We start from the raw sequence: 56,839 nt of genomic DNA, 5'->3' as shown, positions 1-56,839 counted from the left end.
CAGGCAGACGGTCGAATCTTGCCCGCCGGAGAACAGCACCAGCGCGCGGCGCGGGTCAGCAGCGCTCATCGGTGCCACTCCGCATCCGCCCACAGCGGCGAGCGCGCCGCGAGCACGGTGCTCACGTCCGCCGGCTCGGCCGGATGCTCCTCGACGCGCGGCGCGTTCGGCTGCAGCGCGCGCTGGAACCAGGCCACGTCGTGCCAGCGGCCAAGCTTGTGGCCGGCATCGCGGTAGACGCCGACCGGCTCGTAGCCCATCGCCTCGTGCAGCCCGACGCTGCCCGCATTGGGCAGTGTGACGCCGGCATAGGCGCTGCGAAAGCCCTGCTCGGCCAGCACGCCGAGCAGGGCGGCAACCAGGCGCCGGCCGACGCCGCGGCGCCAGTGGCTCTCGCGGATGTAGACCGTCGTCGTGACCGACCAGCGGTAGCACACGCGCTGCGCGAACGGGCCGGCGTAGGCATAGCCGGTCACGGCCCCGTCCTCCTCGTCGACCAGCCACGGGTAGCGCGGCAGCGTGCCGACGATGCGCTCGGCCATCTCGGCGGGGCTCGGTGGCACCGATTCGAAGGTGATCGGCGTGCCCTGCACACAAGGCGCGTAGATCGCCGCGATCGGCGCCGCATCGGCCTCGGTCGCCAGCCGGATCACCCGCGGACCTCGCCCTGGCCGAGCACGATCCACTTCATCGAGGTCAGGCCCTCCAGGCCGACCGGCCCGCGGGCGTGGAACTTGTCGGTCGAGATGCCGATCTCGGCGCCCAGGCCGTACTCGAAGCCGTCGGCGAAACGCGTGCTGGCGTTGACCATCACGCTGGCCGAATCGACCTCGCGCAGGAAGCGCATCGCATTCGGGTGGTTGGTGGTCAGGATCGCGTCGGTGTGGTGCGAGCCGTAGCGGTTGATGTGGGCGATCGCCTCGTCGAGCGAGGCCACGGTCTTGATGCTGACGATGGGCGCGAGGTACTCGGTCGACCAGTCGGCCTCGGTCGCGTCGACCAGCGTCGCGCCGGGCACGCCCGACAGGATCGCCTTGCTCGCCGGGCTGCAGCGCATCTCGACCCCCTTGGCCGCGAACACCGCGCCGATGCGCGGCAGGAACGCCGCCGCACTGCGCTCGTGCACCAGCAGCGATTCGGTCGCATTGCAGGGGCTGTACTTCTGGGTCTTCGCGTTGTCGGTCACGGTGACCGCGAGGTCCAGGTCGACCTCGGCATCGACGTAGGTGTGGCAATTGCCGTCCAGGTGCTTGATGACCGGCACCTTCGCTTCGGCCGCGATGCGCTCGATCAGCCCCTTGCCGCCGCGCGGGATGATCACGTCGACCGACTCGGGCATCGCGATCAGACGGCCGACGGCGGCGCGGTCGGTCGTCTCGACGAGTTGCACGGCGTCGGCAGGCAAGCCGGCCGCAGCGAGCGACTGCTGCACCAGCTTCCACAGCGCCAGGTTGGAGTGGATCGCCTCGGAGCCGCCGCGCAGGATGCAGGCGTTGCCGCTCTTGATGGCCAGCGATGCCGCCTCGATGGTCACGTTCGGCCGGCTTTCGTAGATCATGCCGAACACGCCCAGCGGCACGCGCATCTGGCCGACGCTGATGCCGCTCGGACGGCGCTTGACGCCGGTGATCTCGCCGATCGGGTCGGGCATCGCGGCGAGCTGCTCGCAGCCTTCGGCGACCGTGGCGATGACCTTCTCGGTCAGGCGCAGGCGGTCGACCATCGGTGCCGCCAGGCCGGCGCGCTGTGCGGCCGCGATATCGAGCGCGTTGGCTGCGGCCAGCGCCGGGCCCGCGCGGCGCAGGCGCTCGGCTAGCTCGGTCAGCACGGCGTTCTTCTCGCGCGTGCCGGCGCGCGCCATCAGCGCGCTGGCGGCGCGCGCGGCGGCGCCCAGGTGGGCCATGTAGGCGGGGATGTCATGCGCGGTCATGGCGGGATTTTCCCCGAATCCCGCCGAACACGCCGGCGGTTCAGAGCAGGTAAGCGGCGACCTTGCGCATGCGCGCCTCGGCCAGGCCGAAGGCCCCGGCGCGCTGCTCGGCCCGTGCGGCGGCCAGCTCGCCGCCGACCAGCAACTGCGCGGTCAGCGCGGCCTGCTCGGGGCGCAGCGATTCAGACGACTGGCGCAGCATCGACTTCAGCGCCTCGAAGCGTTCGGCCTCGCCGGCCTCGGCCTGCATCAGCGCCAGGCTGATCAATGCGCGGGCGCGCTCGGTGCCGTGCAGCGCATCGGCCGCGGTGGCCAGCTGCGCCGTGACCTGGAACAACTCAGGCGAGGCGATGTCGCCGGCGCGCGAGGCCAGTGCGCGCAACTCGTCGGCCTGGCGAACCGGCGAGCCATGCTGGCTCCAGGATTTCAGCGCATCGGCGAGCAGCTTCTCGCTCTTGGCCGGATGGCCCATCAGGTCCTGTGCGCGGGCGCGCAGCGCCTGCAGCTGCAGTACCGCGTGCGCGCTGCGCGCCTGGCCGGCCAGCGTGTCGAGTTGGCCGGCCAGTGACTGGGCCTGCGGCCAGCGGCCGAGCCGCGCGTGGCGAGCGAGCTGCGACAGCAGCAGGTCGCCGGTGTCGACCAGCCAGTCGTCGATCGCGGCCTGGCGCTGGGCGCCGTCGGCCACCCCTTTTAGCGCCTCGCCGGCATCGGCCAGGCAGGCCAGCGCCAGCGCGTCGGGCACGTTGTCATGCCGCGCCAGCACCGTCGCGACCCGGCCCATCAGCGCGGCACGCGCCGCCGGCGAGTCGATGCCGTGCACCAGGTTGCGCAGGGAAGCGATGCCGCGGTCGATCGACGCGCCGTTGGCTTCGCGCAGCGACCAGGCCAGCAACAGCACCTCGGCGCGCTCGGCGCTGGCGCTGACGGCCGGGTCACCGTTGAGCACCGCATCGGAGCGCAGGCGGGCCAGCACCTCGCGCGCTCGCGCGGTCTGGCCGAATTCGGCGAGCTGCACCGCCAGGTCGGCGGTCAGTGTGGCCCGCTGCGCCGCGGGCAGCAGCGGCACCGTGCCGCCAGATGCGCCTTGCGGCGTGGCGGCCGGGCCGGCCGAGGTGGGCGACGCCGCGGCCTGGGCGATGCTGGCAGGCAGCCGGTCACCTGGCAGCAGCAGCCCCGCGGCGGCCTGGCTGCCCTGGGCCTGCGCCACCGCCTGCTCGAGGGTGGTGGCGCGGCCCTGGGCCCGCTCGGCCTGGGCGAGCTGGGTGAGCGAATCGGCATCGCGCAGTTCGTCGGCCGGCGCGAAGCCTGCCGCCGACGCGCCCGGCGAGGAGGCTTCGGCCAGCGCCGGCGGCGCGCCAACGGTGGTCAACACCTTGTCGATCGACTGCGTCGCGCCCGCCGGGTTGTCGGCCGCCGGCGTCCAGGGCATCGACATGCGGCCCAGCACGAAGGCCACCCCGGCGACGCCCACCAAGGCGGCCACGCCGATCAGGTGCGGCCGCCGGCGCGCGGCAGGGGCATCCTGGCGCGGCGCCGACATGCCTGCGGGCAAGGTCGACGGGCCGCCGGGCCGGGTGGCCGGCCGCGTGGTCAGCGGCGAGAAGACCGTCGCATCGTCGTCGTTGGCGGCGGCGTGCAGGTCGAACTCGAAATCTTCCGGGTTGTCGGCCACCAGCGCGGCGTGGCCGTGGGCGGCGGGGGAGTGCTCGGCGGGGGTGGCCGTCGGCAGGCGCTTGACCTCGACCCGCAGCCCGGCCAGGCTCAGCTGGTGCTCGGTCTTGCGGGCACGCGCCTCGTCGACCGCGCGGCGCACCTGCACCATCGGCACCTGCCGCAGCGCTGCGGCAATGCTCTCGCCCTGGGCCGGCGTCAGCCCGCCTTGCTCGACCACGCGGCGCTGTGCCTCCTCGGGGCTCATGCCGCGCGGCAGGCGGATGAACACGTCGAATCGTGGCGGGGTGGCGGCTGGGGTATCCGGCGGAATGGGTCGGCTGTCCATGAAGGTCAGGGCGACAAAAGCAAGAGGCTGGCCAGGACGGTCGATCGACCACACCCGAGCCCGCCCCGTCCTCGGCACCATGTGGGCGGATTCTTCCACGGCGTGGCCTGCCGCGGGGCGCCCCGACACCGGGGACAACCCGCCAAACTATGTTAACGATTGAAACCGTCCAACACAGCCAGCCAGGCCGGCGCGGTGGCGGCGAAGGCCAGCGTCGAGATCACGTTGACCGCGGTCGTCTCGGCCTCCTGCGCGCGGTAGCGCTGCGAGAACATCATCGCGTTGGTGCCCGACGGCAAGGCCGCCAGCATCACCACCACCTGCAACGGGAGCCCGCGCAGGCCGAACAGCCCGCCGGCCACCACCAGCACCAGGGCCGGCTGCAGCACCAGCTTCATCGCCGTCAGCACGGCGGCGCCGCGCAGCGAGCGCGGCAGGCCCAGGTAGGCCAGCGACATGCCGATCAGCGTCAGGCACAGCGGCACGACCGCCGAGCCCAGCACCTGCAGCACCTCGTCGACCGCCGACGGCAGCGGCACGCCGCAGGCCTGCCACGCCGCGCCCGCCAGCACCGGCAGCACGACCGGATGAATCACCGTGTTGCGCAGCGTCAGCAGCAACACCCCACCGAGGTGCGCACCGGCGGCGCGCTCGCGGGCCAGGTCCAGCTCGACCAGCGTTGTCGCGACCAGCAACAGGATCAGCGCATGCACGCTGACCAGCGCCAGGTGCAGGCCCAGGCCCGTCTCGCCGAACACCCCGGCGGCCAGCGGGATGCCGATCTGCAGCGAGTTGCCGAAGGCCACCGTGATCACCCGCACCGCCGGCGCGGCCGCCGGCAACCCGCGCTCGGCGCGGTGCCAGCGCTGGGCCAGGTAGTGCACCAGCATCAGCGCGACCACCGGCACGAAGAAGGCAGCGATCATCGGCCACGGCAGCGCGGCCGGGTCGAGCCGCGCGGTCGTGCGAAAGAACAGCGCCGGCGCAAAGACATAGAAGGCCGCGTTGGACAGCACCCGCGCCGGTTCGGCCTCGGCCGACCCCAGCCAGCGCAGCCGGCCGACCACGTAACCCAGGCCGACGATCAGCACGATCGTCAGCAGCTTGTTGGCGATGGCCGCCGTCACGCCGTGTCGTGTCCCGCGGGCGGGCCGGCCTACTTGCGGCCGTACTTCGCGCTGAACTGCGCCTGGCCGAGCTTGTTCGCGTTGACCATGAAGCCGACCAGCGCCGCGGTGGCGTCGGCCGGCACGTCCAGCTTGTCGGCCTTCAGCGCGTAGACGGTGAAGACATAGCGGTGCGGCCTGTCACCCGGCGGCGGGCAGGCGCCGCCGAAGCCGGGCGCGCCGAAGTCGGTGCGGCCCTGGGCGCTGCCGGCCGGCAGGCCCTTGCCCTCGGTGCTGCCGGCGCCTTCGGGCAGCCCGTTGGCGCTGGCCGGGATGTTGTAGACCACCCAGTGCCACCAGCCCGAGCCGGTCGGCGCATCGGGGTCGTAGACCGTCACGGCGAAACTCTTGGTGCCGGCCGGCGCGCCCTTCCATGCCAGCGCAGGCGAGACGTTCTTGCCGCTGCAGCCGAAGCCGTTGAAGACCTGCGCCTCGGTCAGCGTGCTGCCCGGCTTGATCGTCGGGCTGCTGAGCTCGAAGCCCGCGGCGTGCGCGGCCGGCAGGCCGACGAGCAGGGCCAGGGCCAGAGACAGCGGCTTGTTCTTCATGTGGGTGCTCCTGGGGCGGGGGACGGAGAAGCTGCCGATGATGCCTTCAATCCGATGGCCTTGCCTTCGCCAGCGGTGCAGGCTGGCTTCGGCTCGGTTATGGTCGCGCCCATGATGATCAAGGTCGGCGTGCTGGGTACCGGGGCGGTGGGTGGCTATTACGGCGCGATGCTGGCGCGCGCCGGCGTGCCGGTGGCCTTCGTCGGCCGGCCGGCCCAGGCCGCCGCGCTGCGAGAACACGGCCTGCGGCTGCAGACCCGCAGCTTCGACGAGCGCGTGGCGGTGACGGCCAGCGACGGTCCCGCCGCGCTGCGCGACTGCGCGCTGGTGCTGTGCTGCGTGAAGTCGGGCGACACCGAGACCGCCGGCGACCAGCTCGCGCCGGTGCTCGCGCCGGGCTGCGTCGTGCTGAGCCTGCAGAACGGGGTCGACAACGCGACGCGGCTCGCGGCCCGGCTGCCGGCGTCGGTGACGGTGGCGCCGGCGGTGGTCTACGTGGCCACCGAGATGGCCGCGCCCGACCACGTACTGCACCACGGCCGCGGCGAACTGGTGCTCGCGCGCTGGGCGCCCGCGCCCGGGCGGGTGACGCCCGAGGCGGTCCAGGCGCTGTTCGAGCCGGCCGGCGTGCCGGTGACGCTGGCCGACGACGTGGACGCCGCGCTGTGGAGCAAGCTGGTGCTGAATTGCGCCTACAACGCCCTGTCGGCGATCAGCCGCCTGCCCTACGGCCGGCTGCGTCGCGGCGAGGGCGTCGAGGCGACGATGCGCGACGTCGTCGCCGAATGTGTCGCCGTCGCGCGGGCCTGCGGCGTCACGCTGGCCGACCCGTGGCCCGCCGTCGAACGCATCGCCGAGAGCATGCCCGGCCAGTTCTCGTCGACCGCGCAGGACCTGATGCGCGGCAAGCCCAGCGAGATCGACCACCTGAACGGCTTCGTCGTGCGCGAGGGCGCGCGGCACGGCGTGGCGACGCCGGTGAACCGGGCGCTGCACACGCTGGTCAAGCTGCTCGAGGCGCCACCGCACACTCCGGACAGGCACTGAGACTCTGAGACTTGTTGACGCGGCGGCCGCAGGGCCGACGTTTCTCCCGGGTAGGATCGCGCCCTTTGATCCGTTCCACCGCAGGGAAACCTACATGAAAGCCAAGACCCTCTTCGGCGCCGCCACGCTCGCGCTCGCTGCCGCTTCGTCCACCTGGGCCGCCGATGGCCTCAAGCCCGTCCTCGGCGTCGCGCTGACCGGAGGTGGCAAGACGCTCATCGATGTCGAGTACAGCGGCGGTTCCCACCGCAAGATCTCCAGCGGCGGTTTGACCCACGTGTTCGGCGGCATCGAGTACACCGAGCCCGGCTCCGCGGTCACGATCCAGGCCACCGTCGGCTACCACTTCGACCGCGCGTCGGCCAGCAACGGCTCGGTCAGCTTCTCGCGCGTGCCCTTCGAGGTGCTGGGCTTCTGGAACGCCAACGACAACTGGCGCTTCGGCGGCGGCCTGCGCAAGGCGACCAGCGCGCAGTTCGATGTGTCGGGCGTCCTGAAGGACTATGCCTCCGACTTCAACATGCGCACCAGCGTCGGCGTGGTGCTGCAGGCCGAGTACCTGTTCGGCGCGCACGGCAGCGTGTTCCTGCGCTATGTCGACGAAAGCTACAAGAGCAACTACCTCGTCGGCGGCGAGGTGGACGGCAACCACGGCGGCCTGGGCCTCGCCTGGCGCTTCTGATCGGGGCCATGGTGGTGGCAGCCACCTAGAATCGAGGGGTTTTCCCGGAGAACCCCGTGGCCGCCACCATCCTGCAACAGCTTCCCGCCGGCGAACGCGTCGGCATCGCCTTCTCGGGCGGCCTGGACACCAGCGCCGCCGTCCACTGGATGCGCGCCAAGGGCGCCATCCCCTGCGCCTACACCGCCAACCTCGGCCAGCCGGACGAATCCGACTACGACGAGATCCCGCGCAAGGCCAAGGCCTACGGCGCCGAGATCGCCCGCCTGATCGACTGCCGCGCGCAGCTCGTTGCCGAAGGCATCGCCGCCATCCAGTGCGGCGCCTTCCACATCTCGACCGGCGGCGCGACCTACTTCAACACCACGCCGCTGGGCCGTGCCGTCACCGGCACGGCGCTGGTCGTGGCCATGCGCGAAGACGGCGTCAACATCTGGGGCGACGGGTCGACCTACAAGGGCAACGACATCGAGCGCTTCTACCGCTACGGCCTGCTGGCCAACCCGGCGCTGCGCATCTACAAGCCCTGGCTCGACCAGCGCTTCATCGACGAGCTCGGCGGCCGCAAGGAGATGAGCGAGTACCTCATCGCCAATGGCTTCGACTACAAGATGAGCGTCGAGAAGGCCTACTCGACAGACTCCAACATGCTCGGCGCGACGCACGAGGCCAAGGACCTCGAGTTCCTCAACGCCAGCATGCACATCGTCAAGCCCATCATGGGCGTGGCGTTCTGGCGCGACGACGTCGCCGTGCCGGCCGAAACGGTGACCGTGGCCTTCGAGGAAGGCCAGCCGGTCGCGCTGAACGGCCAGCGCTTCGGCAGCGCGGTGGCCCTGTTCGAGGAAGCCAACCGCATCGGCGGCCGGCACGGCCTGGGCATGTGCGACCAGATCGAGAACCGCATCATCGAGGCCAAGAGCCGCGGCATCTACGAGGCCCCCGGCATGGCGCTGCTGCACATCGCCTACGAGCGCCTGGTGACCGGCATCCACAACGAGGACACGATCGAGCAGTACCGCCTGAATGGCCGCAAGCTCGGGCGACTGCTCTACCAGGGCCGCTGGTTCGACCCGCAATGCCTGATGCTGCGCGAGACGGCCCAACGCTGGGTGGCCCGCGCGGTCACCGGCGAGGTCACGCTCGAGCTGCGCCGCGGCAACGACTACTCGATCATGAACACGGTGAGCCCCAACCTGACCTACGCGCCCGAGCGGCTGTCGATGGAAAAGGTCGAGGACGCGCCGTTCACCCCGGCCGACCGCATCGGCCAGCTGACAATGCGCAACCTCGACATCAGCGACACGCGCCAGAAGCTGGGCATCTACACCCGCACCGGCCTGCTTGGCACCAGCTCGGACGGCAGCATCCCGCTGCTGACGGGCGGGGATGCGCCGCTGGCGGATTGAGCCTTCACGCAAGGTCATGAAAAACGGGCGCCGAGGCGCCCGCTTCTTCTGGGTCGACGATGGCGCCGCGCGGGCGCCCGTCCGTCACAGGCTCTGATTCGAGATCTTGGCCAGACCCTGTGCGATGTTGTCGCGGATCGAGCGTTCGATGGCCATCTTGGCCCGCTCGGTCCCGACAAAGGCTTCGCCGGCGCCGGCCGTGCCTTCGCTCTTGATCATCTCCTGCCAAACGGCAACGCCATCGGCGCGCTTGAGCGACCAGGCCATCTCGGTCTTGCAGGTGAACGACATGCCGAACGACGGCATGTCCAGGGTCATCAGCGACACGGTGAGCTGGTAGTCGGCACCGGCACCCTTGATCACGCGCGAGAAGGTCTTGGCCTTCTCGATCGACGCGGCCACGGCGTCGGCGATGGCGCCATCGGTGGCGACGCCCTTGCCGCCGGTAGCGGCCACCGACACGCTCTTCGCATGCTGCTTGGTCGTCTGGATGGTGTCCGGCGTCATGGCAGAGGGCGACGACGGCGCGACGGCGCAGCCACCGAGCAGAGCGGCGGCACACAGCAGCAGGCCAGCCAGCCCGCGGGATGAAACAGTCTTCAGCATCGACATGGAGTTCATTTCTTGGCGTTGAGGATGTTGGTCAGCACTTCGTCGACCATCTCGTCAGGCGACTTGCGGGTCAGCGAGGTGTGCAGCGAGTTGCCGCTGGCCATCGGAAAGTTCTGCGGATTGCGCACGGTGATCGTCAGCTCGATCATGTACATGGTGATGTCCCACATCCACTTGTCGAGGTAGGTGACGACCGCATCGGCCTTGTAGGGTGGCGCCTGCTCCAGCCCGCCCTCGACCTGGTACCCGCGCTTGGCGAGGTTCTTCTTGATCAGCTCGTCGATGCCCCGCTCGTCCTTGGGATCCTTCACCACATAGAGCGACTTGACCTTGCCCAGGTCGGCATCGGGCATCACATTCGCCGTTGCACGGTTCACCGCACAACCGGTGGTCGCGGCCAACGTGGCGCACGCGAACACCAGCGTCAATAGACGCTTCAACATCGGTTCATCCTCCCTCAAGCCCGGCCATCATTCTGAGGTGGCTGGGCAGTCACTGATATGCCCGCAAAACGGGCGCCTGCGCCGCCACCCGATCGGGGATCGGCGCGGGCGATTGTAATTTTTTGCTTCTACCTTGCAGGCCCGGGCGGACCCGGACCATCTGACCTGAATCAGGCGGCCGCCTTTTTCGCCGCCGCCTTCTTCGCCGGCACCTTCGCCGCGCGTGGCTCGAACTCGAAGCTGACCTTGCCCTCCTTCTTGTCGTAGGCCAGGAAGGCCTTGAACTTGCGCCTGGTCTTGTTGGAGACGAAGTTCTCGAGCAGGTCGGTCTTGCCGGTGGTCAGCAGCTTGTGCAGCTGCTCGTGCGAGACCGGCTGGGTCAGGATGATCTTGCCGGTCTTGAAATCGCAGGTGGTGTGGGCGCCCACGGCGTGCTCGCAGACGTAGTTGCTGCCGTGCTCGTAGACGTGGCCCTTGCACTTGGGGCAGGGCCCCAGGCTTTGCTGGCCGGAGAAGTCGACCGGCTCGCCATCGTCCTTGGCCTTGTCGTCTTCGCCGAAGTCGAACTCGAGCTTCCAGTTGTTGATCTCGTCGTCGAAGACGAGCTTGAGCTCGGCGGTGAACGGCCAGCCCGCCTTGGAGCGAAAGCCCTCGAGCGGCCCGATCTTCTTGTCGATGAGGAAGCGCTCGACCTCGGCCAGCTCGAAGCTGCGCCCGCCCGGAATCTTGGTGATCGAGAAGTCGCACGCCTCGCAGGCGAAGCGGCGGTAGTTCTCCTTCACCACCCCGCCGCAGTTCGGGCACGGCGCCTTCAGCGTTGCGTAGTCGCCCGGAATCGTGTCGCGGTCGTACTCCTTGGCCTTCTTGACGATGCGCTCGGCCATCGTGGCAATGCCGCCCATGAACGCGTCGCGCGACATCCGCCCATGCTCGATCTCGGCGAGCTGGTATTCCCAGTTGCCGGTGAGTTCGGGCTTGGTCAGGTCTTCGACGCCCAGGCCGCGCAACAGCGTCATCAGCTGGAAGGCCTTGGCGGTTGGGATCAGCTCGCGGCCCTCGCGGTGCATGTACTTCTCGAGGATCAGGCCTTCGATCACCTGGGCCCGCGTGGCCGGGGTGCCCAGGCCCTTCTCGGCCATCGCCTCGCGCAGCTCGTCGTCGTCGATCAGCTTGCCGGCACCCTCCATCGCGCTGAGCAGCGTCGCCTCGGTGTAGCGCGCAGGCGGCCGCGTGGCCAGCGCCACGATGTTGACGCCCTCGTTGCTGACCGCCTCGTTGGGCTGCACCGGCACGAGGTTGGCGTCCTCGTCCTGCGCTTCCTTGCCGTAGACGGCCAGCCAGCCCGGATTGACCAGCACCTTGCCGTTGGTCTGGAAGTGGTGCTCGTTGACCTTCGTGATGCGGGTCGTGACCAGGTACTCGGCCGAGGGATAGAACACCGCCAGGAAGCGCTTGACGACCAGGTCGTACAGCTTGGCCTCGGCCTCGCTCAAGGACCGGGGTGCCTGCAGCGTCGGGATGATGGCGAAGTGGTCCGAGACCTTGGTGTTGTCGAACACCCGCTTGGTCGGCTTCACGTAGCCTTCCTTCAGGCCCTTGCGCGCGTGCTCGGCCAGCGCCTGCAGCGGCCCGGGCAGGTCCTCCTCGGCGATCATCTGGAAGGCCTGCTTGACCACCGGCAGGTAGTCCTCGGGCAGGTGGCGCGAATCCGTCCGCGGGTAGGTCAGCACCTTGTGCTTCTCGTACAGCGCCTGGGCCAGGCTCAGCGTCGTCTTGGCCGAGAAGCCGAAGCGGCCGTTGGCCTCGCGCTGCAGGGTCGTCAGGTCGTACAGCCCCGGGCTGGCCTGCGTGCTCGGCTTGGCTTCTTCGCTCACCGTGCCGGGCTGGCCGCGCACCGCGTCGGCGATGGTCTTGGCTTCGGTCTCCGTCCACAGCCGGTCGGCCCGGCGGTCCGGGTCCTCGTTCTTCTTGAACTTCGGGTCGAACCACTTGCCTTCGTAATCGCCGGCGGCGGCGCCGAAGCCGGCCTTGATCTCCCAGTAGTCGCGCGGGATGTGCTTACGAATCTTTTCCTCCCGCTCGACGACGATCGACAGCGTCGGCGTCTGCACCCGGCCCACTGTCGTGAGGAAGAAGCCGCCGTCGCGCGAGTTGAACGCGGTCATGGCCCGCGTGCCGTTGATGCCGACCAGCCAGTCGGCCTCCGAGCGGCTGCGTGCCGCGTCGGCCAGGCCGAGCATCTGCTCGTCCGAGCGCAGCGCGGCAAAGCCGTCACGGATGGCCTGCGGCGTCATGCTCTGCAGCCACAGTCGCTGAATGGGCTTTTCGATCTTGCCCTTCGCGCCGCCGGCGTACTGCACGATCAGGCGGAAGATGAGCTCGCCCTCGCGGCCTGCGTCGCAGGCGTTGATCAGCTCGGTCACGTCCTTGCGCTTGACCAGCTTGACGACCGCCTGCAGCCGGCTCTTGGCCTTGTCGATCGGCGCCAGGTCGAAGTGCGGCGGCACGACCGGCAGGTGGGCGAAGCTCCACTTGCCGCGCTTGACGTCGTACTCCTCGGGCGCCTTGATCTCGACCAGGTGGCCGACCGCCGAGGTGACCACGTAGCGGTCGTTCTCGAAGTGGTCGGCCGCCTTCTCGAACTTGCCGGCCACGGGGGTCAGCGCACGGACGATGTCCTGCGCGACGCTGGGCTTCTCCGCGATGATCAGTGATTTGCTCATTTCTTTGCCAGGTGCGCACGAGACCTGTCGGGTCCGTGCCTACAATTTGCCTTCACGCGCATGCACGCGCCTACGTACACCTACGCACGCGTGCGCACGCGCCCACAGATTCAATGTACCCAATGAAGCCGGTCAAGCAAGCCCGCCCCGCCAAACGTCCCGCCGCCCGCCCCACGGCCGCTGCCGCGCATGCCGCTGCCGGCGGCCGGCGCATCCAGGTGCGCCGCAGTGGCGTGCACGGCAAGGGGGTGTTCGCGCTGCAACCGATCGAGCCCGGCGAGACCCTGATCGAGTACACCGGTGAGGTCATCTCGTGGCAGGAGGCGCTCGACCGCCACCCGCACGACCCGAGCCAGCCCGACCACACCTTCTACTTCCAGCTCGACGACGGCGAGCGCGTGATCGACGCGCTGTACGGCGGCAACGCCGCGCGCTGGATCAACCACGCGTGCGAGCCGAACTGCGAAGCCGACGAGACCGATGGCCGCGTCTACATCAAGGCGCTGAGGCCGATCGAGCCGGGCGAAGAGCTGTTCTACGACTACCGGCTGTCGATCGACGAACGCATGACGCCAGCGCTGAAGAAGCGCTTCGAGTGCCGTTGCGGCACCGACACCTGCCGCGGCACGATGCTGCTGCCCAAGCGTGCCGCCCCCTCGGCCCGCCGCGCCCGAGAGCGCTGACCATGCAAGCCGGCGCACACCCCTTCGTCGATCGCCATGCCGGTGCCGAGCATGGCGGCCACCATGGCACCTGGGGCACGCAGGCGCTGTGGGAGCAGCTGAGTCCGATATTGCCGGGCCTGTCGATCGAGGTCGTCGATCGCCTGCCCTCGACCAACGCCGCCCTCGTCGATCGCCTGCGCGAAGCCTCGCGCGGCGCGCGTGATTCGCACGGCCGCGGCCTGCGTGCCGACGACCTGCGCCCGACCCTGCTGGTGGCCATCGACCAGACCCACGGCCGCGGCCGGCTCGGCCGCAACTGGCAATCCAGCGCCGGCGCCTCGCTGACCTTCTCGCTCAGCCTCGCGCTCGAGCGGGCCGACTGGTCGGGCCTGTCGCTGGCGGTGGGCGTCGCGCTCGCCGAGGCGCTCGACCCCAGCGGCCTGCGCATCGGCCTGAAGTGGCCGAACGACCTCTGGCTGCGCCAGCCGGGGGAAGGCACCGGCCGCAAGCTGGGCGGCATCCTGATCGAGGCGATCGGCCTGGGTGACCACCGGATCGCCGTGATCGGCATCGGGTTGAACGTGCAGCCGGTGCACCTGGCCGAGATGGCCGCGAGCCTGTCCGAGATCGAACCGCAGTTGACCCCCCCGGCGGCGCTGACCCGGCTGATGCCATCGCTGGCGAGCGCACTGGCGCGCTTCGAGCGCGAGGGCTTCGCCGGCTTCGAGGCCGCCTACGCCCAGCGCGACCTGTTGCTCGGCGGCCAGGTCGTCACGACCGACGCGGCCTGCCCGCGCGGCGAGGCGATCGGCGTCGATGCCGACGGCGCGCTGCGGGTCCGCGACCCGGCGGGCACCGTCCACCGCATCCTGAGCGGCGAGGTCAGCGTGCGCCCGGCCCCGGCGGCCGAGCCGCGCGGCTGAGCCCGGCCACGCCGGCACGATGCTGCGCCTGCTGGTCGCCGCGCTGCTGGCGGCCAACCTGCTGTTCTGGGCCTGGCACCACACGCCGTTGCCGCAGGCGCTGGGCGCCTCGTCCGCCGAGGCCGGGCGCGAGCCCGAGCGGTTGCAGCGGCAGGTCCACCCCGAGGCGATCCAGTTGCTGGCGCCCAGCCCGGCCGGCGTGCGCCCGATCGGCGCAGCACCGCTGCGTGCCAGTGCCTCCGGTGTCGCCGACGGCCTCGAGCTGGCGGCTGCGGGCGCTGCGGCGAGCGCGAGCGGGCGGGCTTCACCCCTGTCGGCGCCGCTGTGCCTCGAGGCCGGCCCGCTGAACGACAACGCAGTCAATGCCGCGGCGCGCGAGCTCGCCCAGGCCGGCGTGCCGGCCGGCGGCTGGGTCGACATGCGGCGCGAGCTGCCCGGCCGCTGGATCGTCTACATGGGCCGCTTCGCCGAGCGCGACGCCCTGCAACGCAAGGCCGAGGAGTTGCAGCGCCTGGGCCTGGCCGCCAGCGAGCTGAAGGCGCCGGCTGACCTGGCGCCGGGCCTGGCGCTGGGCGAGTTCGGTGCCCAGGCCGATGCACAGGCGCGGCTGGACCGCCTGCAGGCCCGCGGCGTGCGCACCGCCCGTGTCGTGCAGCTGCCCTCGCCCGGGGTCGAGCACCGCTTGCGCGTCGACCGCGTCGATGCCGCCGTCGCCGAGAAGCTCGCTGCCCTCAGCGGCCAGGGCGGGGCGACGCGCTGGCAAGCCTGCGGCTCCTGATCGACAGCGCGATCGAGGCCATCAGCAGCGCAGCGATGGCCACGGCCGACAGCGCGCCGCCACCGGCGCCCTGCTCGGCCAACGGCTGCCCGGCGGCGGATTCGCGGTCCGGGCCCAGCGCCACGGCGGCGCGCAGTTCGGGCGTGTCGATCTGCACGATCGGCCAGTTCGGCCGCAGGTAGCGCTCGCCGCGGGCCAGCGCCTGCGCGTAGGCCAGCGCCTGCGGCGCATCGAGCACACCGGCGCCGCAGGTGCTGGCAGTGCAGGCGCAGCGGCCCGGGCTGGTGCTGCTGCAGGCCGCCAGCAGCGCCGATTGCACATGCGGCCGCGCCGAGGCCGCGAGGCCGTCGATGAGCTGCTGCGACGTCAGCGCCGGGTTCAGCGCGCGCATCAGGCCGAGCGTGCCGCTGACGACCGGGGCCGCATAGCTGGTGCCGAAGTGGGCCGCGTAGCCGGCCACGCCGGGGCCCTGGCTGCCGAAGTTGGCCAGGCCGACCAGCCCGCTGTCGGCGAGCAGGCCGCCCCAGTGGCCGCCGGCATCGTCGCCACCGACGGTGGCGATGCGCAGCGCGGCGCCGAAGGCCGAGTAGTGCGTCTTGAAGCCGTCGCGGTTCAGCGCCGCGACGCCGACGACGTGCTCGCAGTTGGCCGGCCGCGTCGGCGCCGCATGGGTGTTGCCGCCGGCGGCGACGACGATCACGCCGCGCGCCCACAACTCGTCGATCGCGTCCTGGTACTCGGCGTTGCAGTCGGCCACGCCGCCGTAGCTGAGGTTGATGATCTGCGCCGGGTGCGGGTTGACCGGGGCCCATTCGGCGCAGCCGGCGTCGGGGTCGAGCGTGTCGGTGCTGCGGCGGCAGACGGGCAGCCCCGCGGCCCAGCGCAGGCCGTCGACGATGTCGTGCAAGGTCGCGCCGCACTTGCCGGCCACGCGCACCGGCAGCAGGCGCGCGGCCCAGTCGATGCCGGCCACGCCGAGGGCGTTGCCGCTGTGGGCCGCGATCAGGCCCAGCACCGCCGTGCCGTGCCAGGTGCTGTCGGTTTCGTCGCAGGCGCCGTAGCGGCCGGGGTCGCCACGGCGATCGGCGGCGCTGACCCAGTCGCCCGGGTCGCGGGCATCGGCGTCGCGCCCATCGCCGTCGTTCGCGTCGCCGCGCTGCAAGGCATCGTCCCAGTCCGAGACGAGGTCGTAGCCCGGCAGCAGGCGGGCGGGGTCGAGATCCGGGTGCGCGGTCCAGCCGCTGTCGAGCACGGCGATCACCGTGTCCGCCCGGCCGGTGCCGACGGCCCAGGCATCGCGCAGGCCCGGCACGCCACGCAGTCGCGCCTCGGGTGCATTGGCGTTGCTGCCGGACACCGGCTGCAGCCACCACTGGCCGTCGGCGCCGGGGAACAGCGGGTCGTCGGGCAGCGGCGCGGTGCCGCCGGCCTGCTGCTGCAGTGATTCGCGCCGGTCCGGCACCGCCCAGGCCACCTCCGGCCGCTGGGCCAGCCGGGCCTGCCAGCGTGCCGCCTCGGCGGCCGACCAGGGCCGCGCCGGGTGCAGGCGCAACGAGGCCCGGCCGACCGGCTCGAGCCGGATGCCGGGCAGCCGGCCCAGCCCCGTATCAGCCAGCAGCACGGCCCAGCGCCGCGCATGCAGCGCACGCTCGGCGCGCTCGGCGGGCGAGGCGGGCGAGGCGGGCGCGGCGGCAAGAGCATGCGCGCGGCCACCAGCGTGTGGCGGCGCATCGTGCAGGCGAACGATCAGCCCGCTGACCGGCTCGGCGCCGGGTTCGCCTCCCCGCGCGCCGGCCGCGCCGGCGCACAGCGCGAAGGCAAGCAGCAGGCGGCGGGCGAAATCTTTCATCGGCGGTCCATCACGGGCAAGGCAGCGGCGGGGCCCGCCGCGTGCGGGCGACCCGTCTTCGTCGGTTTATCGGCCGCGCCGGCAAAAACCGAAGGGCCGGGCCGGGCATGTTCGGCCCCGTGGACCGAACATGCCTGTCAGCTGCGGCCCGGTCGACGCCGCAGTGCCGCCGACGCGGCCAGCAGGCCCAGCGCCCACAGCGGCGCCAGCGCCCCGCCGCCGCCAGACGGCGCCGCGCTGACGGTCAGCGTCCGGCTGACGCTGGACTGCGCGCCGACGCTGTCGGTGATCGTCAGCTTGACCGTCACCGAGCCGGCGCCGCTGGCGACGAGCGCGGCGGTGGCGGCCGTGGTGCCACCGCTGAAGGCGGCCAGGTTGCTGCCGGCGGTGATCTCCCACTGGTAGGCGGCGATCGTGCGGTTGGTGCCGACCACTGACGAGCTGGCGTCCAGCGCCACCGTCTCACCCACCTCGGGCGCCGTGGGCGTGGCGGTGAAGGCCGCGCTGAGGGCCGTCGCCGTCACGGTGAACGATTTGCTGCTGCTGGCCTGCAGCCCGGCGCTGTCGGTCACGGTGAGGTGAACGGTCACGGTGCCGGTGCCGCTGGTCACCAAGGTGGCCGTCGAGGCGTTGGTCGCACCGCTGAACGAGGCGATGCCGCCACCGGCGGTGATGGCCCACTGGTAGGCGGCGATGCTGCGACCGCTGTCGACCACCGAGCCGGTGCCGTCGAGCACGCTGCTGTCGCCGGCCTCCAGCGTGGGCGGCGTCGCGACGATCGAGGCCGCCAGCGCCGATGCCAGCACGGTGAACTGGCTGCTGGTGCTGGCCTGGTTGCCGGCGCTGTCGGTGAGCGTCAGCCGCACGGTCACGCTGCCGGCACCGGTGGTGTCGAGCGTGGCGGTGGACGCGGTGCTGCTGCCGACGAAGGCCGCGATGCCGCTGCCGGCGGTGATCTCCCACTGGTAGGCCGCGATCGTGCGGCCGCTGCCGACCAACGAGTCGCCGGCATCCAGGGCCACCGTCACGCCGGCCACCGGGCTGGCCGGCGCGACCGCGATGTTGGCGACCAGCCCGCTCGCCGCAGCCGCGGCGGCCGTCACGGCTGCGCCGGCGTCGACCAGGCCGGCGCCGCAGGTGGTGGTGGTGCAGTAGCACTCGCTGTCCTGCGGCGTCGAGGTGGGCGCTTGGCAGGCGACGACGCCGGTGTCCGCACCGCTGCTGGGAAAGACCCGTGCCGTGCTCTGCAGCATGCTGCGCAGGTTGGCCGGCGTCAGTGCCGGGTCGGCCGACAGCATCAGCGCCGCGGTCCCGGCGACGATCGGCGAGGCGAAGCTGGTGCCCAGTGTCAGGCGCAGGTCGCCATCGGTGTAGGTCGATGCCGACGGGTTGGTGGTCCCGGTGTTGCTCGTCGTCAGGATCGGGTACAGGCAGGTGCCCGTGTCGTTGACGCAGTTGCCCGCCGGCGCGCTGACGGCCACTTCGGGGCCCAGGTTCGAATAGCCAACCTTGGTGCCGGTGTGACGCACGCCGGCCACCGCGATCACGTTCGGGCAGTTGGCCGGCACGCCGACGGCCAGGCCGTCGTTGCCGGCGGCCGCCACGACGGTCACGCCGGCCGTCGTCAGCTCGCTCATCACGGTGGCGTAGGCCGTCGTGCAGTCGCCGCTGGAGCCCAGGCTCAGGTTGATCACCCGCGCCGGGTTCGGGTTGGTCGCCACGCCGCTGACGCTGAAGCCCGCCGCCCAGCGCATCGCCGCGATGATGTCGGAGTCGTAGCCACCGCACTTGCCGAGCACCCGCACCGGCAGGACCTTCACGCCGCGGCCGATGCCGGCCATGCCGATGCCGTTGCCGGTGGAGGCGCCGACCAGGCCGGAAACCTGGGTGCCATGCCAGCTCGAATCCGACACGCCGCAGCCCTTGAACGCGCCGCTCGCGTCCGTGCCGGCGTCTTCGCCGGCGGTAATCCAGTCGCCCGGGTCCGATGCGTCGGCGTCGTCCAGATCCCCGTCGTTGGCCGTGGCCACGTCGTCGACCGCGTAACCGACGAAGTCGTAGCCTGTCAGCAGCTTGGCCGACAGATCCGGGTGGTCGAAGCGCACGCCGGTGTCGAGCACCGCCACCACCACGCTGCTGCTGCCAGTGGTGATGGCCCAGGCCGGCTCCACGTCGATCGAGGACTTGACCGTGCCGCTGTTCGGCCGCAGGTACCACTGGCCGGCGGCCGGCGTCGTGCCGTTGGTCTGGCTGGGGTAGAGCGCGTCGTTCGGCGCCGCGTAGGCGAAGCGGCGGTGGTCGACGACCGCCCACTCGACATCCGTATCCGCGGCGAGCCGGGTCGCCAGTGCCTGGGCGCCGATGCCCGAAGCCCGCATCACCTGGGTGCGCGGACCGATCGCCCGGCCATTGCTCAGCGACAGCTCCAGCCGCTTGCCCAAGGTGTCTGCGGCCTGCGGGCCGGCCGCGCTGCCCAGGGCCTGGGCCTGGGCACGCAGCACCGAGGCCCCCGACCTGAACTGCACGATCACCCGCGCTGCCTCGCTGCGCTGCGCGCGCTCGGGCAGGTGGCGCACCGGCGCGCGCTCGGCGGCGCCGGCGGCCGTCATCAGCCCGGTACAGATCAGCCACCCTGCCGCGGCCAGCAGTGCGCGATGCTTGCTCTTCATTCCCCACCTTTCACGACAACCCGGGGCCATCCGGTCCGGCGGCCAAGGCCGAAGTCTAGGAGCGCGCCGGTTTCCGCTTGGTTTCCGTGTGCTGCAGCGCGACCCGGCGGCCGTGCACTTGTCACAGCCGTCACAGCCGGCGATGCGCCAGCGCCGGCAGCTGTTCCCGCACCGCGTCACGCCGCTGCAGGGCGGCATCGGCCACGGCGAGGCCTTCGCCCTCGGGCTGCACCGCGAGCAACTCGCCCCAGGGGTCGATGACCATGCTGTGGCCCCAGGTGCGCCGGCCGTTCTCGTGCAGGCCGCCCTGCGCGCTGGCCAGCACATGGCACTGGTTCTCGACCGCGCGGGCGCGCAGCAGCAACTCCCAGTGCGCCTGTCCGGTCGTGTAAGTGAAGGCCGCCGGCACGACCAGCAGGTCGCAGGCCGCCGGCTGCATCAGCGCGCGATACAGCTCGGGAAAACGCAGGTCATAGCAGACCGACAGGCCGACCCGCAGGCCCTCGGCGTCGAACGCCACCGGCTCGCTGCCGGCCTCGAGCACGCGGCCTTCGTCGTAGCGCTCGCGGCCGTTGTCGAATGCGAACAGGTGGATCTTGTCGTAGCGCGCGACGCGCTCGCCGCCCGGCCCGTAGACGCAGCAGGCGTTGCGCACGCGCTCCGGCGTCGTGGCGCGAATGGGCAGCGTGCCGCCAACCAGCCAGATGCCGTGGCGGCGCGCGGTCTCGGCCAGGAAGGCCTGGATCGGGCCGTCGCCGTCGGCCTCGGCGATCGCGAGCTTGTCGTCGTCGCGCTGGCCCATCAGGCAGAAGTACTCGGGCAACGCGACCAGCCGCGCGCCGGCCGCGGCGGCCTGGGCGACGAGGCGGCCGGCATCGGCCAGGTTGCGGGCCACGTCGGGCGTGGAAACCATCTGCACGGCGGCGATCTTCATGCGCGTGGATTCTGCTACCGCGCGGGCATGGGCGCCGAGGCCGCGGCCGAATCGAAGTCCGGCAGCGGCGCATCGCCGCGCCGCTCGACGGTGTCGACCTGCGGGTCGGACCAGCTGCCGGTGACGCGGAACTCGCGCGTGCCGGCCTGCATCAGCGGCTTGCGCAGGAACAGCTGCGCCAGGAAGGTGCCCAGCCCGATCGCCGGGTTGATCGCCGCATAGGCAAGGGAAGCCGTGCCGGCGTTGATCTCGGGCACCACGACCATGTGCAGGTCCTGCGTCTCGCGCTTCAGATCCGCCTGGCCCTCGATCAGAACGGCCGCCTGCACGCCACGGATGCGCAGGTTGTTGCTGCGCGCGATGCCCTGCTCGAACGCGACATCGCCCGCGAAGTTGTCGAAGGCGAAACCCTGCTGGAACACGTCGCGGAAATCCAGCGTCAGGCGGCGCGGCAGCGCCTGCAGGCTCAGCACGCCGAGCAGGCGGGCGGCGCCGGGCTCGGCCTTGAGGAACTGGCCGGCATCGAGGTTGAGCTGGGCGTTGCCGGCCAGCGTGGGCCAGTCGGGCAGCAGCGGCGAGCCGGTCCAGCTGAACTGGCCCTGCACCCGCCCCTTGCCGCCCCGCAGCTGTTTGCCCAGGCCCGCGCGCTCGAGCGTGGCGCCCGCGTCGGCGACGTCGAGCCTGGCGTCCATCGCCATGCGTCCCTTCGCTGCCGCCCAGGTGCCGGTCGCAGCGAGCCGGGCGTCGGGCGATGTCAGCGCCAGCTTGGCCAGGCGCCAGTCGCGCGGTGCCGGGCCGTCGGCCGGGCGGCCATCGATCTCGAGCCGGCCGAACTTGCGGCCGCGCCACTCGAACTCGTCGATCACGAGGTCGATCGCCGGCAAGGTGCCGGCCGGCCGCAGCAGGTCGGCCGACGGGTCGGGCGCCGCCGGGGGTGGCGGCTCGCCCTCGGCCGCCGGCACTGTCAGCCGCAGCAGCCGGGCCTGCACGCGGGGCCAGGGTGCGGCCGCGCCTGCCGGGCGCCAGTCGACCTGGCCCTGGGCGGCGTCACCCTGCAAGGCCGCGTGCCAGACCTCGCTGTCGCCGCTGCCCCGCCGCTGCACGCTCGCGTTCAGGCTGCCGAAGCGGCGCCCGCCCAGCACCAGCGCGCCGGTGCGCAGCGCCACGTCGGTCGGCAGGTAACCAGCGACGTCCGGCGCGCGGCCCGCGCTTTCGCCGCCGCGGGCGGCACGCGGGTCGCCCGCGGCGGGCGCTTCGGGCGATGCCGTGCGCCAGCGTGCCAGCCAGGCATCGGCATGGAGCTGCGGCGTCTGCACCGCCGCGCTGACATTGCCGATGGCCGGCATCGGCGGCAGCGGGGCCTCGCCGAGCGCCAACGCCCCGCGCAGCACACGCGCACCGTCGGCCACCAGCTCGCGCTGGTAATCGGCCTGCAGCACGCTGCCGAGCTCGATGTGCAGTTGGTCGCGTGCCGGGCCCGGCTCGGCGCCGGCTTCGGTGGGCAGCAGCCGGGTCTGGATGCGCAGCGGCCAGCTCGCCTCGGCCGGCTTCCTGAACGGTGGCGGCAGGTCCAGCGCGATGCCGGTCAGCGGGCTGGTGATCTGCAGCTCGGTGTGGCCGGCCTGCACGCCAAGCTGCAGCTTGTAGGCCGCCTGGCCGGTCATCGCGCTGGCCAGGTGCGGCACCAGCAGGCCGAGCTCCCTGGCCTGGCGCAGGCCGTCGGCACTGGCTGTGCCCTGGGCGCTGACGCGCACCACGCCGTCGGCGGCCATGCCACCCTCGAAGCTCAGCTCGCCGCCGAGCGAGCGCGCACTGCCGGGGCCGATGGCGAAGCCGCGCTGCGTGAAGTCGATGCGCGATCTCGCCGCGGTCAGCGCCGGCACATCGGGCCGGATCCGCACGTCGTTGCCGGCCAGCGTGACGCTGCCCTTGACCGTCGTGTGCTCGGCATCGTTCAGCGGAATGCGCAGCGCCAGCTGCAGCTCGGCCGGGCCGGTGCCGGTCGCATCGTGCAGGGCATGCGAGAGCCAGCCGTCGACCGGCGTCGCGGCGACGTAGCGCAGCATGTCGGCCAGCGGGCCGCGGCCACCGCCTTCGATGGCCAGCGTCGGCTCGTGCATCAGATCAGCGATGCCGCCGTTGACGCCCTTCAACTCGATGCCCCCGAGCTTGGCCCGGGCATCCTTGATGTGCATCGCGCCGCGGTCGAACACCAGCTCGCCGTACAGCTGGGTGAAGACCGGCCAGCGCAGCGTGCCCTCGGTGAGCACCGGCGGCACGTAGGCGAAGCTCAGGTTCTCGGCCTGGGCGCTGACGTGGAAGTCGCTGTCGCGCGCGTTGGTGCCGGCATGGGCGAACGGGAACTCGTTCAGGTCGCCACGCAGGCGCAGCTTGGCATGGCGCACGGTGCCGCTCTGCACCGCGCCGCTCACGTAGGCGCGCGCCGAGGCCGCCACGCCGAGCGGCAGGTAACGCGCCACGCGCGCTGCCTGGCCCTGCTCGATCTGCCCGCTCACCTCGATCACGCCCGGGTAGCGGCCGCCCTTGCCGCGGCCGGTGCCCGCGCCGGTGTGCCAGTGCAGCTGCAGGTCGCCGCGCGCATCGGCATTGGCGAACCGGGCGTCGATCACCCGCAGGTCGATCGCCGGCGGCAGCGGCTCGGCGGGCCCCTTGGCGCCCGGCGCCGGGCGCTGCGGCTGGATCTGCCAGACGAGCTGGCTGCTGAAATGATCGACCGGCAACAGCGGGTCCTCGAACACGCCGGGCAGCTCGAGCGCACCGTCCTTCACCGCCAGCCGCGCCTCGCCGCCGGTCTCGCTGGCGTCGATCTCGAGATCGGCGCCGTGCCAGCCCGGCCGGCCGACGTGCTCGGCCTCGGGTGCCGGCGCGGCCGCGATCGACAGCTGGCCGACGCGGCCCTTGACGCGGTAGTGCACCGGCTGCTCGGGCGGGCCGACCCAGCTTGCCTGCAGCGGCTGCACGACCCCGCTGGGGGCGAGCTCGGCCAGCCCCTGGCGGACGTTGTCCGGCAACGGCAGGCGGCCGGCGACTGCAGCCATCAGGCCCAGGTCGAGCCGGTCGGCGCTGAACTCGCCGCCCGACACCGGCTCGTCCGACAAGGTCACCCGGTCCAGCCGCTGGCGCTGGTTCAGCACCAGGCTGAACCGGCTGGCGGGCCAGCTCGCCCCGTCGGCCGTCGCGAAGGCAAATTGCTGTGCCGCCACGCGCAGCGTGCCGGCGCTGCGCTCGGTCTCGAAGCGGCCCTGCAGGCGATCGAGCGCGACCGGCTCCAAGGACGGGCCGAGCTTGATCTGGACACCGTCCAGCGCCGCATCGAGCGTCGCTCGGCGCCACTGGCCCTTGGCCACATCGAGCCACAGCCGGGCCGCGCCGCTGCCGGCCTGCAGGTCGAACGGCAAGGTGACGTGCTCGCGCACACGGGCCAGGTCTGCGGCCGGCAGGTCGACGTAGACCGTGCCCGACCAGCGCGCCCAATCGCCGCTGCGTGCCAGCAGCGGCTGGTTGAAGTGGCCGGCCAGCATGAAACGATCCCCCAGGCCGGCGCCAGGCGTCGCATCGAGGCGGATCTCGTGCCGTCGCAGGCCGTTGCGCAGCACCAGGTCGGCGTCATGCAGCTCCAGCGGCGGCGCGGCGCGCTGCTGGTCGACCCAACGCAGCGTGCCGTGGCGCAGCACGAACTCCGGCTGATCGAGCAGCCAGTCGAGCGCGCCGCCACCCTCGCCAGCGCTGTCCAGCCGGGCCGAACCGTCCATGTCCAGCCCGGCCACGTGCAGCCGGCCCTGGGCGTCGCGTCGCACCTCGATCTCGGGCCCTTCGATGTACAGCTGCGAGAACACCAGCCGCAGGGCGAACAGCGATTTCACCGACAAGGCGGCGCTGATGCGCGGCAGGCGCAGCGCCTGGCGGCCGTCGCGGTCGGCGAGGACCACGTCGCGCAGCTCGAGCGCGGGCACCCAGCCGGGCGACTGCACGCTGATCTGGCCGATGCGCACCGGCAGCCCCAGCGACTGGCTGGCCCGCTCTTCCAGCTGCGGGCGCCATTCGTCGATGTGCGGCAGAATCCCCCAGTGCAGTGTCAGCCAGGCGATCAGTACGATGCTCCACACCGTGAGCACCAACACCACCGTCCAGCGCAAGGCCCAACGGGACAGGCCCAGCACCCAGCGGGACGGCCGGACCCACGGCGAAGGTGAATCGGCGCTTGTTGTGCCGAAGCGGGCAGCCAGGCGACGTAGCCAGGGCACTGGCGCAAAACGAGAGGGCATCGAAGGCATGAACAGAACCGGGCGGCAGGCCCCGGCGCCAGCCTCGTGGAATGACGCGGGCACGGCAGGGCATCCACACCCCCTCGCCGCGTCAGCGGGTCAATCTAGCACAGACACCCCGTGGCGCTGATCGGTTCCTCGCCGGCGACACCGGGCCCCATCGCGGCCGGGTTGGCCCCTGTTCAACGCGTCGGCGCCGCGGCGGAGCACAGCCGCTTCGTGCAACGTGTACGCAGGCGTTACGCGGCCGAGTTGCCGCTGCTGCCGCCCGGCGTGCCCGGCGCGGCGGCGATCCACGCGCTGATCGCCGCCCTCGAAACCGGCGGTCGACCGTTGCCGGCGGCGCTGCGCGTGGCGCGCCAGCTGGTGATCGAACGGCTCGCCGTGCTCGACGTGGAGCAGGGCGCGCCGCTGGCCGACGTGACCGCCGCGATGACCTGCCTGGCCGAGGTGACGCTGGAGCGCGCGTTGGCCCAGGCCCTCGCCGACACCGATGCACGGCATGGCCCGCCGCTGGATGCCACCGGCCGGCGCATCGACTTCTGGATCGTCGGCATGGGCAAGCTCGGCGCGCGCGAGCTCAACGTCTCGTCCGACATCGACCTGGTCTACGTGTACGAGGAAGACGGCCAGACGGTCGGCGGCCCGGGCGTGCCAATCTCGGCCCACGAGTATTTCTCGCAGGTCGCGCGCCAGCTCTACGCGCTGATCGGGGACGTGACCGACGACGGCTTCGTCTTCCGCGTCGACCTCGCGCTTCGGCCGAACGGCAACTCCGGCCCGCCGGTCGTGAGCCTGGCGATGCTGGAGGAGTATTTCCTCGTCCAGGGTCGGGAGTGGGAGCGCTTCGCCTGGCTGAAGAGCCGCGTCGTCGCGCCGCGCGAGTCGATCGCCAGCGGCCGCGCGCTGGCGCTGCGCTCGCTCGTCACCCCGTTCGTCTACCGCAAGTACCTCGACTACGGTGTGTTCGAGGGCCTGCGCCAGCTGCACCGCAAGATCCGCGACGAGGCCCAGCGCCGCGCGGCCGGCCGGCCCGAGCGCGCCAACGACGTGAAGCTCTCGCGCGGCGGCATCCGCGAGATCGAGTTCATCGTGCAGTTGCTGCTGGTCGCGCGCGGCGGGCAGTTCCCCGAGATCCGCACCCGCTCGACGCTGAAGGCGCTCGACAAGCTGGCCGCCGGCGGGCTGATGAAGGCCGAAGCCGCGCGCAAGCTGGCCGAGGGTTACATCTTCCTGCGCCAGGTCGAGCACCGCATCCAGTACCTCGACGACCAGCAGACCCACCTGCTGCCGACGGGCGACGGCGACCTCGCCTGGATCGCCGCCACGCTGCAGCTGGCCTGCAACGCCGATGCCTGCCAGCTGCTCGATCGCCTGTGCGACGTGCGCGAGCTGGTCGCGACCGAATTCGACGCGCTGCTGCACGATGGCCAGGCACCCACCGGCGCGCGGCCCGGCAACGGCGGCTGCAAACAGTGTGGCGACGGGCCGCTGGCGGTCGACAGCGAGACGCTGCTCGAACGCCTGCCCGCCGAGCTGGCCGAGCGCGTGCGCGCCTTCGCCGCCCGGCCGCGCGTGCAGGCGCTGCGCGACGAGAGCAAGCTGCGCCTGGGCAAGCTGATGCAGCGCGCCGCGGCCGGCGTCGCCAAGGGCGACTGCACGCTCGATGCCGCGCTGCGCCTGGTCGACTGGGTCGAGCCGCTGCTGCGGCGCGAGAGCTACCTCGCGCTGCTGGTCGAGCGGCCCGAGGTGCAGCGGCGCCTGCTGCGCCTGCTGGGGCTGGCGCGCTGGCCGATGCGCTACCTGATCCGCCACCCGGGCGTGATCGACGAGCTGGCCGACGAGCGGCAGCTGCGCGAGCGCTTCGACCGTGCCAGCTTCGTCGCCGACCTGGAAGAGCGCCACGCCGCCTGGGTGCGCTCGGGCGAGGCCGACGAGGGCTCGCTGCTGGACACGCTGCGCCGCGCGCACCACGCCGAGGTCTTCCGCACGCTGGTGCGTGACGTCGAGCAGCGCATCACCGTCGAGCAGGTGGCCGACGATCTCTCGGCGCTGGCCGACGCCGTGCTCGATTGCACCCTGCGGTGGGCCTGGGCCCACCTGAGGCAGCGCCACCGCGAGACCCCGCGCTTCGCGATCATCGCCTACGGCAAGCTGGGCGGCCTGGAGCTGGGCTACGGCAGCGATCTCGACCTCGTCTTCCTCTACGACGATGCCGACGAGCCCGACCCCGACCGCGCGCAGGAGGTCTACAGCGCCTTCGTGCGCAAGCTGATCGGCTGGCTGACGCTGCGCACCGCCGCCGGCGAGTTGTTCGACATCGACACCGCGCTGCGGCCGAACGGCAACTCGGGCCTGCTGGTCACCTCGATCGACTCGTTCGAGCGCTACCAGCGCGGCCGCGGCAGCAACACCGCGTGGACCTGGGAGCACCAGGCCCTGTCGCGGGCCCGCTTCTGTGCCGGCACGGCCGAGCTCGGGCACCGCTTCGAGGCGACGCGGCGCGAGGTGCTGTCGATGCCGCGCGAGGCCGAGGCGCTGCGCGCCGAGGTGCATGCGATGCGCGACAAGGTGCACGCGTCGCGGCCGGTGCCGGCGGGCAAGTTCGACGTCAAGCACAGCGACGGCGGCATGATGGATGCCGAGTTTGCCGTGCAGTACCTGGTGCTGGCCGAAGGGGCCCGCCATCCGGCGTTGCTGGACAACAAGGGCAACATCGCCCTGCTGCGCCGCGCCGAGGATGCCGGCCTGCTGCCGGCCGGCGTCGGGTATGCCGCAGCAGATGCCTACCGCGAGCTGCGCCGCGCGCAGCACCGCGCGCGGCTTGACGAGCAGCCGACCCAGTTCGACCCCGAGCTGCTGGCCGCCGAGCGCGAGGCCATCCTCGCGCTGTGGCGTGCCGTGTTCGGTGGCTGAGCTTTCTTGAGCGCCGACGCACGCCCCCTCGGGCCCTGGGCCTGGCCGGCCGCCACCGCGCTGGCCGGCCTCGGTGCGCTGCTGGCGTTCACCCTGCCGCGCGAGGCACTCGATTGGCAGCCCGCGCTGGCGCTGGCCGAGCCCTGGCGCGCGCTCAGCGCCGCGTGGGTGCACTGGAGCGTCCGCCACCTCGTGATGAACCTCGCCGGCTGCGCACTGCTCGGCCTGCTCGGCTGGCGCGCGCGCATGATGCCGCGCGGCGTGCTGGCCTGGGCGCTGGCCTGGCCGCTGACCCAGTTCGGCCTTCTGGCCCAGCCGGCCTTGCGCCACTACGGCGGCCTGTCGGGCGTGCTGCACGCGGCGGCGGCCATCATCGGCGCCCACCTGCTGGCCCAGCGACGCGATCGCCACGCACGCGGCATCGGCGCACTGCTCCTCGTCGGCCTCATCGCCAAGATCCTGTGGGAAGCCCCCTGGGGCGCGGCCACTCGCGCGGTCGAAGGCTGGGATTTCGCGCTTGCGCCGGCCGCGCACGCGACGGGCGCCCTGGCCGGCTTGCTGGCCTGGGTGCTCGTCGGGCGCCAGCGCTCCAGACCGCGCAACGACAAGAGCGAAAGCACGTCATGAAAGATCAGCGCCGCGCCCACCTGGACGCGCTCGCCGTCGCCAGCCTGCTGCTGTGCGCCGCGCTGTGGGGCCTGAACCAGACGGCCTCCAAGGTCGCGGTGGCCGAGATCCCGCCGCTGCTGCAGGCCGCGCTGCGCTCGGCCGGTGCGGCGCTGTTGCTGGGTGCCTGGGCCGCCGTGCGCCGGTTGCCGCTGCGGCCGGCTGCCGGCACGCCACATACGCTCGCCCCGGGCCTGCTGGCCGGGGCGCTGTTCGCGCTCGAGTTCGGCTGCATCTTCGTCGGGCTGCAGTACACCAGCGCCTCGCGCATGGCGGTGTTCATCTACCTCGCGCCGTTCTTCGTCGCGCTCGGCATGCCATGGATCGCCCCGGGCGAGACGCTGCGCGGCTGGCAGCTGGCCGGGCTGGTGATCGCATTCGCGGGCGTGGCCACCGCCTTCGGCGAGAGCTTCTCGACCGGCACCGGCGTGAACGACCGCCAGTGGTGGGGCGATGCGCTGGGAGTCGCCGGCGCCGCCCTGTGGGCCGGCACGACGCTGACGATCCGCGCCACCGCCCTGTCGAATGCGCCGGCCGAGCAGACGCTGATGTACCAGCTCGTCGTCTCGGCGCTGCTGCTGGGCGCGGCCTCGCAGCTCGCCGGCGAAGCCTGGCCGGCCGCCGCCAGCCCGCTGGCCTGGGCCGCGCTGGCCTTCCAGACGGTGATCGTGACCTTCGCCAGCTACCTGCTGTGGTTCTGGCTGATACGGCACTACCCGGCGACGCAGATCTCGTCGTTCACGCTGTTGACGCCGATCTTCGGCCTGGCCGCCGGCGTCGGCCTGCTCGGCGAGCCGCTCACGCTGCGCCTGGTGCTCGCGCTGGCCGCCGTGTCGGGCGGCATCGCGCTGGTCAGCCGCCGCCCCCGATCGGCCTGAACGGGCTCGCTGTCGCGTTCGCGGCAGGTGCGCCCGCGCCGGCTCGCTAGACTGCGCCGATCCACTCGCAGGAGAAACCCATGATCACGCTGTGCGGCTTTGCCGTCTCGAACTACTACAACAAGGTCAAGATGGTGCTGCTCGAGAAGGGCATCCCGTTCACCGAGGAATACGTCGGCTCCGGCGCCAAGGACGAAACCACGCTCGCCGCCTCGCCACTGGGCAAGGTGCCGTTCATCCGCACGCCGCAGGGCACGCTGTGCGAGAGCGAGGTGATCGTCGAGTACCTCGAAGCCGCCCACCCGAACCCGCCGCTGGTGCCGGCCGACGCCTGGGGCGCCGCCAAGGTGCGCGAGCTGACGACCTTCATCGAGCTGCACCTGGAGCTGGTGGTGCGCGAGCTCTACCCGCAGGCCTTCTTCGGCGGCACGGTGAGCGAATCGAACCAGGCCCGGGTGCGCAAGCTGCTGGAGAAGAACATCGCCGCCTTCAAGCGGCTGGCCAGGTTCGCACCGTATGTCGCGGGCAGCGAGTTCACCAGCGCCGACTGCGCCGCCTTCGTCTCACTGCCGCTGGTGGCGATGGCCAGCAAGACGATCTACGGTGTCGACCTGCTGGCCGAAGGCGGCATCGACTGGAAGCCCTACATCAAGCTGGTCGGCGAGCGGCCGTCGGCGCAGAAGGTCTCGGCCGACCGCAAGGTGGCGCAGGATGCGCAGATCGCGGCGATCAAGGCCAAGGCGGCCGGCTGACGATGCACCTTGTTACCGCGAGGCAAGGAAAAACCTCACGGTCAGGTGGAACTTCGACGAGCGGGCACACTCTTTTGCGAGAGGGGTGCTCGTTCCGACGACTGCCCCGGTGCGGGTTTGCGACACCCGCGCCTGTCCTCTTTCAGCCGCGCAGCCTGCCAGTCTTGCTGGCTGTCCCCCGGGAGCGCCTCTCCTCCTCCCTCCCTCCCTCATTCGCTTTCGGGCGCTGCGCGGCTCTCTTCTTCCTTCCCGGTGACACGCTGACGAGCGCCCGGCCATCGCCGGCGGCTCACTGGCCACTGCGCTGCCCCTCGGTCAGCGTGTCGACCTGGAACTTGCCGGACTTGTCGACCAGCCAGATCTCCTTGTAGGTCGCGCGGGCCAGGCGGGTGGGCGCGGGGAACTGGCCGATGCGCCGCAACAGGGCGACCACCCAGGGCCCGACCTCCTTGGCCGCGGCCGGCTCGCGCGTCAGCCGCACGTCGAGCACCCTGCCGTCGGCGTCGACGTCGGTCTCGGTGATCGCGATGGCGTACATCAGCGGCGGCAGCTTGCCGCGGTGGATATGCTGGGGAAACGACTCGTACACCCGCTGCGCCGCATCGCGGCGGTACTCCTGGTCGTTGCGCGCCTCGGAGACCGAGGCGGCGGCCACCTGCGTCGGCAGCGGCACGCTGTTGAACTGGGCCAGCGCCGGGAGGCTGGCGGCCGCGCAGGCGGCGAAGAGACCGGCGGCGAGCAGGGTGTTCATGCCGCGGTCTTCGACGGCCCTCCCGACCGCATCGACGCGGGTTTACCCGGCCGCGGTGGCAATCTGTCGTAACGCTCGTGATTTCATGGCGATTTGCGCCACCGGCGCGTCAGCGCATCCAGCCCTTGCGCCGGAAATACAGCAGCGGCGCGGCCACCGACGCGGCCATCAAGGCGATCGCGTAGTAGTAGCCGTAGGTCCATTGCAGCTCAGGGATGCGCTGGAAGTTCATGCCATAGATGCTGGCTATCAGCGTCGGCGGCAGCAGTGCAACGCTGGCCACCGAAAAGATCTTGATGATCTTGTTCTGGTTGATGTTGATGAAGCCGACGGTGGCATCCATCAGGAAGTTGATCTTGTCGAACAGGAAGGCCGTGTGCGAATCGAGTGAATCGATGTCGCGCAGGATCTGCCGCGCCTCCTCGAACTGCTCGGCGTTGAGCATGCGGCTGCGCATCATGAAGCTGACCGCGCGGCGCGTGTCCATCACGTTGCGGCGGATGCGGCCGTTCAAGTCCTCCTCCTTCGCGATCGCGCCCAGCGCCTCGCCAGCGGCGCGGTCGTCGACCTCTTCCTTCAGCACCCGCGCGCTGACCGCCTCCAGGCTGTCGTAGATGCCTTCGAGCGCATCGGCCGAATACTCGGCATCGGCGTCGTACAGCTTGAGCAGCACATCCTTCGCGTCCTCGATCAACGCGGGGATGCGGCGCGCGCGCAGGCGCAGCAGGCGAAACACCGGCAGGTCCTCGTCATGGATCGAGAACAGCACGTTGTTGTAGAGGATGAAGGCCACGCGCACGTTGCGCGGCGTGACGTCGTCGTCGATCAGGAAGTCGGAGCGGATGTGCAGCTCGCCGTTGTCTTCCTCGTAGAAGCGGGCCGATTCCTCGAGGTCGTCGTCGACGATGTTGTCGGGGATGCGCAGGCCGAAACGGCCGTGGATCCAGCCGATCTCCTCGGCGGTGGGCGCTTCGAGGTCGACCCAGACCGGCTGCACCTCGGCCAGCTCGGCGGCCGAGTCGATCTCTTCTTGCAGCAGGCGGCCGGAGAGCCGGCCTTTGTCCAGCGTGAAGACGTTGAGCATTCGTGGGCTCCAGCGGTCCGGCCGCGCCTTCGGCGGCGGCCGCGATATCACTTCAGGGGGGGCTTGTCGGATGCAACCGCCCACCCTGGCAACTCAGCGGCCTTCAGGGCCGATGTGCGCTGGAGCAGGCGGTCACCGAGGGTGGGAACTGTCCACGGTGGCGTTTCGGGTGGTGAATAACCGGCGGATTATCGCCCGCCGCGAAGGCGTTCGACGCCGGTCATTCCGGCACCAAACGACACAGTCTAACCGGCGGCGCGGGCCGCCCTTGTCCTTGTCAAAGCCAGGACCCAGGGGCACACTGGACCGGACCGGTGGCGTCATCTGGACGTCACAAAGCCGGCTGGGCCTAGCCGGTGCGGTGCGCAACCCCAAGCCCTGCGAAGGAGGCCTCGATGAACTTGACGATCAGCGGACATCACCTGGAAGTGACACCTGCTCTGCGCGAGTACGTGCTCACGAAGCTGGAGCGCATCACGCGCCATTTCGACCAGGTGGTGGATGTAAGCGTGCTGCTGACGGTGGAGAAACTGAAGGAGAAGGAACGGAGGCAAAAGGCCGAGGTGACCCTGCATGTGAAGGGCCGCGACATCTTCGTCGAACAGTCCCACGAGGACCTGTACGCCGCGATCGACCAGTTGATGGACAAGCTCGACCGCCAGGTCTGCCGCCACAAGGATCGGCTGCAGGACCATCACCACGAATCGGCCAAGCGCCAGGGGGCGAGCGCCGCCTAGCGACCCAACCCATTCACGATCAGGCGGCCCGCGGGCCGCCTTGTCATTTGTTGAGAACTAATCACGCCTTGCCGGCGCCGGAATGGCTAGACTGTTGCTGCAACGCAGCATCCCGGGTCAACCCAGGAGCGCACACCACCGTTTTCAACCGTGGTATGCAACCGATTTCTATAATCCGCCCCCTTAAAGCCGGAGGGATCACCGGCCGAAAGACTGCACGCCATCTGACCGTTGTTGTCGAAAGAGCCGTTCATGAACCGCCTTGCCGCCATCCTGCCCGTGGACAACGTGCTGGTGGGTGTTGACGCGACCAGCAAGAAGCGCGCGTTCGAGCACGCCGGCCTGCTGTTCGAAAACCAGCACGCCATCGCCCGCGCCACCGTCACCGACAACCTGTTCGCTCGCGAACGCCTGGGCTCGACGGGCCTGGGGCATGGCGTGGCCGTGCCGCACGGCCGGGTCAAGGGCTTGAAGAACCCGCTGGCCGCGGTGTTGCGGGTGCAGGACCCGATCCCCTTCGACGCGCCGGATGACGAGGCGGTGAGCCTGCTGATCTTCCTGCTCGTGCCCGAAGCCGCCACGCAGCGCCACCTCGAGATCCTGTCCGAGATTGCCGAGTTGCTGTCCGACCGCGAGTTGCGCGAGAAGCTCAAGGCAGCGCCCGACGCCGCCACGGTCCACCGGCTGATCGCCGACTGGGAACCGCTGAAGTCTGTGGCGTGAAGCCGATCTCCATCAGCGCCGAGGCGCTGTTCGAGGAACACCAGCCTTCGCTGCGCTGGGAATGGATCGCCGGCCACGCCCACCCCGAGCGGCGTTTCGATGAAGCCGCGGTGCGCGATGCGCGCTCGGCCGCGGACCTGGTCGGCTATCTGAACTACATCCACCCATACCGCGTCCAGCTCGTCGGCCGGCGCGAGGTGGCCTACCTCAACGATGCCCCGCCCGACGTGCTCGAGCGTCGCATCCAGCGCATCGTCACGCTCGAGCCGCCGGTGATCATCGTCGCCGACGACCAGCGTGCGCCGGACCGTCTGGTCGCGATGTGCGACCGCGCCGAGATCCCGCTGTTCATCACCTCGTCTTCCGCCGGCCACGTGATCGACGTGGTGCGTTCGTACCTGAGCCAGCTGTTCGCCGAGCGCACGACGCGCCACGGCGTGTTCATGGACATCCTCGGCCTGGGCGTGCTGCTGACCGGCGAATCGGGCCTGGGCAAGAGCGAACTCGGGCTGGAGCTGATCTCGCGTGGCCATGGCCTGGTGGCCGACGACGCGGTCGATCTGTTCCGCGTCTCGCAGAGCACGCTCGAAGGCCGCTGCCCCGACCTGCTGATGAACCTGCTCGAGGTGCGCGGCATCGGCCTGCTGGACATCAAGGCGATCTTCGGCGAGACGGCCGTGCGGCGAAAGATGCGCCTGAAGCTCATCGTCCACCTCGTGCGCAAGGAGACGATGGAGCGCGAGTTCGAGCGCCTGCCCTACGAGCCGCTGTACGAGGAGATCCTCGAGATCCCCGTGCGCAAGGTGGTGATCGCGGTGGACGCCGGCCGCAACCTCGCGGTGCTGGTGGAAGCCGCGGTGCGCAACACCATCCTGCAGCTGCGCGGCATCGACACCTACCAGGAGTTCATCGCTCGTCACCAGGCGGCGATGGATGCCCTGCGGGAGCCCTGACCGGCACCCCGCCGCTGCTGGGCCGGTGCTCGCACACGGGCTTGGTGCACACGGCGTACAGCGCCAGCGTGTGGTCGTGCAGCTCGAAGCCGCGCGTCTGCGCCACGGCGCGTTGCCGTGCCTCGATCTCGGGATCGAAGAATTCCTCGACGCGGCCGCAGGTCAGGCACACCAGGTGGTCGTGGTGGTGCCCCTCGTTCAACTCGAAGACCGACTTGCCGGATTCGAAATGGCTGCGCACCAGGATGCCGGCCTGCTCGAACTGCATCAGCACGCGGTAGACCGTCGCCAGGCCGATGTCGGAACCCTCACCGAGCAGGGCCTTGAAGACGTCTTCGGCCGTCATGTGGCGCACCGGCGATTTCTGGAAGATCTCGAGGATGCGCAGGCGTGGCAGCGTCGCCTTCAAGCCGCTGCTCTTCAGTTCGTCGACGTGGGTGGTCATGGTCGTGCTCGGGCGGTCGTCGCGGTCAGGGCGGCCGGGGCGGGCCGCTAGAATCGTCGCATCATAGCCAGCCCGGCCCTGCCGCTGGCATCCGCCGTGCCTTGTCCATAGTGTCCCTGGTGCGGTGACGGATGCCGCGGCGATGCATCGCCACCGCGCCCGTCACGGCGCCCCCCCGCCCATGCCCGTCGCCCGTTCCCCCCGCCCGATCTTCCTGGCCTGCGCCGTGGCCGGCCTGGCCGCGCTGTCCGGCTGCACGCTGGTCACCCGCACGATGAGCGACGGCATCACCAGCGTCATCACGCCCTACCGGGTCGAGGTGGTGCAGGGCAATGTCGTCACGCGCGAGCAACTCGCCGCGGTCAAGCCCGGCACTCCGCGCAGCCGCGTGCGGGATGTGCTCGGCTCGCCGCTGATCGCCGACCCCTTCCACGCCCAGCGCTGGGACTACGTGTTCGTCATCCGCCGGCCGGGCACCGAGCCGCAGCAGCGCTCGGTCGTCGTGCTGTTCGATGGCGACAACGTGAAATCGGTCGAGGCGCCCGACCTGCCGAGCGAGCTGGAGTTCGTCGCCTCGATCAGCCGGCCCAGCCGTGGCGGCGAGCCGCCGAAGCTCGAGCTGACGCCCGAGGAGCGTGCGGCGCTGCCGCCGCCGCCCAAGGTCGAAGCCACCACCGCCGCCGTCGAGCCCCAGGGCGCGATCCGCAACTACCCCCCGCTGGAGGCGCAGTGATCAAGGTCGCCATTGCCGGCGCCAGTGGCCGCATGGGCCGCATGCTGATCGAAGCGGTGCAGCAGGCACCCGACTGCGAGCTCGCCGGCGCCCTCGACCGCCCCGGCAGCCCGGCGACCGGCCAGGACGCCACGGCTTGGCTGGGCCGGCCCAGCGGCGTGCTCGTCACCGACGACATCGCGCAGGGCTTGGCCCGCGCCCAGGTGTTGATCGACTTCACACGCCCCGAGGGCACGCTGGCCCATGTGGCCGCGGCCCGGGCGCGCGGCGTCGCGATGGTGATCGGCACGACCGGCTTCAGCGAGGCCCAGAAGGCCGAAATCGCCGCCGCCGCGAAGGCGATCGGCATCGTGATGGCGCCGAACATGAGCGTCGGCGTCAATGTCGTGCTGCGCCTGCTGGACATGGCCGCGCGTGCGCTCAGCGAGGGATACGACATCGAGATCGTCGAGGCGCATCACCGGCACAAGGTCGACGCGCCCAGCGGCACCGCGCTGGCGATGGGCCAGACCGTCGCCCAGGCGCTGGGCCGCGACCTGGAGACCTGCGCGGTCTACGGCCGCGAAGGCGTCACCGGCGAGCGCGACCCGTCGACGATCGGTTTTGCCACCGTGCGCGGCGGCGACATCGTCGGCGACCACACGGTGATGTTCTGCGGCACCGGCGAGCGCATCGAAATCAGCCACAAGGCCTCGAGCCGCGTCGGCTATGCCCAGGGCAGCCTGCGTGCGGCGCGCTTCCTGGCGCAGCGCGCGGCGGGCCTGTACGACATGGCCGACGTGCTCGGGTTTCGCTGATGGAAGGCCTGCAGGGGTTCTGGTTCCAGAGTGACGCGATCGGCCGCACGGTCGCGTTGATGCTGCTGCTGATGTCGATCGGCGCCTGGGTGCTGATCTTCTGGAAGACCTGGGTGCTGCACCGCGCCCGCGTCGACCTGCAGCGCGGCATCGATGCCTTCTGGAATGCGCCGGATCGCCAGGCGGCGCGCGAGCGCCTGGCCGCGCTCGACCGCGAGGGCGTGATCACCCCGCTGGCCGAGGCCGCCTTCATCCAGCCCGGCAGCGGCACGCTGCAGACCCACGGCGCCATCGAATCGCAGCTGACACGCCGGCTGCGCGACGCGCTGCACGCGGGTCTGGCGCACCTGCAGATGGGCCAGGTCTTCCTGGCCTCGGTCGGCGCGACCGCGCCCTTCGTCGGCCTGTTCGGCACCGTGTGGGGCATCTACCACGCGCTGCTCGGGATCGCGACCGCCGGCGGCATCACGATCGAGAAGGTCGCCGGCCCGGTCGGCGAAGCGCTGGTGATGACAGCCGCCGGCCTGGCGGTCGCGATCCCCGCGGTGCTGGCCTACAACGTGTTCGGCAAATGGCTCGGCGCCTGCGAGGCCGAGCTCGAGGGCTTCGCGCACGACCTGCGCGAGATCGCCTTGCACAACGACTGATCGCCGGGCAGCCACGATGGCCTTCGGCCGCCTCGAGCGCACCCGCGCGCCACAACCGATGAGCGACATCAACATGACGCCGCTGATCGACGTCATGCTGGTGCTGCTGGTGATCTTCATCATCACCGCCCCGCTGATGAGCAGCAGCCTGCGGCTGGACCTGCCCAAGGCCGAGGGCAGCCGGGCGAGCGAGACGCCGGTCTTCATCGCCATCGCGATCGACGCCGCGGGCCAGCTCTATCTCGGCGAGCAGGCGATCACGCTGCCCGAACTGCGCGAGCAGGCCCAGCGCGCCGCCGGCCGCGACAAGGCGACCGAGGTGCAGCTGCGCGCCGATTCCAGCGTGCCGTACGGCCGCGTGGCCGAGCTGATCGGGCTGTTGCAGGAAGCCGGCCTCTCGCGCATCGGCTTCATCACCGCCGGCGGACCGGCGGCGGCTGCCAGCGCGCCGAGATAAGGGGCCCGCAGGGAGCGGCATCCCTACAATTGGCGGATGAACGAGAAATACGTCCCCGCCGAGGTCGAAAACGCTGCCCAGGCCCACTGGAACGCGCGCGACGCCTACCGCGTCACCGAGGATCAAGGCAAGCCCAAGTTCTACGCCTGCTCGATGCTGCCCTACCCCTCGGGCAAGCTGCACATGGGGCACGTGCGCAACTACACGATCAACGACATGCTCACCCGCCAGCTGCGGATGAAGGGCATGAACGTGCTGATGCCGATGGGCTGGGACGCCTTCGGCCTGCCGGCCGAGAACGCGGCGATGAAGAGCAGCGTGCCGCCGGCACAGTGGACCTACTCGAACATCGCCTACATGAAGCAGCAGATGCAGGCGATGGGGCTGGCCATCGACTGGTCGCGCGAGGTCGCCACCTGCTCGCCCGAGTACTACCGCTGGAACCAGTGGCTGTTCCTGAAGATGCTGGAAAAGGGCATCGCCGAACGCCGCACCCAGGTCGTCAACTGGGACCCGGTCGACCAGACGGTGCTGGCCAACGAGCAGGTCATCGACGGCCGCGGCTGGCGCTCGGGCGCGCTGGTCGAAAAGCGCGAGATCCCCGGCTACTACCTGAACATCACGACCTACGCCGACGAGTTGCTGGCGGCCGTGGCCAACCCCGAGGACCGCAACTACCTCGCCGGCTGGCCCGAGCGCGTGCGCCTGATGCAGGAGAACTGGATCGGCAAGAGCGAGGGCGTGCGCTTCGCCTTCCCGCACGAGATCCATGGCGCCGACGGCCGGCTGATCCAGGACGGGCGGATGTACGTCTTCACGACGCGCGCCGACACCATCATGGGGGTCACCTTCTGCGCCGTCGCGCCCGAGCACCCGCTGGCCGCGCACGCGGCGGCGTCGAACGCGGCCGTGGCCGCCTTCATCGCCGACTGCGCGCAGGGCGGCACGACCGAGGCCGAGCTCGCCACGCAGGAGAAGAAGGGCGTGCCGACGGGGCTGAAGGTCACCCACCCGCTGACCGGCGAGCAGGTCGAGGTCTGGGTCGGCAACTACGTGCTGATGAGCTACGGCGACGGCGCGGTGATGGGCGTGCCGGCGCACGACGAGCGCGACTTCGCGTTCGCGTTGAAGTACGGCCTGCCGATCCACCAGGTCGTCGCCGTCGAGGGCGAGACTTACTCGAACGCGGCCTGGGCCGAGTGGTACGGCGACAAGCAGCGCGGCCGCTGCATCCATTCCGGCGTGCTCGACGGCCTGGCCTACAAGCCGGCGGTCGACAAGGTGGCCGAGATGCTGGCCGCCAAGGGCCTGGGCGAGAAGAAGACCACCTGGCGCCTGCGCGACTGGGGCATCAGCCGCCAGCGCTACTGGGGCACGCCGATCCCGATGATCCACTGCGACAGCTGTGGCTCGGTGCCGGTGCCCGAGAAAGACCTGCCGGTCGTGCTGCCCGAGGACCTGATCCCCGACGGCTCGGGCAATCCGCTGAACAAGTGCGAGGCCTTCCTGAAGGTCGACTGCCCGTGCTGCGGCAAGCCGGCGCGGCGCGAGACCGACACGATGGACACCTTCATCGACTCGTCGTGGTATTTCATGCGCTACACCTGCGCCGACAACCACGGCGCGATGGTCGACCCGCGCAACGACTACTGGATGCCGATGGACCAGTACATCGGCGGCATCGAGCACGCGATCCTGCACCTGCTGTATGCACGCTTCTGGACCAAGGTGATGCGCGACCTCGGCCTGGTCAAGGTCGACGAGCCCTTCAAGCGCCTGCTGACGCAGGGCATGGTGCTCAACCACATCTACAGCCGGCGCACCGACAAGGGCGGCATCGACTACTTCTGGCCGCACGAAGTCGACAACGTCTTCGACGAAGGCGGCAAGATCGTCGGTGCCAAGCTCAAGAGCGACGGCTCGGCCGTCGACTACGAGGGCGTCGGCACGATGTCGAAGTCGAAGAACAACGGTGTCGACCCGCAGGAGCTGATCGACCGCTACGGCGCCGACACCGCGCGCCTGTTCGTGATGTTCGCCTCCCCGCCCGAGCAGACGCTGGAGTGGAACGACGCCGGCGTCGAGGGTGCGCACCGCTTCCTGCGGCGCGTCTGGGGTTTCGGCGCCAAGCATGCCGCGCTGCTGAAGGCCGCGGGCGATGTCGGCGCCGATCTGTCGCCCGAGGCCAAGGCGCTGCGCCGCGAGGTGCACCTGGTGCTCAAGCAGGTGAGCTACGACTACGAGCGCATGCAGTACAACACCGTCGTCTCCGGCGCGATGAAGCTGCTCAACGCGCTCGAGGGCTTCACGCCCACCGGCGCGGCCGGCGATGCCGCCGTGCTGCGCGAGGGCTTCTCGGTGCTGCTGCGCGCGCTGTACCCGGCGTGCCCGCACATCACCCACGCGCTGTGGGCCGAGCTGGGTTATGCGGCGGCCCTGGGCGACCTGCTCGACGCCCCGTGGCCCGCGGTCGACGAGGCCGCGCTGGTGCAGGACGAGATCGAGCTGATGCTGCAGGTCAACGGCAAGCTGCGCGGCGCGATCAAGGTGCCGGCGGCGGCCGACAAGCCCGCCATCGAAGCCGCCGCGCTCGCCAGCCCCGACTTCGCGAAGTTCGCCGAGGGCAAGCCGCCGAGAAAGGTCATCGTCGTGCCGGGCCGCCTCGTCAACGTGGTGGTCTGACGGTGCCGACGATGCAGTCGCCCGGGCGCAGGTGGCTCATCGCCGCTGCCGGTGCGGCAGCGCTGGCCGGCTGCGGCTTCAAGCTGCGCGAGCCGGCCCGGCTGCCGTTCACCAAGCTCGCGATCAGCGGCTTCAAGCCGGCCTCGCCGATGGCCGATGCGCTGCGCCAGGCGCTGCCGCGCACGGTGACGGTCGTCGCGCACCCCAAGGACGCCGAGGTCGTGCTGGTCGTGGTCGAGGATCGCTTCGACAAGACCGTGGCGGCCTCGACCGCCGCCGGCCAGGTGCGCGAGTTCCGCCTGCGCGTGACGCTGCGCTTCAGGCTCGACAGGCCCGACGGCAGCCCTCAGCTGCCCGAGCAGCGGCTCGAGCTGGTGCGCGACATGAGCTACAGCGAGACCGCCGCGCTCGCGAAGCAGGTGGAAGAGGCCGGCCTGGTGCGCGACATGCGCATGGACCTGGCCGACCAGCTGCTGCAGATGCTGTCGGCGGCCGGCTCGTCGGGCCCCGCGGCATCGTCGCCGGCCCGGGGCTGAGCGGGCCCGCGCCGCCATGCAGGTCCGCGCCGACCAGCTCGCCACGCAGCTTGCGCGCGGCGGCCTGAAGACCCTCTACACGATCCACGGCGACGAGCCGCTGCTCGCGCAGGAAGCCGCCGATGCGCTGCGCACCGCCGCGCGCGCGGCCGGCTTCAGCGAGCGCCAGGTCTTCACCGTCAGCGGCGCGCACTTCGACTGGAGCAGCGTGCTCGGTGCCGCGCAGTCGATGGGCCTGTTCGCCGACAAGAAGATCATCGAGATCCGCATCCCGAGCGGCAAGCCGGGCAAGGACGGTTCGGCCGCGCTGCAGGCGTATTGCGAGGCGCTGTCGGAAGACGTGCTGACGCTGGTGCACCTGCCCCGCCTGGACCGCGAGCAGCTCAACGGCGCCTGGTTCGGCGCGCTGGACCGTGCCGGCGTCACGCTGAAGATCGAGCCGGTGGGCCGGGCGGCGCTGCCGCGCTGGATCGCCCAGCGCCTGGCGGCGCAGGGCCAGCGGGTCGCTGCCGGTGAAGAGGGCGAGCAGGCGCTGGCCTTCTTCGCCGACCGGGTCGAGGGCAACCTGCTCGCAGCGCACCAGGAGCTGCAGAAGCTGGGCCTGCTGTACCCGGCCGGCGAGCTGGGCTTCGCGCAGATCGAGGCGGCCGTGCTGGACGTGGCCCGTTTCGAGGGCGGCCAGCTCATCGGGGCGGTCTGGGCCGGCCAGGTGGCCCGCGCGCTGCGCATGGTGGACGCGCTGAAGGCCGAGGGCGAATCGGCCGTGCCGGTGCACTGGCAGCTCGCCAACGACCTGCAGTCGCTGCGCCGCGCGCGCCAGCTCGTCGCGGCCGGCAAGCCGCCGCCCATGGCCTTGCGCGAGGCGCGGGTCTGGGGCGACAAGGAGCGCGCCTTCGAGCCGCTGCTGTCGGGGCTGGACGACGCGGCGCTGACGCTGGCACTGGAAGCCGCCAGCACCTGCGACGGCGTGATCAAGGGCCTGCGCCGTCCCGATTGGCCCGAGGAGGCCTGGGACGCCCTACGCCGGCTGGTGCTGGTGGCGCTCGACCTCGTGCGCCAGGCCCGCGCGGCGGGCGGCCGCCGCGGCGCTCCCGGCCCGGGGCCGTTGGCCTTGCAGGCCGAGATTCAGTAGCCGCGCCGGCGGTCCACCAGGTGGGCCAGCGGCTGGCCGGCGCGCAGCGCGCGCACGTTGGCCGCCACCACCGCCGCAGCGCTGCGCGGGTCGGTCTGCGCGGCGGCATGCGGCAGCACCGTCACCTGCGGGTGCGCCCAGAACGGGTGCCCGGGCGGCAGCGGCTCGGTCTGGAAGACATCGAGCACCGCATGCGAAAGCTGCCCCGAGGCCAGCGCCGCCAGCAGGTCGGCTTCGACGACATGCGCGCCCCGCGCCAAGTTGACCAGCGCCGCCCCCGGCTTCATCGTGGCCAGCGTGCGGGCGTCGAACAGGCCTTTTGTCCGCGGCGTCAGCGGCAGCAGGTTGACGACGATGTCGCTGCCGGCCAGCAGCGGTGCCAGCGCGTCCGGGCCTTCGTCCACGGGCACCGGTACGGCCCGGTCGGCCGAGCGTGACCCGCCCTGCCGCCACCCCCGTACGCGCAAGCCCTGCGCCGCCAGCCGCGCCGCCACGGCGCAACCCATTTCACCCAGGCCGAGCACGACCACCTGCAGCTCGTCGGCGCGGCGCTGTGGCAGCGCCCGCCACTGCCCCGCGGCCTGCTGCCGTGCATAGGAAAAGAAGCCGCGCTGCAGCGCGAGCACAGCCCACAGGGCGGTCTCGGCCATCGCGGCGCTCATCGCCGGGTCGACCATGCGCGCCAGCGGCACGCCGGCCGGCAGCGTCGGATCGGCCAGCAGCCGGTCGACCCCCGCCCACAGCGACTGCACCAGCCGCAGCGCCGGCAGGCCCTGCAGGCTTCCCGGCGGCGGGTTGGCGACCAGCGCGATGTCGACATCCGCCGAAATCAGCCGCTCCAGCGAGGCCTCGATGCACTCGCCCGGCAAGGCCGCGCGCAGCGCCTGCAGCCAGGCTTGCCGCTCGCCAGCGTCGAGTTCGCCGCACAGGAAGATGCTCATGGCCCCAGCGCGACCCGATCAACGCCTGGCCACGCCAGTGGCCAGCGCCAGCAGCCGCTCCAGGCCCCATTGAACGGTCGCCGAGCGCACGGCCGTGCGGTCGCCGGGCCAGACGCGGTGCTCGGCGCCACAGCTCGGGCCGCCCGCCGCCTCACGCGCCGCCAGCGCGAGCCAGACCAGGCCGACCGGCTTGCCCGGCGTCGCCCCCCCCGGGCCGGCGATGCCGGTCACCGCCAGCGCCAGGTCGGCCGGGCTGTGCGCCAGCGCACCGGTGGCCATCGCGCGGGCAACCGGCTCGCTGACGGCGCCGTGCGCGGCGATCAGGCCGGCATCGACGCCCAGCGCCTCGGTCTTGGCCGCATTGCTGTAGGTGATGAAGCCGCGCTCGAACCAGTCGCTCGAGCCCGCCACGCTGGTGCACAGCGCGGCGAACAAGCCGCCGGTGCAGCTTTCGGCCGTTGCCAGCCGCAGCCCGCGGCCGCGCAGCGTATCGGCCAGCACGGCCACGCGCTCCATCAGGGCATCGTCGTCGTTCAGCAGCGGCATCGGAACCCTTTCAACCGACCAGCACCCGCGCCAAGGCCAGCACGAGCAGCGCGCACAGCGCGGCCACCGCATCGTCGAGCAGGATGCCGAAACCCTGCGCCCAGCCGGGCGGCTGACCGGAGCGGCTCTTGAACAGGCCGTCGGCCCAGGCCACCGGGCCGGGCTTGACCGCGTCGAAGAAGCGGAACAGCACGAAGGCGGCGAGCTGGGTGCTGAAGCCGGCCGGCGTGACCAGCCACAGCACGGCCCAGAAGGCCAGCACCTCGTCCCACACCACCGCGCCCGGGTCCGCCGTGCCCAATGCCCGGGCGGTGCGGGTGCAGGCCCACCAGCCGACGAGCGTGCCCACCGCCAGCACGCCGCCCCAGGCCAGCGGCGTGAGCCAGGGGTTCAGCACCGCGAAGGCCAGCCAGGCCCACAGCGTGCCGGCGGTACCTGGCGCCACCGGTGACAGGCCGCTGCCGAAACCGAGCGAAATCAGGTGCGCCGGATGCGACCACATCAGCCGCGCGCTGGCGCGGCGCGGCACGGCCGAACTGCTGGGCGGGCCGCCGGCGGCCATGCCGGGGCGCGGCGTTTCGGCGCGGATGCGCGCATCCTCGATCGGGGGTTCGTCCATCGGCATCAACGCTTGAAGTGGTCGAAGCCGGCGAAACCAGCGAGGTCCAGCGGCTCGTGCCCGTGCGCCTCGGCGTAGACCTTCAGCCCCGCCGACGCCGGCTCGATGCGGCCGATGCGGGTGACCGGCGTGCCGCTGGCCAAGCCCGCGGCGCGCACCGCGTCAGCCCGGTCGGGCGGTGCGCAGAACAGCAACTCGTAGTCGTCGCCGCCGGCCAGCAGGCATTCGCGCCGCAGGGCATCGGGCTGGGCCTCCAGCGCCTCGCTGCGCGGCAGCGCATCCAGCCACAGCGTGGCCCCGACCCCCGAACGCTGGCGGATGTGGGCCAGGTCGCCGAGCAGCCCGTCGGAGAGATCGATCGCCGCGCTCGCCACGCCGCGCAGCGCCAGGCCGAGCGCGACGCGCGGCTGCGGCCGCTCCATCGCCTCGCGCACCGCACTGAAGGCCTCGCCGGCCAGTTCCGCGCGGCCGCGAAAGACCTCCAGCGCGAGCCGCGCATCGCCCAGGCAACCGCTGACCCACAGGTCGTCGCCCGCTCGCGCGCCGCTGCGCAGCAGGGCCTGGCCCGGCGGCACCTGGCCGAACACGGTGATCGTGATCGTCAGCGGGCCGGCGGTTGTGTCGCCTCCGATGAGCTCGATCTCGTGCTGCTCGGCCAGCGCGAGCAGGCCTTCGGCGAAGGGCGCGAGAAAGCCCGCGTCGGCGCGCGGCAGGCTCAGGGCCAGCGTGAACGCCAGCGGCTCGGCGCCGCAGGCGGCCAGGTCGCTCAGGTTGACCGCCAGCGCCTTGTGGCCGAGCCGCTCCGGCGCGACGGTGGACAGGAAGTGCCGCCCTTCGACCAGCAGGTCGGTCGAGATCGCCAGCTGCATGCCGGGCGTGGGCATCAGCAGCGCGCAGTCGTCGCCGCCGCCGAGCGCGGCGCGGCGCACCGGCGGGCGAAAGTACTTTTCGATCAGGTCGAATTCACCGAGGGCCATGCCCCGGATTGTCAGGCCTGCGGCGGGCGCAGCAAGTTCGCCAATTCAACCGCCGACTTGACGTTCATCTTCTCGAAGACGCGGGCCCGGTGGACCTCGACGGTGCGCACGCTGATGTCGAGCGCGTCGGCAATCAGCTTGTTCGGCCGGCCCTCGACGACCAACTGCATCACCTCGCGCTCGCGCTCGGTCAGCTCGGCCAGCGCGCGTTCGACCTGGCGCTTGCCGGCGCGATGCGCGAGCGCGGCCTCGCTGCGCAGCAGGGCCTGCTCGATGCGGTCGACCAGCGCGTTGTCGGAAAAGGGCTTCTCAACGAAATCGAAGGCGCCGCGCTTGACGGCGGCCACCGCGGTCGGCACGTCGCCATGGCCGGTCAGAAAGATCACCGGCAGCGCCTCGATGAAACCCCGCTCGACCAGGCGATCGAACAGCGCCAGACCCGACAGGCCCGGCATGCGCACGTCCAGCAACACGCAGGACGGTGCGGTCGGCCACTCCGCCGGCGACTTGCCGTCGACAAAGGCGGCGAACGCGTCGCCGCTTTCGTGCCCCTCGGACAGCAGGCGGCGCGTGCGCAGCAGCCAGGCCAGCGCATCGCGCACCACCTCCTCGTCGTCGACCAGGTAGACCATCGGCAGACCGAATCGCGAGCTGAGGCTGGTGGAGGTGGCGTTCATTCGGCGTCGGCAGCAGGCGCAGGGGCCGGCGCAGGCCGCGCCGGTTCGGGGACCGGTAGCGTAAACCGGAATTCGGTCCCCGGGGGCCCGCCCGCCGCTGCCGGCGTGGCCGGGCCGAAATCCAGCGCCCCGCCGTGCTGCTCGATCACGGTGCGGCACAGCGACAGGCCCAGCCCCATGCCCTCGGCGCGGGTCGTGAAGAAGGGCGTGAACAGGCGCGCGGCCACCTCGGGCGCGATGCCGGGGCCGCGGTCGATCACCGCGAACTGCACCCAGCGCGCATGCGGCTGGGTCACGCGCAGCGTCAGCAAGCGCGCCTCGAGCGGCGTGGATTCGCCTTCCATCGCCTGGATGCCGTTGCGGGTCAGGTTCAGCAGCACCTGCTCGACCATCGTGCGGTCGGCCCAGACGCGCGGCGCCGGCTTCGGGCACTCGACCTCGATGCGCGTGCCGCTCTTGCGCGCCTGCAGCCGCACCAGCGGCAGCACCGCGTCGATCAACAGGTCGGCGGCGACCGCCTCGCGCGAGCGCTCGCGCCGGCGCACGAAGCCGTGCACGCTCTTGATGACCCGGCCGGCGCGCTCGGCCTGCTCGGCGATGCGCTCGAGGGCCTGGCGCAGCAGGCCCACGGTCTCGTGGACGGCGTGCTCGCCGAGCCCGCCGGCCTCGGCCTCGGCCACCAGGTTCAGCGAGCCGGTCGCGTAGCTGGCGATCGCGGCCAGCGGCTGGTTCAGCTCATGGCTCAGCAGCGAGGCCATCTCGCCGACGGTGGCCAGCCTCGCGCTGGCCTGAAGCCGCTCCTGCTGCTGGCGCGACAGCTCCTCCATCCGGCGCGCGGCGCTGACGTCGAGCACTGCGCTCATCCAGCCGGCGTGGTGGCCGACGCGGTCCAGCAGCGGCGCCTCGTAGATCATGGCCGGGAAGCGCTCGCCGTTGCGGCGCATGAACTGCGTCTCGAACCCTTCGTGCTGCACCGCCGGGTCGCGCGCCAGCGTCAGCCGCTCGGACTGGCGACGCCGGTATTCCTCGATGCGTTCGGGCGGCCAGTACGGCGGCGGGTCGCTGCCGATCAGCTCGGCTGGCTCGAAGCCCACCATCGCGCAAAAGGCCGGGTTGACGTAGGTGATGCGGCCGCGCACGTCGCGCGCGCGCAGGCCGGTGACCAGTGAATCCTCCATCGCACGGCGGAACGCCAGCGCCTCGGCCAGCGCCGATTCGGCGATCGCGCGCCGGCGCACGTCGCGCACCAACAGCACGACCAGGCCGAGCAAGCCGAGCGACAGGCCGACGACCAGCGCCAGCGTCAGGTTGGGGATCAGCCCCGGGCGGCCCTGGGCGGCGTCGGCGCGCAGCTGCAGCGAGTTGCCAGGCAGGTCGACCAGGCGCGTTGCGTGGTAGATGCCGGCGCCGCGGTGCAGCCCGGCCCGGACCAGCCGCGTGCCATCGGCCTCGACCAGCGACAGCTCGTGGTCCTTCGCGCCGGTGGCGGCGGCCGCGTCCTCGAGCAACTGGCCCAGGGCCAGCGTGGCCACCAGGTAGCCGCTGGGCGTGCCGGCGCGGTCCAACGGCACGCACAGGTCGATCACCTCCAACCCCAGGCCGCCGACCTGGGGCACGAAGTACGAGCGCGAGAACATCGGCGCCGCGACGCGACGGGCGGTCGCGCAGATGGCGTGCATCTCGATCTCGAGCTCGGCGCGCGCCATCACGCCGAACACCGGCGCGCGAAACGGCGCATCGACCGCGTCCTTCAGCTGCTGGTCGGTGTCGCGCCACTCCATGCGCAGGAACTCGTGCCGCTGGCGCAGCATCTCCTGAGCGTCGTAGTGCCACTGGGCGATCGGCGGGTCGTTCCAGGTCAGCGACTGGGCGCTCTGCAGGCTGCGCTGAACGAGGCGCCGCATTTCGCCGGCCGCCGCGACGGCGACCGCGTCGGCCCGGTCCTGGGCGCGAGCCTCCTCGTAGCTCAGCGTCAGGCCGACCAGCAGCGACTGCGCCACCAGCAGCAGCGCCACCAGCGCGCCCCACAGCAGCCAGCGCATGCCGCGGCGGCCGCGCGTCGGCTCGGCGGGCGGGGCGGCAGGTGCGGGCGCATTCATCGGGCGGTTGGCAGTATGGGCGCGGCCCGCGCGCCGGCCCTAAGCAGTTTCGCGCATGCGCGCCGGCGTCGGGCTTGGCGACACTGGTTGCTGCGGCGCGGCCGGCGCGCCGACCCGCGCGCCTAAAATCCATCCCCCTTCCCTCCGCCGCGCCAACCAAGGACTGCCCGATGTCGACCTTCGAGGAAAAGAGAGCCGAACTGCGCCGCGCTGCGCTGGAGTACCACGAGTTCCCGACGCCGGGCAAGATCGCCGTCAGCGCGACCAAGCAGCTGATCAACCAGCGTGACCTGGCGCTGGCCTACTCGCCCGGCGTCGCCGCGGCCTGCGAGGAGATCGTCGACGATCCAGGCAATGCCTTCCGCTACACCGCGCGCGGCAACCTCGTCGCGGTCGTCACCAACGGCACCGCGGTGCTGGGCCTGGGCAACATCGGCCCGCTGGCCTCCAAGCCGGTGATGGAAGGCAAGGCGGTGCTGTTCAAGAAGTTCTCCGGCATCGACGTCTTCGACATCGAGATCGACGAGAAGGACCCGGACAAGCTGGTCGAGGTGATCGCCGCGCTCGAGCCCACCTTCGGCGGCATCAACCTCGAGGACATCAAGGCGCCGGACTGCTTCTACGTCGAGCGCAAGCTGCGCGAGCGGCTGAAGATCCCCGTCTTCCACGACGACCAGCACGGCACGGCGATCGTCGTCGGCGCCGCGTTCCTGAACGGCCTGAAGGTCGTCGGCAAGAGCATCAAGGAGGTCAAGGTCGTCGCGTCGGGCGCCGGCGCCGCCGCGCTCGCCTGCCTGAACCTGCTGCTCAAGGTCGGCCTGCCGAAGGAAAACATCTGGGTGACCGACCTGGCGGGCGTGGTCTACCAGGGCCGCACCGAGCTGATGGACCCGGACAAGGCCGAATTCGCCCAGCCGACCGAGCTGCGCAAGCTCGGCGAGGTGATCGTCGGGGCCGACGTGTTTCTCGGCCTGTCGGCCGGTGGGGTTCTCAAGCCCGAGATGGTCAAGGCCATGGCAGCGAAGCCGATGATCTTCGCGCTGGCCAACCCGACGCCGGAAATCATGCCGGAGGAGGTCAAGGCCGTCCGGGACGACGCGATCATGGCCACCGGCCGCACCGACTACCCGAACCAGGTCAACAACGTCCTGTGCTTCCCGTACATCTTCCGCGGCGCGCTCGATTGCGGCGCGCGGACGATCAACGACGAGATGGAGATCGCCGCGGTGCGTGCGATCGCCGAGCTCGCCCAGGCCGAGCAGAGCGATGTCGTCGCCACGGCCTACGCGGGTGCGACGCTGTCCTTTGGGCCCGAGTACCTGATCCCCAAGCCCTTCGACCCGCGTCTGATGATGCAGATCGCGCCGGCCGTGGCCGACGCGGCGCGTGCCTCGGGCGTGGCGCAACGCCCGATCACCGACCTGCAGGCCTACCGCGACAAGCTGCAGACCCTGGTCTACGCCTCGGGCACGCTGATGAAGCCGATCTTCACGGTCGCCAAGAAGGCCAAGGCCAAGCGTGTCGCCTTCGCCGAGGGCGAAGACCGGCGCGTGCTGTCGGCGATCCAGGTCGTGGTCGACGAGGGGCTGGCGCATCCGTGGCTGGTCGGCCGGCGCAGCATCATCAACGCCCGCATCGAGAAGATGGGGCTGCGGATCAAGGAAGGGCGGGACTTCGAGCTCGTCAACATCGACGACGACCACCGCTACCGCGACTACTGGCAGACCTACCACCAGATGATGGAGCGCCGCGGCGTCACCGAGCAGCTCGCCAAGATCGAGATGCGCCGCCGGCTGACGCTGATCTCCAGCATGCTGCTGCACAAGGGCGAGGTCGACGGCATGATCTGCGGCACCTGGGGCTCGACCGAGCTGCACCTGCACCACGTCGGCGCGGTCATCGGCAAGCGCCCGGGGGTGAAGACCTTCGCCTGCATGAACGGCCTGCTGCTGCCCGGACGCCAGGTCTTCCTGGTCGACACGCACGTCAACTACGACCCCAGCGCCGAGCAGCTGTGCGAGATCACCGTGCTGGCGGCGGAGGAGATGCGCCGCTTCGGCATCCAGCCCAAGGCGGCCCTGCTGTCGCACTCGAACTTCGGCTCGAGCAACCATCCGTCGGCGCTGAAGATGCGCGAGACGCTGGCGCTGGTCCAGCAGGCAGCCCCGTGGCTCGAGATCGACGGCGAAATGCACGGCGACGCCGCGCTCGACGCCGGCTACCGCGCCGAGCTGATGCCACGCTGCAGCCTCAAGGGCGAGGCCAACCTGCTGGTGCTGCCCAACATCGACGCCGCCAACATCAGCTACAACCTGCTGAAAACAGCTTCCGGCGGTGGCATCGCGATCGGCCCGGTGCTGCTGGGTGCAGCCCAGCCGGTGCACATCCTGACGCCCTCCACCACGGTGCGCCGCATCGTCAACATGACGGCGCTGACGGTGGCTGACGCCAACGCCGGGCGCTGAGCAACCCAGCGCCAAGCGCTGAGTTATCGCGATCCGGAATAGAAGTTAGCGATCGCTTATCCATAGAGTCATTGCCTCATTTTGGGGCAATGGCCTTGTGGTTTTTCCGCCAGTCAGGTAGGATTCGTGCCCAAGTCTTCAGGGTAAACCCGTGGCGCGTTGGGGGTCGCTGATGGTGGGAAGGTCCTTGCAAAAGTGGGGGCTCACCATCGCCGCAGTGGCCCTGATGGGTAGCGCCGCAGGGGTGAGCCTCAGCGCTGCGGTGGGCACCAGCAGCGGTTCGACCAGCCCGGTCGGCCGCGAGGTCCACCCGGCGGTCGGCACGGTGTCGCTTGCGGCCCTGCCGGCGGAGGCGCAGCAGACCGAGCGCTTGATCCGAGCCGGTGGCCCCTTTCCTTACGCGAAGGACGGCATCGTGTTCGGCAACCGAGAGCAGATCCTGCCGCGCCAGCCGCGAGGTTACTACCGCGAATACACCGTGCGCACGCCGGGCTCGTTTGACCGGGGCGCGCGGCGCATCGTCTGCGGCGGCCACAAACCGCGGGAACCCGAAGCCTGTTTTTACACCGAAGACCACTATGCGAGCTTCAAGCGCATCGCATCGTGATCTCGAGACGGATTCGAAACGGTTTCATTGTTGACCAAGGAGGAACGCGACCATGCTCTTGCAGACCGTCCGTCCCAACATCGTGCAGGCGATACGCGCCTATCGGGTCGATGACCTGATGCGCGCGGCCCAGGAAGCGGGCCAGCACTTTTTGTACGCCGACCTGTCCGAAGCCCAGTCCAAGCAGGAGGTGCTGGATGGGATCGCCGGGTCGTTCCTGTTCCCACAGCACTTCGGCAAGAACCTGGACGCGCTGTTCGACTGCATGACGGACCTGGTCCACAAGGCGGGCTCCCAACCCGGCTTTGTTGTCGTGCTCGAGCAGATTCCCGACAACTCGCGCTTCGACCGCGAGTCCCGGGAGCAGCTGCTCGATGTCTTCCGCGACGCCGCCGACTTCTGGGCGGAGAGGAAGATACCGTTCAGGTGCTTCTATTCTTTTCAGTAGCCCGCTCCCAGGAAAACGGGTCATGGGAGCGGGCGGTGGAAACGGCCCCTGAAACCAAGCCGGCGGTGAAAGCCGCCAGCAAGAATGGCATCAACCCGAACTTCGGGATGAACATGCCGATGATGTGCAGCGCGTTCGATACGGCCATGTGGCTGAACGCAGCATGAGATAAGACCACCCCCGAGGCGCCTGGCGGCGCCTCCCCCTCGAGGGGGCGCTGTCAGCGGCCCGGCAGAGCCGGTTCCGCGACAGCTGCTTGGAGTGACCTCGGCCCGCCTTTGGCGGGCCTTGTCATTTCGGGGGCAGCGCCCCGGCCAGGGCAACGAACTCGGCCACGGGCACCTCTTCGGCCCGGCGCTGCAGGTCGAACGCCCCGCCGAAGCCTTGCTCATCGAGCCAGCGGCCCAGCGTGTGGCGCAGGAGCTTGCGCCGCTGCGAGAAGGCCACGGCGACCATCGCTTCGAAACGCGCGGCGTCGAGCTTCACGAAGCCCGGCAGAGGCAGCATGCGCACGACCGCCGAATCGACCTGCGGCGGCGGCTCGAAGGCCTCGGGCGGCACGTCGATCAGCGACTCGATGTCATAGCGCCACTGCAGCATCACCGACAACCGGCCATAGGCCTTGCTGGCCGGCGCGGCGGCCATGCGGTCGACGACTTCCTTCTGCAGCATGAAGTGCTGGTCGGCCACGCGCTCGGCCCAGGGCAGCAAGTGGAACAGGATCGGCGTCGAGATGTTGTACGGCAGGTTGCCGACCACCCGCAACTTCGATCCCAGGCGATCGGCCAGCGCACCGAAATCGACCTTCAGCACGTCGGATTCGACGACGTCCAGGCCCGGCCGCTGGCGCAGACGGGCGGCCAGGTCGCGGTCGAGCTCGATCACCGTCAGCCGCCCGCAGCGCTCGAGCAGCGGCTGGGTCATGGCCCCGAGCCCCGGCCCGATCTCGACCATCGCCTCACCCGGCCGCGGGGCGATCGCCCGCACGATCGCGTCGATGACCGCGCTGTCGGCCAGGAAGTGCTGGCCGAAGCGCTTGCGGGCGATGTGCTTCACGAAACTGGCCCCTCGGTCGCAGCGAGCTGCGCCCGATCCCCCGGGGGGATGCAAGCCGGCTTGGGGCGGCCCGGCGCTCGGCTCACTGCGGCGGTTCCCGCATCTCGATGTAGGCGCGGGCCTTCAGCTCCGCCGCCCAGTCGGTGTAGGCCGGACCGAACTTCTGCTCGCGCAGCACGTTGCGGGCCTGCTCGCGCAGCTCCTTCGGGTCGACCGCGACCTGGCGCCGCTCGACCACCTGGATCAGGTGCACGCCGAAGCGCGACACCACCGGCTGCGAGATGCCGCCCGGCGGCAGCTTGTTCATCGCCTCCTCGAACTCGGGCACGAGGCTGCCGGGCGCCGTCCAGCCCAGGTCGCCGCCGCCGGCCGCGCTGCCGTCCTCCGAATACTGCCGCGCGACGTCCTCGAAGCGGCGCGAGCCGGCCAGGATCTGGTCGCGGAACTCGGCCAGGCGCTTCTGTGCCGCATCGACCGGCAGTGCCGTCGACGGCCGCAGCAGAATGTGCCGGGCACGCGTCTGGGTGACCGACGCGGTGCTGACGTCGCTGCGGGACAGCAGCTTGAGGATGTGGAAGCCGGCACCGCTGCGGACCGGCTCGGCCGTCACGGCGCCGACCGCGAGCGGCTTCACGGCGTTGACGAACAGGTCGGGCAGCCGATCGGCCGGCTTCGCGCCGATCTCGCCGCCCTTGTCCTTGTTCGCGTCTTCGGAGACGGCCTTGGCGACCACCTCGAAAGGCTCGCCGCCACGCACCCGGGCCAGCGCCGCCAGCGCCTTCTCGCGCCGCTCGGCCACGACCTCGGGGCTCGCGTTCTCGGGCACGGTCACCAGGATCTGCGCGATGTTCATCTCGGACGACGCGGCCATCTGACCCTGGCGCGCCGCCACCGCGTTGTCGATCTCGGCATCGGTGACCCGGATGCGGCTGATCACCTCGCGCTCGCGCACCCGCTCGGCCAGCATCTGGTCGCGCAGGTTGGCGCGGAAACGGGCGTAGTCGATGCCCTCGGCCTTCAGCCGATCCTGCAGCTTGTCGAGCGTCAGCTTGTTGGCGGCGGCGACATTCGCCACCGCGCGGTCGAGCTCGGGTTCGTCGACCTTCAGCCCACTGTCGCGGGCATAGGTGACGACGACACGCTCCTCGATCAGCGCATCGAGCACCTGCTTGCGCAGTTCGGCGTCGGGCGGCAGGCGGGCGCCGGTGCGCAAGGCGTCGAGCCGGGCGCGCGCGATGCGCTGGTCGAGCTCGACCTGGGTCACCAACTCGTTGTTGACGATGGCGACGATGTAGTCGGCCTGCCGCGCCGGGGTGCGCGCGGCCGCGGCGGCGGCCTGCGCGGCAGGCTGCGCCGAAGCGGCCGCGCAGGCCAGGGCGGTGGCGGCCAAGGCCAGGGCGGCGGCGCGTAGACGGGTCGTGTCGATCATGGGGTGAATGTCGTGGACGGAGCCGCGGCGTCGTCGTCGCGCAGCAGGCGGTAACCGGGGATATTGTCCTTCAGGACCTTCAGCGGGTTGCTGCCCAACCGGGACAGGCCAACCAGCTCGAGTTGCAGCATCCAGTGGGTGGTCGATTCGGCCAGGCCGGTCGAGACCTTTTGCGCGACGAAGCGCGCGATCCAACAGCCGGCGTCGTATTCCAGGCCGGCGATCGAATCGGTGACCCGGTTGTCGCGCATGCTGAAGTTGACGCGGCCCACGCCGTACAGCGTGCCGCCGCAGCCGTTGGCGCGCTTGTCGCCACGGTACAGCGGCCATTGCCAGCCGAGCTCGAACTGCTCGCTCAGGTCACGCGCATAGCGGTAGGTGCCGGCCAGCGTGTAGAACGGCGCCGGCTGGTAGCGCGCCGCGACGATCGAGCGCACCGGCCGGTCGATGCTGGCGTTGTACTGCACCGTCGCATCGAAGATCCAGTTCTGGAACAGCGTGCCCGAGCCGAACAGCAGCAGGTCCGAGGCCCGCTTGTCGCCTTCGACACCTTCGGGCGTCAGGCGCTGGTCGCGGAACAGGAAGCGCTGGGCGACGCCGAGCCGCAGCCGTTCGATGCCGCTGCCGGTCTCGCGCCAACGCGAGGTGGCGCCGAGCGTGACCTGGTGGGTGTCGGCCACGCGATCGATGCCCGAGAACGGGTTGTCGGCATAGATCGACACCGCATTGAAATCGCTCGGCGCGGTGTCGAACAGCGGCAGCGCCGTCTGCTCGCGCCAGGGCGTGTTGACGTAGTGCAGGCGCGGCTCCAGCGTCTGGCGCAGCGCACGGCCGAACAGCTCGCTGTCGCGGTCGAAGCGCAGGCCGGCATCGGCGCTGAGCGTCGGGATCACCCGGCTCGCGTCGCGCCGCTGGTCGCTCATCGCGGTGTCGGTGCGGTAGCTCGCGGCGTTGAACGAAGCCCGAGGGATGAACCAGCCCCAGCCTTCGTCGAACGGTCGCGACAGCGCGCCCAGTAAGTGCGCGCGCGCGCCATCGGGGCGGTCGTCGCCCACTGGCCGGTCGGCCAGCTCGAAGCGGTTGGCCTCGGCCTCGAACTCCCACTGCAGCCCGACGTCTTCACCGCCGAGCCGGCCACGGCCGCGCAGGCCCAGCTGCGGCACGCGCTGGTAGGGCGGCAGGATGGTCTCGGTGTCCTGCAGCACCTGCCAACCCTGCAGGTGGGCGTACAGGTCCAGGCTGGTGTCGGGCGACAGCGCATAGCGCCGCTCGGCGCCGGCCGCCTGGGGTAGCAGCCGGCGTGTCAGGCTGGGCAACTGGTTCGCGAAGTCCTTCCAGTAATCGTCGTCGGACGCGCGCATCAGGTTGGTGCCGTAGCGCCAGCCGTCGCTGCCATCGCCGCTGCCGAAGTGGCCGTCGTGCACCCACTCGTAGGCGTGCCGTTCACGGCCGACGACGCGGTCGTGCGGCAACGTGTGCACCTCGACGCGCCCCTCGTCGCTCGGTTGCAGGTAGCGAAACTCGGCCTGCAGGCCGAGGCCGCGCAGCGCCGCGATCGACGGCGTCGTGATCAGGTCGTAGTTCGGCGCCAGGTTCCAGTAGTAGGGCACCGCAAGCGAAACACCGCCGCGGGTGTCGCTGTCGAGCTCGGGCGGCAACCAGCCGGAGCGGCGCTCGCTGGTGGCCGGGAAGCTGATCGCCGGGGCGGCGAGGATCGGCACGCCGAGGAAGTGCAGCACCGCGCCGTGCGCGACACCGTCGTTGTGCTCGAAGTCGAGGTCCAGCCGGTCGGCCGACAGCACCCAGTCGGGTTCGACCCCATCGGCCGCGCCGTCGCGCGGGCAGCTGGTGTAGTCGGCGCGGCGCGCGCTCAAACGCTTGTCGCTGACGAAATCGATGCGCTCGGCGCGTCCGCCGGCGCCGGTGCGCTCGAAGTGGTAGGTGGGCTGGAGCACGAAACCCTCGCGCGTCGCGAGGTTCAACTCGGCCGCGGTGCCGCTGAAGCGGTCACCGTCGCGCTGCAGTTGCACGTGGCCCGCGGCACGCGCCCACTGGGTCGGCGCGTAGTAGCGCAGCATGTCGGCCGTCAGCGTGAGCTGACCCTGGCGCAACTCGACCTCGCCCTCGGCGACCGTTTCCTGGTCCATCGTGCTGTGCACCGTGTCGGCGGACAGCTCCACCGGCAGCTTCGGCAGCGCGCTCGGCGCGCCCGCGCGGACGGACGGCGCGCAGGCCAGCACGCAAGCCGCGGCCACGGCGTGCAAGATGGTGCGGCCACGGCTGGGGCGCAAGGTGCGGGGGAAAAGGCAGGGCGTCACTAGAATCGCCGCGGATTATCCACGTTGCTTCCTCCTCGACTGTGTCTGCGGCTCCCTCCGACGTTCCCTCCCCCTTGCCGGTCGACTGGCCCGATGCCGCACGCCAGGCCGCGTTCGAGCGCTGGCTCGCGCCGCTGGCGGCCGAACAGGGCTGGCAGCCGCCGACGCTACGCCCGGCCTCGGCCGATGCGAGCGTGCGCCGCTACCTGCGCATCGACGGCGCCGGCGGCCGCAGCGCGATCGTGATGGACGCGCCACCGGCGCTGATCGACAGCCGGCCCTTCCTGGCCATGGCCGGGCGCATCCGCGCCGCCGGGTTGCACGCGCCCGAGGTGCTGGCCGCCGACGCCGAACATGGCTTCGTGCTGCTGGAAGACCTCGGCAGCCGCTCGTACCTGGACGCGCTGCGCGAGGCCGACGGCGCGGAAGCCAACCGCCTGATGCGCGACGCCATCCGCGCGCTGGTGCACTGGCAGGGCCATGTCGACGCCAGCGTGCTGCCGGCTTACGACGAGGCCTTCCTGCGCCGCGAGCTGGCGCTGTTCCCCGAGTGGTGCGTGGGCCGTGAGTTCGGCCTGCAGTGGACCGAGGCGCAGCAGGCGCGCTGGCAGCGCGTGGCCGATGCGCTGGTGGCCAGCGCGCTCGCGCAGCCGGTGGTCGCCGTGCACCGCGACTACATGCCGCGCAACCTGATGGTGGCCGACCCGAACCCCGGCATCCTCGACTTTCAGGACGCACTGGCCGGCCCGATCACCTACGACATCGCCTCGCTGCTGCGCGACGCCTTCATCTCATGGGACGAGGAGCGCGAGATCGACTGGGCCGTGCGCTACTGGGATGCCGCGCGCAAGGCCGGGTTGCCGGTCGACGAGGACTTCGGCGAGTTCTGGCGCCAGCTCGAGTGGATGGGCCTGCAGCGTCATCTGAAGGTGATGGGCATCTTCTGCCGCCTGAAGCACCGCGACGGCAAGCCGCACTACCGCGCCGACCTGCCGCGCTTCTTCGCCTACGCGACCAAGGTCGCGATGCGCTACCGGCCGCTGGCGCCGCTGCTGGCGTTGATCGAGCCGATGAACGAGCAGAAGCTCGCGTCGGGCTACACCTT

The 56,839-nt window shown here is 71.1% G+C and carries 50 protein-coding genes (1 of these 50 cut by a window edge); 25 read left to right on the top strand and 25 right to left on the bottom strand.

Going from position 1 to position 56,839, the window contains the following annotated elements; all coding sequences use genetic code 11:
• The 6 genes from queC to VJ693_RS23940 form a co-directional block, all read right to left on the bottom strand.
• A protein-coding gene (queC, locus tag VJ693_RS23965; RefSeq protein WP_324158431.1) for a 7-cyano-7-deazaguanine synthase QueC crosses the window boundary here: on the bottom strand, positions 1–69 show its beginning. 651 nt of this gene lie to the left of the window's left edge; only the first 69 of its 720 coding nucleotides appear in the window; it begins with the start codon at positions 67–69; the stop codon falls past the left edge of the window.
• The gene (locus VJ693_RS23960) at positions 66–653 is read right to left on the bottom strand and encodes an arsinothricin resistance N-acetyltransferase ArsN1 family B (protein WP_324158429.1); all 588 of its coding nucleotides are present in this window, start codon (positions 651–653) and stop codon (positions 66–68) included. Before VJ693_RS23960 ends, queC begins: the two co-directional genes overlap by 4 nt.
• Positions 650–1,930: a glutamate-5-semialdehyde dehydrogenase gene (locus VJ693_RS23955; RefSeq protein ID WP_324158427.1), complete on the bottom strand. Its 1,281-nt coding sequence runs from the start codon at positions 1,928–1,930 to the stop codon at positions 650–652. The genes VJ693_RS23960 and VJ693_RS23955 overlap by 4 nt, the downstream gene beginning before the upstream one ends.
• Positions 1,931–1,970: 40 nt before the next feature.
• Positions 1,971–3,929: a hypothetical protein gene (locus VJ693_RS23950; protein ID WP_324158426.1), complete on the bottom strand. Its 1,959-nt coding sequence runs from the start codon at positions 3,927–3,929 to the stop codon at positions 1,971–1,973.
• Between the two features lie 152 nt (positions 3,930–4,081).
• Complete coding sequence (locus VJ693_RS23945) at positions 4,082–5,056, bottom strand: AEC family transporter (protein ID WP_324158425.1); 975 nt, start codon at positions 5,054–5,056, stop codon at positions 4,082–4,084.
• Positions 5,057–5,085: 29 nt separating this feature from the next.
• Entirely contained in the window at positions 5,086–5,643 is a 558-nt protein-coding gene (locus tag VJ693_RS23940) for a YbhB/YbcL family Raf kinase inhibitor-like protein (RefSeq protein ID WP_324158423.1), read from the bottom strand.
• Positions 5,644–5,760: 117 nt separating this feature from the next.
• Here VJ693_RS23940 and VJ693_RS23935 point away from each other — a divergent pair, with 117 nt between their 5' ends.
• From VJ693_RS23935 to argG, 3 genes are all read left to right on the top strand, one after another.
• Positions 5,761–6,690, top strand: a complete 930-nt coding sequence (locus VJ693_RS23935) for a 2-dehydropantoate 2-reductase (RefSeq protein WP_324158478.1) — start codon at positions 5,761–5,763, stop codon at positions 6,688–6,690.
• 94 nt (positions 6,691–6,784) lie between these two features.
• On the top strand, positions 6,785–7,372 hold the full coding sequence (locus VJ693_RS23930; RefSeq protein ID WP_324158421.1) for a hypothetical protein: 588 nt from the start codon (positions 6,785–6,787) through the stop codon (positions 7,370–7,372).
• 56 nt (positions 7,373–7,428) lie between these two features.
• Complete coding sequence (argG, locus tag VJ693_RS23925; protein WP_324158419.1) at positions 7,429–8,781, top strand: argininosuccinate synthase; 1,353 nt, start codon at positions 7,429–7,431, stop codon at positions 8,779–8,781.
• 84 nt (positions 8,782–8,865) lie between these two features.
• Here the strand turns inward: argG and VJ693_RS23920 are convergent, their stop codons facing one another.
• The 3 genes from VJ693_RS23920 to VJ693_RS23910 form a co-directional block, all read right to left on the bottom strand.
• Positions 8,866–9,393 (bottom strand): hypothetical protein, encoded by a 528-nt coding sequence (locus tag VJ693_RS23920; RefSeq protein ID WP_324158418.1) that lies wholly within the window; start codon positions 9,391–9,393, stop codon positions 8,866–8,868.
• A 5-nt stretch (positions 9,394–9,398) separates the two neighbouring features.
• Complete coding sequence (locus tag VJ693_RS23915; protein WP_324158417.1) at positions 9,399–9,836, bottom strand: hypothetical protein; 438 nt, start codon at positions 9,834–9,836, stop codon at positions 9,399–9,401.
• A gap of 170 nt (positions 9,837–10,006) precedes the next feature.
• Complete coding sequence (locus VJ693_RS23910) at positions 10,007–12,559, bottom strand: DNA topoisomerase III (protein WP_324158416.1); 2,553 nt, start codon at positions 12,557–12,559, stop codon at positions 10,007–10,009.
• 122 nt (positions 12,560–12,681) lie between these two features.
• Here VJ693_RS23910 and VJ693_RS23905 point away from each other — a divergent pair, with 122 nt between their 5' ends.
• The 3 genes from VJ693_RS23905 to VJ693_RS23895 are packed head-to-tail and all read left to right on the top strand — an operon-like array spanning position 12,682 to position 14,925.
• The gene (locus VJ693_RS23905; RefSeq protein ID WP_324158415.1) at positions 12,682–13,242 is read left to right on the top strand and encodes an SET domain-containing protein; all 561 of its coding nucleotides are present in this window, start codon (positions 12,682–12,684) and stop codon (positions 13,240–13,242) included.
• A gap of 2 nt (positions 13,243–13,244) precedes the next feature.
• Complete coding sequence (locus tag VJ693_RS23900; RefSeq protein WP_324158414.1) at positions 13,245–14,147, top strand: biotin--[acetyl-CoA-carboxylase] ligase; 903 nt, start codon at positions 13,245–13,247, stop codon at positions 14,145–14,147.
• Positions 14,148–14,166: 19 nt separating this feature from the next.
• Positions 14,167–14,925 (top strand): hypothetical protein, encoded by a 759-nt coding sequence (locus tag VJ693_RS23895; protein WP_324158412.1) that lies wholly within the window; start codon positions 14,167–14,169, stop codon positions 14,923–14,925.
• Here the strand turns inward: VJ693_RS23895 and VJ693_RS23890 are convergent.
• The 4 genes from VJ693_RS23890 to VJ693_RS23875 form a co-directional block, all read right to left on the bottom strand.
• Positions 14,879–16,774, bottom strand: a complete 1,896-nt coding sequence (locus VJ693_RS23890) for a S8 family serine peptidase (protein WP_324158410.1) — start codon at positions 16,772–16,774, stop codon at positions 14,879–14,881. The genes VJ693_RS23895 and VJ693_RS23890 overlap by 47 nt on opposite strands.
• A 137-nt stretch (positions 16,775–16,911) precedes the next feature.
• Positions 16,912–19,443, bottom strand: coding sequence for a S8 family peptidase (locus VJ693_RS23885; RefSeq protein WP_324158408.1), 2,532 nt, complete (start codon positions 19,441–19,443; stop codon positions 16,912–16,914).
• Between the two features lie 130 nt (positions 19,444–19,573).
• Entirely contained in the window at positions 19,574–20,377 is an 804-nt protein-coding gene (locus VJ693_RS23880) for a carbon-nitrogen hydrolase family protein (RefSeq protein WP_324158406.1), read from the bottom strand.
• Positions 20,378–20,391: 14 nt separating this feature from the next.
• Positions 20,392–24,504 (bottom strand): YhdP family protein, encoded by a 4,113-nt coding sequence (locus tag VJ693_RS23875; RefSeq protein ID WP_414652360.1) that lies wholly within the window; start codon positions 24,502–24,504, stop codon positions 20,392–20,394.
• Positions 24,505–24,822: 318 nt separating this feature from the next.
• On the opposite strand from VJ693_RS23875, the gene glnE reads away from it, so the two are divergent.
• The 4 genes from glnE (at position 24,823) to VJ693_RS23855 (ending at position 29,875) form a co-directional block, all read left to right on the top strand.
• Positions 24,823–27,579 (top strand): bifunctional [glutamate--ammonia ligase]-adenylyl-L-tyrosine phosphorylase/[glutamate--ammonia-ligase] adenylyltransferase, encoded by a 2,757-nt coding sequence (glnE, locus tag VJ693_RS23870; protein WP_324158477.1) that lies wholly within the window; start codon positions 24,823–24,825, stop codon positions 27,577–27,579.
• Positions 27,580–27,585: 6 nt separating this feature from the next.
• Entirely contained in the window at positions 27,586–28,206 is a 621-nt protein-coding gene (gene rrtA / locus VJ693_RS23865) for a rhombosortase (protein ID WP_324158403.1), read from the top strand.
• On the top strand, positions 28,203–29,123 hold the full coding sequence (locus tag VJ693_RS23860) for a DMT family transporter (protein ID WP_324158402.1): 921 nt from the start codon (positions 28,203–28,205) through the stop codon (positions 29,121–29,123). The genes rrtA and VJ693_RS23860 overlap by 4 nt, the downstream gene beginning before the upstream one ends.
• An 80-nt stretch (positions 29,124–29,203) precedes the next feature.
• Positions 29,204–29,875: a glutathione S-transferase gene (locus tag VJ693_RS23855; protein WP_324158400.1), complete on the top strand. Its 672-nt coding sequence runs from the start codon at positions 29,204–29,206 to the stop codon at positions 29,873–29,875.
• 289 nt (positions 29,876–30,164) lie between these two features.
• Here VJ693_RS23855 and VJ693_RS23850 read toward each other — a convergent pair whose 3' ends face one another.
• Both VJ693_RS23850 and corA read right to left on the bottom strand, forming a co-directional pair.
• Positions 30,165–30,626 (bottom strand): hypothetical protein, encoded by a 462-nt coding sequence (locus VJ693_RS23850; protein ID WP_324158398.1) that lies wholly within the window; start codon positions 30,624–30,626, stop codon positions 30,165–30,167.
• A gap of 109 nt (positions 30,627–30,735) precedes the next feature.
• On the bottom strand, positions 30,736–31,710 hold the full coding sequence (gene corA, locus VJ693_RS23845; RefSeq protein WP_324158396.1) for a magnesium/cobalt transporter CorA: 975 nt from the start codon (positions 31,708–31,710) through the stop codon (positions 30,736–30,738).
• A gap of 395 nt (positions 31,711–32,105) precedes the next feature.
• Here corA and hpf point away from each other — a divergent pair, with 395 nt between their 5' ends.
• The 3 genes from hpf to hprK all read left to right on the top strand — a co-directional run bounded on the left by hpf (position 32,106) and on the right by hprK (position 34,123).
• Positions 32,106–32,447: a ribosome hibernation-promoting factor, HPF/YfiA family gene (gene hpf, locus VJ693_RS23840; protein ID WP_324158395.1), complete on the top strand. Its 342-nt coding sequence runs from the start codon at positions 32,106–32,108 to the stop codon at positions 32,445–32,447.
• Between the two features lie 252 nt (positions 32,448–32,699).
• Positions 32,700–33,170, top strand: coding sequence for a PTS sugar transporter subunit IIA (locus VJ693_RS23835; protein WP_324158393.1), 471 nt, complete (start codon positions 32,700–32,702; stop codon positions 33,168–33,170).
• Positions 33,167–34,123, top strand: a complete 957-nt coding sequence (gene hprK / locus VJ693_RS23830) for an HPr(Ser) kinase/phosphatase (protein ID WP_324158391.1) — start codon at positions 33,167–33,169, stop codon at positions 34,121–34,123. Before VJ693_RS23835 ends, hprK begins: the two co-directional genes overlap by 4 nt.
• On the opposite strand, the gene fur is transcribed toward hprK, so the two are convergent.
• Positions 34,077–34,568 (bottom strand): ferric iron uptake transcriptional regulator, encoded by a 492-nt coding sequence (gene fur / locus VJ693_RS23825; protein ID WP_324158389.1) that lies wholly within the window; start codon positions 34,566–34,568, stop codon positions 34,077–34,079. The genes hprK and fur overlap by 47 nt on opposite strands.
• A gap of 181 nt (positions 34,569–34,749) precedes the next feature.
• On the opposite strand from fur, the gene VJ693_RS23820 reads away from it, so the two are divergent.
• From VJ693_RS23820 to holA, 7 genes are read left to right on the top strand one after another with little or no spacing between them, the layout of a single operon-like run.
• The gene (locus tag VJ693_RS23820) at positions 34,750–35,301 is read left to right on the top strand and encodes an outer membrane protein assembly factor BamE (RefSeq protein ID WP_324158388.1); all 552 of its coding nucleotides are present in this window, start codon (positions 34,750–34,752) and stop codon (positions 35,299–35,301) included.
• A complete protein-coding gene (gene dapB, locus VJ693_RS23815) occupies positions 35,298–36,098 on the top strand; it encodes a 4-hydroxy-tetrahydrodipicolinate reductase (RefSeq protein ID WP_324158386.1) in 801 nt (266 codons plus the stop codon). Before VJ693_RS23820 ends, dapB begins: the two co-directional genes overlap by 4 nt.
• Complete coding sequence (locus tag VJ693_RS23810) at positions 36,098–36,745, top strand: MotA/TolQ/ExbB proton channel family protein (RefSeq protein WP_324158383.1); 648 nt, start codon at positions 36,098–36,100, stop codon at positions 36,743–36,745. The genes dapB and VJ693_RS23810 overlap by 1 nt, the downstream gene beginning before the upstream one ends.
• 16 nt (positions 36,746–36,761) lie before the next feature.
• A complete protein-coding gene (locus VJ693_RS23805; RefSeq protein ID WP_324158381.1) occupies positions 36,762–37,202 on the top strand; it encodes a biopolymer transporter ExbD in 441 nt (146 codons plus the stop codon).
• A 36-nt stretch (positions 37,203–37,238) separates the two neighbouring features.
• Positions 37,239–39,884: a leucine--tRNA ligase gene (gene leuS / locus VJ693_RS23800; protein ID WP_324158379.1), complete on the top strand. Its 2,646-nt coding sequence runs from the start codon at positions 37,239–37,241 to the stop codon at positions 39,882–39,884.
• Positions 39,885–39,895: 11 nt separating this feature from the next.
• Complete coding sequence (lptE, locus tag VJ693_RS23795) at positions 39,896–40,420, top strand: LPS assembly lipoprotein LptE (protein ID WP_324158475.1); 525 nt, start codon at positions 39,896–39,898, stop codon at positions 40,418–40,420.
• A gap of 16 nt (positions 40,421–40,436) precedes the next feature.
• A complete protein-coding gene (gene holA / locus VJ693_RS23790; RefSeq protein WP_324158378.1) occupies positions 40,437–41,552 on the top strand; it encodes a DNA polymerase III subunit delta in 1,116 nt (371 codons plus the stop codon).
• Here holA and VJ693_RS23785 read toward each other — a convergent pair.
• The 6 genes from VJ693_RS23785 to VJ693_RS23760 all read right to left on the bottom strand — a co-directional run bounded on the left by VJ693_RS23785 (position 41,546) and on the right by VJ693_RS23760 (position 47,411).
• Positions 41,546–42,493 (bottom strand): glyoxylate/hydroxypyruvate reductase A, encoded by a 948-nt coding sequence (locus VJ693_RS23785; RefSeq protein ID WP_324158376.1) that lies wholly within the window; start codon positions 42,491–42,493, stop codon positions 41,546–41,548. The two genes, holA and VJ693_RS23785, sit on opposite strands and share 7 nt — an antisense overlap.
• Before the next feature lie 18 nt (positions 42,494–42,511).
• Positions 42,512–43,039, bottom strand: coding sequence for a CinA family protein (locus tag VJ693_RS23780; protein WP_324158374.1), 528 nt, complete (start codon positions 43,037–43,039; stop codon positions 42,512–42,514).
• A gap of 10 nt (positions 43,040–43,049) precedes the next feature.
• Positions 43,050–43,601 (bottom strand): phosphatidylglycerophosphatase A, encoded by a 552-nt coding sequence (locus VJ693_RS23775; RefSeq protein ID WP_324158473.1) that lies wholly within the window; start codon positions 43,599–43,601, stop codon positions 43,050–43,052.
• A 62-nt stretch (positions 43,602–43,663) separates the two neighbouring features.
• A complete protein-coding gene (thiL, locus tag VJ693_RS23770) occupies positions 43,664–44,635 on the bottom strand; it encodes a thiamine-phosphate kinase (protein WP_324158372.1) in 972 nt (323 codons plus the stop codon).
• A gap of 11 nt (positions 44,636–44,646) precedes the next feature.
• Positions 44,647–45,312: a response regulator transcription factor gene (locus tag VJ693_RS23765; RefSeq protein WP_324158370.1), complete on the bottom strand. Its 666-nt coding sequence runs from the start codon at positions 45,310–45,312 to the stop codon at positions 44,647–44,649.
• Positions 45,309–47,411, bottom strand: a complete 2,103-nt coding sequence (locus VJ693_RS23760) for a sensor histidine kinase (protein WP_324158368.1) — start codon at positions 47,409–47,411, stop codon at positions 45,309–45,311. Before VJ693_RS23760 ends, VJ693_RS23765 begins: the two co-directional genes overlap by 4 nt.
• 170 nt (positions 47,412–47,581) lie before the next feature.
• Here VJ693_RS23760 and VJ693_RS23755 point away from each other — a divergent pair, with 170 nt between their 5' ends.
• The 4 genes from VJ693_RS23755 (at position 47,582) to VJ693_RS23740 (ending at position 51,098) form a co-directional block, all read left to right on the top strand.
• Entirely contained in the window at positions 47,582–49,876 is a 2,295-nt protein-coding gene (locus tag VJ693_RS23755; protein ID WP_324158366.1) for an NADP-dependent malic enzyme, read from the top strand.
• A 226-nt stretch (positions 49,877–50,102) separates the two neighbouring features.
• Complete coding sequence (locus tag VJ693_RS23750; RefSeq protein WP_414652362.1) at positions 50,103–50,483, top strand: ribonuclease domain-containing protein; 381 nt, start codon at positions 50,103–50,105, stop codon at positions 50,481–50,483.
• Positions 50,484–50,535: 52 nt separating this feature from the next.
• Positions 50,536–50,931, top strand: coding sequence for a barstar family protein (locus tag VJ693_RS23745; RefSeq protein WP_324158363.1), 396 nt, complete (start codon positions 50,536–50,538; stop codon positions 50,929–50,931).
• A 35-nt stretch (positions 50,932–50,966) separates the two neighbouring features.
• On the top strand, positions 50,967–51,098 hold the full coding sequence (locus VJ693_RS23740) for a hypothetical protein (protein ID WP_324158361.1): 132 nt from the start codon (positions 50,967–50,969) through the stop codon (positions 51,096–51,098).
• A gap of 124 nt (positions 51,099–51,222) precedes the next feature.
• On the opposite strand, the gene rsmA is transcribed toward VJ693_RS23740, so the two are convergent.
• The 3 genes from rsmA to VJ693_RS23725 form a co-directional block, all read right to left on the bottom strand.
• Positions 51,223–51,987 (bottom strand): 16S rRNA (adenine(1518)-N(6)/adenine(1519)-N(6))-dimethyltransferase RsmA, encoded by a 765-nt coding sequence (gene rsmA / locus VJ693_RS23735; protein ID WP_324158359.1) that lies wholly within the window; start codon positions 51,985–51,987, stop codon positions 51,223–51,225.
• Between the two features lie 82 nt (positions 51,988–52,069).
• On the bottom strand, positions 52,070–53,416 hold the full coding sequence (locus VJ693_RS23730; RefSeq protein ID WP_324158357.1) for a peptidylprolyl isomerase: 1,347 nt from the start codon (positions 53,414–53,416) through the stop codon (positions 52,070–52,072).
• Positions 53,413–55,671, bottom strand: a complete 2,259-nt coding sequence (locus VJ693_RS23725) for an LPS-assembly protein LptD (RefSeq protein WP_324158471.1) — start codon at positions 55,669–55,671, stop codon at positions 53,413–53,415. The genes VJ693_RS23730 and VJ693_RS23725 overlap by 4 nt, the downstream gene beginning before the upstream one ends.
• Before the next feature lie 137 nt (positions 55,672–55,808).
• Here VJ693_RS23725 and VJ693_RS23720 point away from each other — a divergent pair.
• The coding region (locus VJ693_RS23720; protein ID WP_414652359.1) for an aminoglycoside phosphotransferase family protein at positions 55,809–56,839 on the top strand (1,031 nt) is incomplete at its 3' end.

The organism is Ideonella sp., assembly GCF_035254525.1.
GTDB lineage: Bacteria > Pseudomonadota > Gammaproteobacteria > Burkholderiales > Burkholderiaceae_C > Ideonella.
Note: the sequence above shows the minus strand (reverse complement) of the source record. Positions and strands in the feature narration are given on the sequence as shown.

Excerpts from the sequence above, each read along its gene's own strand:
- VJ693_RS23955 (WP_324158427.1), bottom strand. The coding sequence starts at position 1,930 with ATGACCGCGCATGACATCCCCGCCTACATGGCCCACCTGGGCGCCGCC.
- VJ693_RS23950 (WP_324158426.1), bottom strand. The coding sequence starts at position 3,929 with ATGGACAGCCGACCCATTCCGCCGGATACCCCAGCCGCCACCCCGCCA.
- VJ693_RS23940 (WP_324158423.1), bottom strand. The coding sequence starts at position 5,643 with ATGAAGAACAAGCCGCTGTCTCTGGCCCTGGCCCTGCTCGTCGGCCTG.
- VJ693_RS23930 (WP_324158421.1), top strand. The coding sequence starts at position 6,785 with ATGAAAGCCAAGACCCTCTTCGGCGCCGCCACGCTCGCGCTCGCTGCC.
- VJ693_RS23920 (WP_324158418.1), bottom strand. The coding sequence starts at position 9,393 with ATGTCGATGCTGAAGACTGTTTCATCCCGCGGGCTGGCTGGCCTGCTG.
- VJ693_RS23915 (WP_324158417.1), bottom strand. The coding sequence starts at position 9,836 with ATGTTGAAGCGTCTATTGACGCTGGTGTTCGCGTGCGCCACGTTGGCC.
- VJ693_RS23910 (WP_324158416.1), bottom strand. The coding sequence starts at position 12,559 with ATGAGCAAATCACTGATCATCGCGGAGAAGCCCAGCGTCGCGCAGGAC.
- VJ693_RS23905 (WP_324158415.1), top strand. The coding sequence starts at position 12,682 with ATGAAGCCGGTCAAGCAAGCCCGCCCCGCCAAACGTCCCGCCGCCCGC.
- VJ693_RS23900 (WP_324158414.1), top strand. The coding sequence starts at position 13,245 with ATGCAAGCCGGCGCACACCCCTTCGTCGATCGCCATGCCGGTGCCGAG.
- VJ693_RS23895 (WP_324158412.1), top strand. The coding sequence starts at position 14,167 with ATGCTGCGCCTGCTGGTCGCCGCGCTGCTGGCGGCCAACCTGCTGTTC.
- VJ693_RS23890 (WP_324158410.1), bottom strand. The coding sequence starts at position 16,774 with ATGAAAGATTTCGCCCGCCGCCTGCTGCTTGCCTTCGCGCTGTGCGCC.
- VJ693_RS23885 (WP_324158408.1), bottom strand. The coding sequence starts at position 19,443 with ATGAAGAGCAAGCATCGCGCACTGCTGGCCGCGGCAGGGTGGCTGATC.
- VJ693_RS23880 (WP_324158406.1), bottom strand. The coding sequence starts at position 20,377 with ATGAAGATCGCCGCCGTGCAGATGGTTTCCACGCCCGACGTGGCCCGC.
- VJ693_RS23860 (WP_324158402.1), top strand. The coding sequence starts at position 28,203 with ATGAAAGATCAGCGCCGCGCCCACCTGGACGCGCTCGCCGTCGCCAGC.
- VJ693_RS23855 (WP_324158400.1), top strand. The coding sequence starts at position 29,204 with ATGATCACGCTGTGCGGCTTTGCCGTCTCGAACTACTACAACAAGGTC.
- VJ693_RS23850 (WP_324158398.1), bottom strand. The coding sequence starts at position 30,626 with ATGAACACCCTGCTCGCCGCCGGTCTCTTCGCCGCCTGCGCGGCCGCC.
- corA (WP_324158396.1), bottom strand. The coding sequence starts at position 31,710 with ATGCTCAACGTCTTCACGCTGGACAAAGGCCGGCTCTCCGGCCGCCTG.
- hpf (WP_324158395.1), top strand. The coding sequence starts at position 32,106 with ATGAACTTGACGATCAGCGGACATCACCTGGAAGTGACACCTGCTCTG.
- VJ693_RS23835 (WP_324158393.1), top strand. The coding sequence starts at position 32,700 with ATGAACCGCCTTGCCGCCATCCTGCCCGTGGACAACGTGCTGGTGGGT.
- fur (WP_324158389.1), bottom strand. The coding sequence starts at position 34,568 with ATGACCACCCACGTCGACGAACTGAAGAGCAGCGGCTTGAAGGCGACG.
- VJ693_RS23820 (WP_324158388.1), top strand. The coding sequence starts at position 34,750 with ATGCCCGTCGCCCGTTCCCCCCGCCCGATCTTCCTGGCCTGCGCCGTG.
- VJ693_RS23810 (WP_324158383.1), top strand. The coding sequence starts at position 36,098 with ATGGAAGGCCTGCAGGGGTTCTGGTTCCAGAGTGACGCGATCGGCCGC.
- VJ693_RS23805 (WP_324158381.1), top strand. The coding sequence starts at position 36,762 with ATGGCCTTCGGCCGCCTCGAGCGCACCCGCGCGCCACAACCGATGAGC.
- leuS (WP_324158379.1), top strand. The coding sequence starts at position 37,239 with ATGAACGAGAAATACGTCCCCGCCGAGGTCGAAAACGCTGCCCAGGCC.
- lptE (WP_324158475.1), top strand. The coding sequence starts at position 39,896 with ATGCAGTCGCCCGGGCGCAGGTGGCTCATCGCCGCTGCCGGTGCGGCA.
- holA (WP_324158378.1), top strand. The coding sequence starts at position 40,437 with ATGCAGGTCCGCGCCGACCAGCTCGCCACGCAGCTTGCGCGCGGCGGC.
- VJ693_RS23785 (WP_324158376.1), bottom strand. The coding sequence starts at position 42,493 with ATGAGCATCTTCCTGTGCGGCGAACTCGACGCTGGCGAGCGGCAAGCC.
- VJ693_RS23780 (WP_324158374.1), bottom strand. The coding sequence starts at position 43,039 with ATGCCGCTGCTGAACGACGACGATGCCCTGATGGAGCGCGTGGCCGTG.
- VJ693_RS23775 (WP_324158473.1), bottom strand. The coding sequence starts at position 43,601 with ATGGCCGCCGGCGGCCCGCCCAGCAGTTCGGCCGTGCCGCGCCGCGCC.
- thiL (WP_324158372.1), bottom strand. The coding sequence starts at position 44,635 with ATGGCCCTCGGTGAATTCGACCTGATCGAAAAGTACTTTCGCCCGCCG.
- VJ693_RS23765 (WP_324158370.1), bottom strand. The coding sequence starts at position 45,312 with ATGAACGCCACCTCCACCAGCCTCAGCTCGCGATTCGGTCTGCCGATG.
- VJ693_RS23760 (WP_324158368.1), bottom strand. The coding sequence starts at position 47,411 with ATGAATGCGCCCGCACCTGCCGCCCCGCCCGCCGAGCCGACGCGCGGC.
- VJ693_RS23755 (WP_324158366.1), top strand. The coding sequence starts at position 47,582 with ATGTCGACCTTCGAGGAAAAGAGAGCCGAACTGCGCCGCGCTGCGCTG.
- VJ693_RS23750 (WP_414652362.1), top strand. The coding sequence starts at position 50,103 with ATGGGTAGCGCCGCAGGGGTGAGCCTCAGCGCTGCGGTGGGCACCAGC.
- VJ693_RS23745 (WP_324158363.1), top strand. The coding sequence starts at position 50,536 with ATGCTCTTGCAGACCGTCCGTCCCAACATCGTGCAGGCGATACGCGCC.
- VJ693_RS23730 (WP_324158357.1), bottom strand. The coding sequence starts at position 53,416 with ATGATCGACACGACCCGTCTACGCGCCGCCGCCCTGGCCTTGGCCGCC.